Source organism: Enterobacter sp. EC_50 (genome assembly GCF_019584525.1).
Taxonomy (GTDB): domain Bacteria; phylum Pseudomonadota; class Gammaproteobacteria; order Enterobacterales; family Enterobacteriaceae; genus Enterobacter; species Enterobacter roggenkampii.
The window spans coordinates 56742-113315 of sequence record NZ_VDAF01000003.1 but is presented as its reverse complement, the minus strand read 5'-3'; the positions used below and the strand labels follow the sequence as shown (position 1 = coordinate 113315).

57 protein-coding genes, 7 tRNA genes and 1 pseudogene (2 of these 65 running past the window's edge) are annotated in these 56574 nt (G+C 54.9%); 49 read left to right on the top strand and 16 right to left on the bottom strand.

All coding sequences use genetic code 11. The annotated features are described in order from the left end of the window. Window positions 1–551, bottom strand: the 5' portion of a protein-coding gene (nagE, locus tag FHC48_RS03860; protein WP_059365168.1) for a PTS N-acetyl glucosamine transporter subunit IIABC. It extends 1402 nt beyond the left edge of the window; only the first 551 of its 1953 coding nucleotides appear in the window; the start codon lies at window positions 549–551; its stop codon lies beyond the left edge, outside the window. A gap of 326 nt (window positions 552–877) precedes the next feature. Between nagE and nagB the strand changes: the two genes are divergently transcribed. The 5 genes from nagB to asnB all read left to right on the top strand — a co-directional run bounded on the left by nagB (window position 878) and on the right by asnB (window position 6823). Continuing rightward, entirely contained in the window at window positions 878–1678 is an 801-nt protein-coding gene (gene nagB / locus FHC48_RS03855; RefSeq protein WP_008501061.1) for a glucosamine-6-phosphate deaminase, read from the top strand. A gap of 55 nt (window positions 1679–1733) precedes the next feature. Continuing rightward, window positions 1734–2882, top strand: a complete 1149-nt coding sequence (nagA, locus tag FHC48_RS03850) for an N-acetylglucosamine-6-phosphate deacetylase (RefSeq protein ID WP_008501059.1) — start codon at window positions 1734–1736, stop codon at window positions 2880–2882. Between the two features lie 8 nt (window positions 2883–2890). Then, on the top strand, window positions 2891–4111 hold the full coding sequence (locus FHC48_RS03845; protein ID WP_021242995.1) for an N-acetylglucosamine repressor: 1221 nt from the start codon (window positions 2891–2893) through the stop codon (window positions 4109–4111). Between the two features lie 45 nt (window positions 4112–4156). After that, complete coding sequence (gene nagD / locus FHC48_RS03840; protein ID WP_008501057.1) at window positions 4157–4909, top strand: ribonucleotide monophosphatase NagD; 753 nt, start codon at window positions 4157–4159, stop codon at window positions 4907–4909. A 249-nt stretch (window positions 4910–5158) separates the two neighbouring features. Beyond that, the gene (asnB, locus tag FHC48_RS03835) at window positions 5159–6823 is read left to right on the top strand and encodes an asparagine synthase B (RefSeq protein WP_021242994.1); all 1665 of its coding nucleotides are present in this window, start codon (window positions 5159–5161) and stop codon (window positions 6821–6823) included. Here the strand turns inward: asnB and FHC48_RS03830 are convergent. Continuing rightward, entirely contained in the window at window positions 6814–7008 is a 195-nt protein-coding gene (locus tag FHC48_RS03830; RefSeq protein WP_119312017.1) for a hypothetical protein, read from the bottom strand. The genes asnB and FHC48_RS03830 overlap by 10 nt on opposite strands. A gap of 42 nt (window positions 7009–7050) precedes the next feature. On the opposite strand from FHC48_RS03830, the gene FHC48_RS03825 reads away from it, so the two are divergent. The 7 genes from FHC48_RS03825 to FHC48_RS03795 all read left to right on the top strand — a co-directional run bounded on the left by FHC48_RS03825 (window position 7051) and on the right by FHC48_RS03795 (window position 7748). Next, window positions 7051–7127: transfer RNA gene (locus tag FHC48_RS03825), tRNA-Met, on the top strand. A 9-nt stretch (window positions 7128–7136) separates the two neighbouring features. After that, a tRNA-Leu gene (locus tag FHC48_RS03820) sits at window positions 7137–7221 on the top strand. Between the two features lie 23 nt (window positions 7222–7244). Then, window positions 7245–7319: transfer RNA gene (locus FHC48_RS03815), tRNA-Gln, on the top strand. Window positions 7320–7351: 32 nt separating this feature from the next. After that, window positions 7352–7426 (top strand) — tRNA-Gln (locus FHC48_RS03810). 17 nt (window positions 7427–7443) lie between these two features. Next, window positions 7444–7520, top strand: a tRNA-Met gene (locus FHC48_RS03805). A 42-nt stretch (window positions 7521–7562) separates the two neighbouring features. Then, window positions 7563–7637, top strand: a tRNA-Gln gene (locus FHC48_RS03800). Window positions 7638–7673: 36 nt separating this feature from the next. Next, a tRNA-Gln gene (locus tag FHC48_RS03795) sits at window positions 7674–7748 on the top strand. Window positions 7749–7853: 105 nt separating this feature from the next. On the opposite strand, the gene ubiF is transcribed toward FHC48_RS03795, so the two are convergent. Then, window positions 7854–9029 (bottom strand): 3-demethoxyubiquinol 3-hydroxylase, encoded by a 1176-nt coding sequence (gene ubiF, locus FHC48_RS03790; RefSeq protein ID WP_059365167.1) that lies wholly within the window; start codon window positions 9027–9029, stop codon window positions 7854–7856. Window positions 9030–9164: 135 nt separating this feature from the next. Between ubiF and miaB the strand changes: the two genes are divergently transcribed. The 10 genes from miaB (at window position 9165) to rihA (ending at window position 19435) form a co-directional block, all read left to right on the top strand. Further along, window positions 9165–10589, top strand: coding sequence for a tRNA (N6-isopentenyl adenosine(37)-C2)-methylthiotransferase MiaB (gene miaB / locus FHC48_RS03785; protein ID WP_021242573.1), 1425 nt, complete (start codon window positions 9165–9167; stop codon window positions 10587–10589). Window positions 10590–10752: 163 nt separating this feature from the next. Continuing rightward, a complete protein-coding gene (locus FHC48_RS03780; RefSeq protein ID WP_008501053.1) occupies window positions 10753–11799 on the top strand; it encodes a PhoH family protein in 1047 nt (348 codons plus the stop codon). Then, complete coding sequence (ybeY, locus tag FHC48_RS03775) at window positions 11796–12263, top strand: rRNA maturation RNase YbeY (protein ID WP_008501052.1); 468 nt, start codon at window positions 11796–11798, stop codon at window positions 12261–12263. Before FHC48_RS03780 ends, ybeY begins: the two co-directional genes overlap by 4 nt. Window positions 12264–12352: 89 nt before the next feature. Continuing rightward, a complete protein-coding gene (gene corC, locus FHC48_RS03770; protein ID WP_021242574.1) occupies window positions 12353–13231 on the top strand; it encodes a CNNM family magnesium/cobalt transport protein CorC in 879 nt (292 codons plus the stop codon). Window positions 13232–13236: 5 nt separating this feature from the next. Then, window positions 13237–14775, top strand: a complete 1539-nt coding sequence (gene lnt / locus FHC48_RS03765) for an apolipoprotein N-acyltransferase (RefSeq protein WP_119312016.1) — start codon at window positions 13237–13239, stop codon at window positions 14773–14775. 400 nt (window positions 14776–15175) lie between these two features. After that, window positions 15176–16081: an amino acid ABC transporter substrate-binding protein gene (locus tag FHC48_RS03760; RefSeq protein WP_008501049.1), complete on the top strand. Its 906-nt coding sequence runs from the start codon at window positions 15176–15178 to the stop codon at window positions 16079–16081. Between the two features lie 155 nt (window positions 16082–16236). Beyond that, a complete protein-coding gene (gene gltJ / locus FHC48_RS03755) occupies window positions 16237–16977 on the top strand; it encodes a glutamate/aspartate ABC transporter permease GltJ (protein ID WP_008501048.1) in 741 nt (246 codons plus the stop codon). Further along, entirely contained in the window at window positions 16977–17654 is a 678-nt protein-coding gene (gltK, locus tag FHC48_RS03750) for a glutamate/aspartate ABC transporter permease GltK (protein ID WP_008501047.1), read from the top strand. The genes gltJ and gltK overlap by 1 nt, the downstream gene beginning before the upstream one ends. Continuing rightward, complete coding sequence (locus tag FHC48_RS03745; protein WP_014883001.1) at window positions 17651–18376, top strand: amino acid ABC transporter ATP-binding protein; 726 nt, start codon at window positions 17651–17653, stop codon at window positions 18374–18376. Before gltK ends, FHC48_RS03745 begins: the two co-directional genes overlap by 4 nt. Window positions 18377–18496: 120 nt before the next feature. Continuing rightward, window positions 18497–19435 carry a pyrimidine-specific ribonucleoside hydrolase RihA gene (gene rihA, locus FHC48_RS03740; protein ID WP_021242576.1) on the top strand — a complete coding sequence of 313 codons (939 nt, stop codon included), beginning with the start codon at window positions 18497–18499 and terminating at the stop codon, window positions 19433–19435. A 52-nt stretch (window positions 19436–19487) separates the two neighbouring features. Here rihA and FHC48_RS03735 read toward each other — a convergent pair whose 3' ends face one another. Then, a complete protein-coding gene (locus FHC48_RS03735; protein WP_045352731.1) occupies window positions 19488–19970 on the bottom strand; it encodes a zinc ribbon-containing protein in 483 nt (160 codons plus the stop codon). Window positions 19971–20184: 214 nt separating this feature from the next. Here FHC48_RS03735 and leuS point away from each other — a divergent pair, with 214 nt between their 5' ends. The 14 genes from leuS to lipA all read left to right on the top strand — a co-directional run bounded on the left by leuS (window position 20185) and on the right by lipA (window position 35146). After that, entirely contained in the window at window positions 20185–22767 is a 2583-nt protein-coding gene (leuS, locus tag FHC48_RS03730; protein WP_032674363.1) for a leucine--tRNA ligase, read from the top strand. A gap of 14 nt (window positions 22768–22781) precedes the next feature. Next, window positions 22782–23351 (top strand): LPS assembly lipoprotein LptE, encoded by a 570-nt coding sequence (gene lptE / locus FHC48_RS03725; protein ID WP_008501042.1) that lies wholly within the window; start codon window positions 22782–22784, stop codon window positions 23349–23351. Continuing rightward, a complete protein-coding gene (holA, locus tag FHC48_RS03720) occupies window positions 23351–24382 on the top strand; it encodes a DNA polymerase III subunit delta (RefSeq protein WP_039024429.1) in 1032 nt (343 codons plus the stop codon). The genes lptE and holA overlap by 1 nt, the downstream gene beginning before the upstream one ends. Beyond that, window positions 24375–25040 carry a nicotinate-nucleotide adenylyltransferase gene (gene nadD, locus FHC48_RS03715; RefSeq protein ID WP_059365220.1) on the top strand — a complete coding sequence of 222 codons (666 nt, stop codon included), beginning with the start codon at window positions 24375–24377 and terminating at the stop codon, window positions 25038–25040. The genes holA and nadD overlap by 8 nt, the downstream gene beginning before the upstream one ends. A 269-nt stretch (window positions 25041–25309) precedes the next feature. After that, window positions 25310–25627, top strand: a complete 318-nt coding sequence (rsfS, locus tag FHC48_RS03710) for a ribosome silencing factor (RefSeq protein ID WP_003858696.1) — start codon at window positions 25310–25312, stop codon at window positions 25625–25627. Between the two features lie 3 nt (window positions 25628–25630). Beyond that, on the top strand, window positions 25631–26098 hold the full coding sequence (gene rlmH / locus FHC48_RS03705; protein ID WP_003858701.1) for a 23S rRNA (pseudouridine(1915)-N(3))-methyltransferase RlmH: 468 nt from the start codon (window positions 25631–25633) through the stop codon (window positions 26096–26098). Window positions 26099–26126: 28 nt separating this feature from the next. After that, entirely contained in the window at window positions 26127–28028 is a 1902-nt protein-coding gene (gene mrdA, locus FHC48_RS03700) for a peptidoglycan DD-transpeptidase MrdA (protein ID WP_023293034.1), read from the top strand. A gap of 2 nt (window positions 28029–28030) precedes the next feature. After that, entirely contained in the window at window positions 28031–29143 is a 1113-nt protein-coding gene (mrdB, locus tag FHC48_RS03695) for a peptidoglycan glycosyltransferase MrdB (RefSeq protein ID WP_008501037.1), read from the top strand. Window positions 29144–29159: 16 nt separating this feature from the next. Next, window positions 29160–30272 (top strand): endolytic peptidoglycan transglycosylase RlpA, encoded by a 1113-nt coding sequence (gene rlpA / locus FHC48_RS03690; protein ID WP_039265956.1) that lies wholly within the window; start codon window positions 29160–29162, stop codon window positions 30270–30272. Window positions 30273–30411: 139 nt separating this feature from the next. Continuing rightward, complete coding sequence (gene dacA, locus FHC48_RS03685) at window positions 30412–31623, top strand: D-alanyl-D-alanine carboxypeptidase DacA (protein ID WP_008501035.1); 1212 nt, start codon at window positions 30412–30414, stop codon at window positions 31621–31623. A 106-nt stretch (window positions 31624–31729) separates the two neighbouring features. Then, on the top strand, window positions 31730–31993 hold the full coding sequence (gene ybeD / locus FHC48_RS03680; RefSeq protein WP_003858718.1) for a DUF493 family protein YbeD: 264 nt from the start codon (window positions 31730–31732) through the stop codon (window positions 31991–31993). A 93-nt stretch (window positions 31994–32086) separates the two neighbouring features. Next, a complete protein-coding gene (lipB, locus tag FHC48_RS03675) occupies window positions 32087–32728 on the top strand; it encodes a lipoyl(octanoyl) transferase LipB (RefSeq protein ID WP_008501034.1) in 642 nt (213 codons plus the stop codon). A gap of 291 nt (window positions 32729–33019) precedes the next feature. Beyond that, window positions 33020–33973, top strand: coding sequence for a YbeF family transcriptional regulator (locus FHC48_RS03670; protein WP_021242582.1), 954 nt, complete (start codon window positions 33020–33022; stop codon window positions 33971–33973). Between the two features lie 207 nt (window positions 33974–34180). Next, window positions 34181–35146, top strand: coding sequence for a lipoyl synthase (gene lipA / locus FHC48_RS03665; protein ID WP_008501032.1), 966 nt, complete (start codon window positions 34181–34183; stop codon window positions 35144–35146). An 81-nt stretch (window positions 35147–35227) separates the two neighbouring features. Here the strand turns inward: lipA and tatE are convergent, their stop codons facing one another. Next, window positions 35228–35431, bottom strand: a complete 204-nt coding sequence (tatE, locus tag FHC48_RS03660) for a twin-arginine translocase subunit TatE (protein ID WP_008501031.1) — start codon at window positions 35429–35431, stop codon at window positions 35228–35230. Between the two features lie 125 nt (window positions 35432–35556). Further along, a complete protein-coding gene (locus tag FHC48_RS03655; RefSeq protein ID WP_045416444.1) occupies window positions 35557–36345 on the bottom strand; it encodes a deaminated glutathione amidase in 789 nt (262 codons plus the stop codon). Window positions 36346–36412: 67 nt separating this feature from the next. On the opposite strand from FHC48_RS03655, the gene crcB reads away from it, so the two are divergent. Continuing rightward, the gene (crcB, locus tag FHC48_RS03650) at window positions 36413–36796 is read left to right on the top strand and encodes a fluoride efflux transporter CrcB (RefSeq protein WP_008501029.1); all 384 of its coding nucleotides are present in this window, start codon (window positions 36413–36415) and stop codon (window positions 36794–36796) included. Between the two features lie 219 nt (window positions 36797–37015). On the opposite strand, the gene cspE is transcribed toward crcB, so the two are convergent. Together cspE and pagP are read right to left on the bottom strand one after the other, a co-directional pair. Then, on the bottom strand, window positions 37016–37225 hold the full coding sequence (cspE, locus tag FHC48_RS03645) for a transcription antiterminator/RNA stability regulator CspE (RefSeq protein WP_002439184.1): 210 nt from the start codon (window positions 37223–37225) through the stop codon (window positions 37016–37018). 190 nt (window positions 37226–37415) lie between these two features. Then, window positions 37416–38033 (bottom strand): annotated as a pseudogene (pagP, locus tag FHC48_RS03640) (lipid IV(A) palmitoyltransferase PagP). 394 nt (window positions 38034–38427) lie between these two features. On the opposite strand from pagP, the gene dcuC reads away from it, so the two are divergent. Further along, entirely contained in the window at window positions 38428–39795 is a 1368-nt protein-coding gene (gene dcuC, locus FHC48_RS03635; RefSeq protein WP_021242585.1) for an anaerobic C4-dicarboxylate transporter DcuC, read from the top strand. A gap of 94 nt (window positions 39796–39889) precedes the next feature. Next, on the top strand, window positions 39890–40699 hold the full coding sequence (gene rna / locus FHC48_RS03630) for a ribonuclease I (protein ID WP_059363423.1): 810 nt from the start codon (window positions 39890–39892) through the stop codon (window positions 40697–40699). Here the strand turns inward: rna and FHC48_RS03625 are convergent. After that, a complete protein-coding gene (locus FHC48_RS03625) occupies window positions 40693–41310 on the bottom strand; it encodes a flavin reductase family protein (RefSeq protein ID WP_008501022.1) in 618 nt (205 codons plus the stop codon). The genes rna and FHC48_RS03625 overlap by 7 nt on opposite strands. 246 nt (window positions 41311–41556) lie before the next feature. Here FHC48_RS03625 and rnk point away from each other — a divergent pair, with 246 nt between their 5' ends. Next, window positions 41557–41967 (top strand): nucleoside diphosphate kinase regulator, encoded by a 411-nt coding sequence (rnk, locus tag FHC48_RS03620; RefSeq protein ID WP_008501021.1) that lies wholly within the window; start codon window positions 41557–41559, stop codon window positions 41965–41967. Window positions 41968–42106: 139 nt separating this feature from the next. After that, window positions 42107–42196, top strand: coding sequence for a small membrane protein YldA (yldA, locus tag FHC48_RS23670; protein WP_008501020.1), 90 nt, complete (start codon window positions 42107–42109; stop codon window positions 42194–42196). Window positions 42197–42206: 10 nt separating this feature from the next. Here the strand turns inward: yldA and FHC48_RS03615 are convergent, their stop codons facing one another. Next, on the bottom strand, window positions 42207–43445 hold the full coding sequence (locus FHC48_RS03615) for a zinc-dependent alcohol dehydrogenase (protein ID WP_008501018.1): 1239 nt from the start codon (window positions 43443–43445) through the stop codon (window positions 42207–42209). 180 nt (window positions 43446–43625) lie between these two features. On the opposite strand from FHC48_RS03615, the gene uspG reads away from it, so the two are divergent. Continuing rightward, on the top strand, window positions 43626–44054 hold the full coding sequence (gene uspG, locus FHC48_RS03610) for a universal stress protein UspG (protein WP_008501017.1): 429 nt from the start codon (window positions 43626–43628) through the stop codon (window positions 44052–44054). Window positions 44055–44115: 61 nt separating this feature from the next. On the opposite strand, the gene ahpF is transcribed toward uspG, so the two are convergent. Both ahpF and ahpC read right to left on the bottom strand, forming a co-directional pair. After that, on the bottom strand, window positions 44116–45681 hold the full coding sequence (gene ahpF / locus FHC48_RS03605; RefSeq protein ID WP_008501016.1) for an alkyl hydroperoxide reductase subunit F: 1566 nt from the start codon (window positions 45679–45681) through the stop codon (window positions 44116–44118). 187 nt (window positions 45682–45868) lie between these two features. Beyond that, window positions 45869–46432: an alkyl hydroperoxide reductase subunit C gene (ahpC, locus tag FHC48_RS03600; RefSeq protein ID WP_008501015.1), complete on the bottom strand. Its 564-nt coding sequence runs from the start codon at window positions 46430–46432 to the stop codon at window positions 45869–45871. Window positions 46433–47107: 675 nt separating this feature from the next. Between ahpC and FHC48_RS03595 the strand changes: the two genes are divergently transcribed. From FHC48_RS03595 to FHC48_RS03585, 3 genes are all read left to right on the top strand, one after another. Next, complete coding sequence (locus FHC48_RS03595; RefSeq protein ID WP_032663966.1) at window positions 47108–48007, top strand: DNA-binding transcriptional repressor CitR; 900 nt, start codon at window positions 47108–47110, stop codon at window positions 48005–48007. Between the two features lie 157 nt (window positions 48008–48164). Further along, the gene (locus FHC48_RS03590) at window positions 48165–49388 is read left to right on the top strand and encodes a phosphoadenosine phosphosulfate reductase (protein ID WP_021242593.1); all 1224 of its coding nucleotides are present in this window, start codon (window positions 48165–48167) and stop codon (window positions 49386–49388) included. Further along, window positions 49373–49999 (top strand): ParB/RepB/Spo0J family partition protein, encoded by a 627-nt coding sequence (locus FHC48_RS03585; RefSeq protein ID WP_032656202.1) that lies wholly within the window; start codon window positions 49373–49375, stop codon window positions 49997–49999. Before FHC48_RS03590 ends, FHC48_RS03585 begins: the two co-directional genes overlap by 16 nt. Here FHC48_RS03585 and FHC48_RS03580 read toward each other — a convergent pair whose 3' ends face one another. After that, window positions 50000–51160 (bottom strand): pyridoxal phosphate-dependent aminotransferase, encoded by a 1161-nt coding sequence (locus FHC48_RS03580; RefSeq protein ID WP_059363422.1) that lies wholly within the window; start codon window positions 51158–51160, stop codon window positions 50000–50002. It abuts the gene before it with no gap. 248 nt (window positions 51161–51408) lie between these two features. Between FHC48_RS03580 and FHC48_RS03575 the strand changes: the two genes are divergently transcribed. From FHC48_RS03575 to FHC48_RS03565, 3 genes are read left to right on the top strand one after another with little or no spacing between them, the layout of a single operon-like run. Then, window positions 51409–52023, top strand: coding sequence for a methylthioribulose 1-phosphate dehydratase (locus tag FHC48_RS03575; protein WP_008501010.1), 615 nt, complete (start codon window positions 51409–51411; stop codon window positions 52021–52023). Then, entirely contained in the window at window positions 52020–52709 is a 690-nt protein-coding gene (mtnC, locus tag FHC48_RS03570; protein ID WP_008501009.1) for an acireductone synthase, read from the top strand. Before FHC48_RS03575 ends, mtnC begins: the two co-directional genes overlap by 4 nt. Continuing rightward, window positions 52706–53248 carry an acireductone dioxygenase gene (locus tag FHC48_RS03565; RefSeq protein WP_008501008.1) on the top strand — a complete coding sequence of 181 codons (543 nt, stop codon included), beginning with the start codon at window positions 52706–52708 and terminating at the stop codon, window positions 53246–53248. The genes mtnC and FHC48_RS03565 overlap by 4 nt, the downstream gene beginning before the upstream one ends. 53 nt (window positions 53249–53301) lie before the next feature. Here the strand turns inward: FHC48_RS03565 and FHC48_RS03560 are convergent, their stop codons facing one another. Next, on the bottom strand, window positions 53302–53772 hold the full coding sequence (locus FHC48_RS03560) for an SRPBCC family protein (RefSeq protein ID WP_059363421.1): 471 nt from the start codon (window positions 53770–53772) through the stop codon (window positions 53302–53304). 42 nt (window positions 53773–53814) lie between these two features. Beyond that, window positions 53815–54831 carry an S-methyl-5-thioribose-1-phosphate isomerase gene (gene mtnA / locus FHC48_RS03555; RefSeq protein WP_059363419.1) on the bottom strand — a complete coding sequence of 339 codons (1017 nt, stop codon included), beginning with the start codon at window positions 54829–54831 and terminating at the stop codon, window positions 53815–53817. A gap of 104 nt (window positions 54832–54935) precedes the next feature. Here mtnA and mtnK point away from each other — a divergent pair, with 104 nt between their 5' ends. Beyond that, window positions 54936–56135, top strand: a complete 1200-nt coding sequence (gene mtnK, locus FHC48_RS03550) for an S-methyl-5-thioribose kinase (protein WP_059363418.1) — start codon at window positions 54936–54938, stop codon at window positions 56133–56135. Between the two features lie 87 nt (window positions 56136–56222). Here mtnK and FHC48_RS03545 read toward each other — a convergent pair whose 3' ends face one another. Then, window positions 56223–56574 carry the 3' end of an LVIVD repeat-containing protein gene (locus FHC48_RS03545; protein WP_072253847.1) on the bottom strand. 890 nt of this gene lie beyond the right edge of the window, so only the last 352 of its 1242 coding nucleotides appear in the window; its start codon lies off the right edge, out of view; the stop codon is at window positions 56223–56225.

Below are 56574 nucleotides of genomic sequence, written 5' to 3'. Positions count from 1 at the left end.
AGCAGACGGTTGATAAAACCAAAGATACCTGAGCCAAGTGCACCCGCTGAAACAATCCACTCACCACCCGCATGGATCGCATGCTGTACCGGTGGCCAGACGTAGCCAAAGATAGCGGCCAGAACCAGACAGAAGAAACCTGTCGCGATCGGCACGAAACGTTTGCCGCCAAAGAAACTCAGGAAGTCTGGCAGCTTAATGTTTGCCCAGCGGTTGTACACAGCACCACCGACCAGACCGGTAATGATACCTGCCAGCACGCCCATGTTGATTTCTGGGTTAATGGTTACCATCGCTTTCGTCAGGATGAAATAACCGACTGCCCCTGCCAGCGCTGCGGCACCCGCGCTGTCTTTTGACCAGCTAGAGGCAACACCGATGGCGAAAATCAGCGCCAGGTTGTCAAAAATGGCACCGCCAGCCTGAGCAATAAACGGTACGTTAAGAAGATCGGGTTGCCCGAATCGCAGCAGCAGCGCTGCAACCGGTAGCACGGCGATAGGGAGCTGCAAAGCCCTACCGAGGCGCTGGAAAAAACCTAAAATATTCATCCTATTCCCCCTACGAGACCCATTTTCAGGCTCGCGCATAAACTATGTTTTTATTGTGTCACGAACGATAGATACCGTTGATAATTCACTGGCAGTCTGAGTGTGTGAAAAATTAATTCGTATCGCAAATTAAACACCTATTTTTTGTGATTTTTGTCACCAAATATCGTATTCAGCCCTCCCTTACACTGGCTAACAGTGAAAACTTATTTTATCATTCAAAAAATCAAGACGGATTGATCCGGCCTGAAAGTTTCCAGGTTACGCTTTAGTATCAGGTTCCGAAGCCATCCGCCCACTCTTCTACTTAAACTTTGAGGTGAACAATGAGACTGATTCCCCTGGCAACTGCAGAACAAGTTGGTAAATGGGCCGCTCGCCATATCGTAAACCGCATTAACGCGTTCAAACCGACCGCCGATCGTCCTTTCGTTCTGGGCCTTCCAACCGGCGGCACACCGCTGACCGCTTACAAGGCGCTGGTTGAGATGCATAAAGCAGGCCAGGTTAGCTTCAAACATGTTGTGACCTTCAATATGGATGAATACGTTGGCTTACCGAAAGACCACCCGGAAAGCTACCATAGCTTTATGCACCGCAATTTCTTTGATCACGTTGATATCCCAGCTGAAAATATTAACCTGCTGAATGGAAACGCGCCGGATATTGACGCAGAATGCCGTCAGTATGAAGAAAAAATCCGTTCCTACGGTAAAATCCACCTGTTCATGGGTGGTGTAGGTAATGATGGTCATATCGCGTTTAACGAACCGGCGTCCTCTCTGGCTTCCCGTACCCGTATTAAAACGCTGACCCATGACACGCGCGTGGCGAACTCCCGCTTCTTTGACGGTGACGTTAACCAGGTTCCAAAATACGCCCTGACCGTAGGCGTAGGCACCCTGCTGGATGCTGAAGAAGTGATGATTCTGGTGCTGGGCGGCGTGAAAGCGCAGGCGCTCCAGGCTGCTGTTGAAGGCAACGTTAACCATATGTGGACCATCAGCTGTCTGCAGCTGCATCCTAAATCCGTCATCGTCTGTGACGAACCGTCCACGATGGAGCTGAAGGTTAAAACGCTGAAATACTTCAACGAGTTAGAAGCCGAGAACATCAAAGGTCTGTAATTGAATAACCGCCTCTTTCTCAAGAGGCGGCCGCTTTTTTTAACCGGGGGTCGTTATGTACGCTTTAACCCACGGTCGGATTTATACCGGCCATGAAATTCTGGATGACCACGCGATTGTTATCGCGAATGGCCTGATTGAACGTGTTTGCCCGCTGGCAGAACTGCCGCCGGAGATTGAACAGCGCTCACTCAATGGAGCAGTAATCTCCCCCGGTTTCATCGACGTACAGCTCAACGGCTGCGGCGGTGTGCAATTCAATGATACCGCCGATGCGGTAACGGTCGAAACGCTGGAGATCATGCAGAAAGCAAACGAGAAATCGGGCTGCACCAGCTATCTGCCAACGCTCATCACCAGCAGTGATGACCTGATGAAGCAGGGTATCCGCGTGATGCGCGAATACCTGGCCAAACATCCGAATCAGGCGCTCGGTCTGCACCTGGAAGGGCCATGGCTGAACATGGTCAAGAAAGGAACGCATAACCCGGACTACGTGCGTAAACCTGATGCGGAGCTGGTTGACTACATGTGTGCCAACGCCGATGTGATCACCAAGGTGACGCTGGCACCGGAAATGACCGGCACGGACGTCATCAGCAAGCTGGCCGCCGCCGGAATTGTGGTTTCAGCGGGCCACTCAAATGCCACGCTGAAAGAAGCGAAAGCCGGTTTCCGTGCGGGCATTACCTTTGCGACGCACCTGTATAACGCCATGCCATACATCACAGGTCGTGAACCGGGTCTGGTTGGCGCGATTCTGGATGAGCCAGACGTTTACTGCGGCATTATCGCGGACGGCTTACACGTTGATTACACCAACATTCGCAACGCCAAGCGGCTGAAAGGTGACAAGCTCTGCCTGGTAACGGACGCTACCGCACCGGCAGGTGCAAATATTGAGCAGTTCATTTTTGCCGGTAAAACAATATACTACCGCAATGGACTGTGTGTGGATGAAAACGGTACGCTGAGCGGTTCCTCTTTGACCATGATTGAAGGGGTGCGTAACCTGGTTGAGCATTGCGGGATTGCGCTTGATGAAGTCCTGCGCATGGCCACCCTTTATCCTGCGCGCGCTATCGGCGTGGATAAACAGCTTGGCGGAATTGCACCAGGTATGGTTGCAAACCTGACGGCATTCACACACGATTATAAAATTATTAAGACCATCGTTAATGGTAACGAGGTCGTCACTGAGTAAGTAAAAGTATGACACCTGGCGGACAAGCTCAAATCGGTAATGTCGATCTCGTTAAACAGCTTAACAGCGCGGCGGTATATCGCCTGATTGACCAACACGGGCCAATCTCACGTATTCAGATAGCCGAACAAAGCCAGCTTGCTCCCGCCAGCGTGACAAAAATTACCCGCCAGCTCATTGAGCGCGGTTTGATCAAAGAAGTCGATCAGCAGGCCTCCACCGGGGGCCGCCGCGCTATCTCCATTATTACCGAAACCCGCAATTTTCAGGCAATTGGCGTCCGTCTGGGCCGTCATGACACCACGCTCACGCTGTACGATCTGAGCAGTAAAGCCATTGCGGAAGAGCACTATCCCCTTCCGGAACGCACCCAGGAGACGCTGGAGCATGCGCTGCTGAATACCATCGCGCAGTTTATTGAAAGCTGTCAGCGCAAGATCCGCGAACTCATCGCCATCTCGGTGATTCTGCCCGGTCTGGTCGACCCGGAAAGCGGCGTGATCCGCTATATGCCGCACATTCAGGTTGAAAACTGGGGGCTGGTCGACGCGCTGGAAAAGCGCTTTAAAGTGACCTGCTTTGTGGGCCACGATATTCGCTCTCTGGCGCTGGCAGAGCACTACTTTGGTGCGAGCCAGGACTGTGAAGACTCTATTCTGGTGCGCGTTCACCGCGGTACGGGCGCAGGCATTATCTCTAACGGCCGAATTTTTATCGGTCGCAACGGTAACGTCGGTGAGATCGGCCACATTCAGGTTGAACCGCTCGGGGAGCGCTGCCACTGCGGCAACTTTGGCTGCCTTGAAACCATTGCCGCCAACACCGCCATCGAGCAGCGCGTTCGCCATCTGCTTGAACAGGGGTACCAAAGCCGCGTCACGCTGGACGACTGCAAGATAGGCACCATCTGCAAAGCCGCCAATAAAGGCGACGCGCTGGCCTGTGAAGTGATCGAGCAGGTGGGGCGCCATCTGGGGAAAACCATCGCCATCGCCATTAACCTGTTTAACCCACAAAAAGTGGTGATCGCCGGTGAAATTGTGGAGGCGGAAAAGGTGCTGCTCCCCGCGATTGAAGGCTGTATTAACACCCAGGCGCTGAAAGCATTCCGCCAGAATCTTCCGGTGGTTCGTTCAAAGCTTGACCATCGTTCGGCGATTGGCGCGTTCGCGCTGGTCAAACGCGCCATGCTCAACGGAATTCTGCTGCAGCATTTGCTGGAAAGTTGATCGGACCTTATAGTAACGCCTTCTTTTTTTGATGTCGGACTGTCCATGACCATTAAGAATGTAATTTGTGATATCGACGGCGTGCTGATGCACGACAACGTTGCCGTGCCGGGTGCTGCGGAGTTTCTTCACCGCATCATCGACAAAGGAATGCCTCTGGTTCTTCTCACGAACTACCCTTCTCAGACCGGTCAGGATCTGGCAAACCGCTTTGCCACGGCGGGGGTCGACGTCCCGGACAGCGTGTTTTATACCTCGGCGATGGCCACGGCGGATTTTCTGAAGCGTCAGGAAGGAAAAAAAGCCTATGTGGTCGGTGAAGGCGCGCTGATCCATGAGCTGTATAAAGCGGGCTTTACCATCACCGACGTCAACCCGGACTTTGTGATTGTAGGTGAAACGCGTTCCTACAACTGGGAGATGATGCATAAGGCATCCTTCTTTGTGGCTAACGGCGCGCGCTTTATTGCGACCAACCCGGATACCCACGGTCGCGGTTTTTATCCGGCCTGCGGCGCGCTGTGTGCCGGTATCGAGAAGATCTCCGGGCGCAAGCCGTTCTATGTCGGCAAGCCCAGCCCGTGGATCATTCGCGCCGCGCTCAACAAGATGCAGGCCCACTCTGAAGAGACCGTGATTGTCGGCGACAACCTGCGCACCGATATTCTGGCCGGTTTCCAGGCCGGTCTGGAGACGATTCTGGTGCTCTCTGGGGTCTCTCAGCTTGATGACATTGACTCAATGCCGTTCCGCCCAAGCTGGATTTACCCCTCCGTCGATGAAATTGACATCATCTGATACCAAACCACGCCTCAGGGCGTGGTTTTTTATTTTCTCACCTGCAAAACATAACTACATCTAACGAAAAAGCACTTTCATTGCATAATCCTCAATAAAAGCGCTCATGACATACGCGTTTTTCACCGATCTGCAACCACCATTGCACTATTTCCGTTTTCGCCCGTAAAACGCTTGCGCGCCCTGCCCCTTTGCGGCATTTTCATAAGCAAGCAACATTACAAAGCAACAGGGTTAACGGAGAAGGTTATGTGTTCAATTTTTGGCGTACTGGATATTAAAACTGACGCGGGCGAACTGCGTAAAAAGGCACTCGAACTGTCCCGCCTGATGCGCCATCGCGGCCCGGACTGGTCAGGCGTTTACGCCAGTGACAAAGCAATTCTGGCTCACGAACGTCTGTCTATTGTTGACGTCAACGCCGGTGCACAGCCGCTGTATAACGAGAAAAAAACGCACGCGCTGGCTGTCAACGGTGAGATCTATAACCACCAGGCGCTGCGCGCCGAGTACGGCGACCGCTACGCGTTCCAGACCGGGTCCGACTGTGAAGTGATCCTGGCGCTGTATCAGGAGAAAGGTCCCGAGTTTCTGGACGACCTGCAGGGTATGTTTGCCTTCGCCCTGTACGACAGCGAAAAAGACGCCTACCTGATTGGCCGCGACCACATCGGTATTATCCCGCTGTACATGGGCCACGATGAACACGGCAACTTCTACGTTGCGTCTGAAATGAAAGCCCTGGTGCCGGTCTGCCGCACCATCAAAGAGTTCCCGGCAGGCAGCTACCTGTGGAGTAAAGACGGCGAGATCCGTCCGTACTACCAGCGCGACTGGTTCGACTACGACGCGGTAAAAGACAACGTGACGGACAAAGCCGAGCTGCGTCAGGCGCTGGAAGATTCCGTGAAAAGCCACCTGATGTCAGACGTACCTTACGGCGTGCTGCTCTCCGGCGGTCTGGACTCCTCCGTGATCTCCGCGATCACCAAGAAATTTGCGGCTCGTCGCGTGGAAGATCAGGAGCGCTCAGAAGCCTGGTGGCCACAGCTGCACTCCTTTGCCGTGGGCCTGGAAGGCGCGCCGGATCTGAAAGCCGCGCAGGAAGTGGCAAACCACCTCGGCACCGTGCACCATGAAATTCACTTCACCGTGCAGGAAGGCCTGGATGCGATCCGCGATGTGATCTATCACATTGAAACCTATGACGTTACGACAATTCGCGCCTCCACGCCGATGTACCTGATGTCGCGTAAGATCAAGGCGATGGGCATCAAAATGGTGCTCTCCGGTGAAGGTTCTGACGAAGTGTTTGGCGGCTACCTGTACTTCCACAAAGCGCCAAATGCCAAAGAGCTGCACGAAGAGACCGTGCGTAAACTCCAGGCGCTGCATATGTTTGACTGCGCGCGTGCCAACAAAGCGATGTCGGCATGGGGTGTCGAAGCGCGTGTACCGTTCCTGGATAAGAAATTCCTCGACGTGGCGATGCGCATCAACCCGCAGGATAAAATGTGCGGCAACGGTAAAATGGAAAAACATATCCTGCGTGAATGTTTTGAATCCTACCTGCCGGCGAGCGTAGCATGGCGTCAGAAAGAGCAGTTCTCCGATGGCGTAGGCTACAGCTGGATCGACACCCTGAAAGAGGTGGCGGCGAAACAGGTTTCTGACCAACAGCTGGAAACCGCAAGCTTCCGCTTCCCGTACAACACGCCGGGCTCGAAAGAAGCGTACCTCTACCGTGAAATTTTTGAAGAACTGTTCCCGGTACCGAGCGCTGCAGAGTGTGTGCCGGGTGGTCCATCCGTCGCCTGCTCGTCTGCCAAAGCGATTGAATGGGATGAATCGTTCAAATCCATGAACGATCCGTCAGGACGTGCGGTAGGCGTTCACCAGTCAGCCTACAAATAATCACGCATTTCATCATCAGGCCCTGCGGGGCCTGATTTTTTTTGCCCCGCTTTTGCACAGCTAAAACCGATTAATAACCAATAATTGCCGAATATTCGGTCACGCTGTTCGCAACCTAACCAAACAGTCACATTCCGGCTATTTTCGTTGAAAAAGGTGTTGACGCTGCAAGGGTCTATACGCATAATGCGCCCCGCAACGCCGATAAGGTAACGCGAAAAAAAGATGGCTACGTAGCTCAGTTGGTTAGAGCACATCACTCATAATGATGGGGTCACAGGTTCGAATCCCGTCGTAGCCACCATCTTTTTTTGCGGGAGTGGCGAAATTGGTAGACGCACCAGATTTAGGTTCTGGCGCCGCAAGGTGTGCGAGTTCAAGTCTCGCCTCCCGCACCATTCCCGGGTAAGCGTTGCACGGATGGGGTATCGCCAAGCGGTAAGGCACCGGTTTTTGATACCGGCATTCCCTGGTTCGAATCCAGGTACCCCAGCCATATTTCTTCGATTTTGCGGTTCTCCGCGGTATTGGGGTATCGCCAAGCGGTAAGGCACCGGTTTTTGATACCGGCATTCCCTGGTTCGAATCCAGGTACCCCAGCCATCGAAGATTGCAGTACTGGCTACGTAGCTCAGTTGGTTAGAGCACATCACTCATAATGATGGGGTCACAGGTTCGAATCCCGTCGTAGCCACCAAATTGAGATTATCGATCGATTTCGGTAATGAGAAAAAATTGTTGGGGTATCGCCAAGCGGTAAGGCACCGGATTCTGATTCCGGCATTCCGAGGTTCGAATCCTCGTACCCCAGCCAATTTATAAAGTCGTTAAGCAGCTTGTTTAACGCAATTGGGGTGTCGCCAAGCGGTAAGGCTCTGGTTTCTGATACCAGCATTCCGGGGTTCGAATCCCTGCACCCCAGCCACTTAAAACAAAATAGCCCGCTCTGCGGGCTTTTTTGTTTTTGTACAGAATTGTGCGGCCTGATGCCCTCACCCTGGCCCTCTCCCACGGGGAGAGGGAAAAAAGTTTAGAGTCCGAGAGCGTACTTCAGGGCCTGACGCTTCAGGCCACCGGAACGTTCCGCGGCCATCAGGCCTATATTACGCAGAATACGCACTGGCGCTACGTCATTGCTGAACCCCGCATAGAACAGATCCATCCCCGACTGCATGATGAAGTTATCCGCCATACGTCGCGTCTGATAACGCTTTAGCACCTGATGGCTGGCCCAGTTTTCCGCGTGTCCGCGGGCGCTGCCCAGGACATCCAGTAAGGCATCGACGTCACGATACCCCAGGTTCACGCCCTGCCCAGCCAGCGGATGAATGGTGTGTGCCGCATCCCCCACCAGCGCTAAGCCTGCGCGGGCATACTGCAACGCATGACGACGCGTGAGTGGGAACGCCCCGGCGGCGACCGGCGTGACGTGCCCCAGACGGCTCGGGAAGTGCAGCAGGATCTCGCGCTGCAGCTGTTCCATGTTCATCCCCTGCAGCTGACGAATGCGCGCCGGTTTGTCGTACCACACCAGCGACGCCCAGTTATCAAACAGCGGTAAAAAGGCATGCGGGCCGTTCGGCGTAAAGTGCTGCCAGGTGCTTTCGCCCGGCCCATTCTCACACTCGGCGGTAATCAGCATACAGGACTGTTCATACTGCCAGGCATGAACCCCGATCCCCGCCATCTGTCTGACCTGCGAGTTAGCGCCGTCCGCCCCGATGACCAGCTTCACGGCCAGCTCATCGCCGTTGTCGAGCGTCAGTAGATAGCCACGCTCGTGAGGATGCAGCGCCTTAAGCGACGCTGGCACGCGCAGCGTCACCTTCGGATGCGCCTCCAGCGCCTGCCAGAGCGCCCGCTGGAGCACGTTGTTTTCCACCATATAGCCCAGGCGCGGCAGCTTTAGCTCAGCGGCATCAAACGCGACGTGGGCATTTTCCCACTCCCAGGTTTCGAGGCGGCTGTAAGGGTGCGCGCGCATCGCCTGCACTGCCTCCCAGACGCCCAGCCCGCGCAGCAGATCGACGGATGCCGCGCTGATCGCAGAAATGCGCACGTCCGGTTTGCTGGCGGGATCGTAGGCTGGCGGAGCCGCCTGTTCGATTACCGTTACCTCAAATCCCTGCTGCGCCAGCCCCAGCGCCAGCGCGCCGCCGACCATACCGCCGCCGACAACGGCAACTTCGGTGTGTTGGAGTGTCATGGTCAATTTTCCTTATTGGAGAATCCCTTAAGTTTACCGGATTTTTGCGGTCCTGAGACACATAACCTTCATACTGGTCACAACCCCACCAAAGCATTACAATACGCGGCTTGCAATCCTGAGCTGAGCAAGTCGATGACTAAAAAACTCCATATAAAAACCTGGGGCTGTCAGATGAACGAATACGATTCATCCAAGATGGCCGATCTGCTGGATACCACCCACGGATACCAGCTGACTGAAAATGCGAAAGAAGCCGATGTGCTGCTGCTGAACACCTGTTCAATTCGTGAAAAAGCGCAGGAAAAAGTCTTTCACGTGTTAGGCCGCTGGAAACTTCTCAAACGAAAAAATCCGGACCTGATCATCGGCGTGGGCGGCTGCGTCGCGTCGCAGGAAGGCAAGCTGATCCGCCAGAGAGCCCCGTATGTGGACATTGTCTTTGGCCCTCAGACCCTGCACCGTCTGCCTGAGATGATCAATCAGGTTCGTGGCAACCGTAGCCCGGTCGTTGACGTCAGCTTCCCGGAAATCGAAAAATTTGACCGTCTGCCGGAGCCGCGTGCCGATGGCCCGACCGCCTTCGTCTCCATCATGGAAGGCTGCAACAAATACTGCACGTACTGCGTGGTGCCGTACACCCGTGGTGAAGAGGTCAGCCGCCCGGCAGATGACATTCTGTTTGAAATCGCGCAGCTTGCCGCGCAGGGTGTGCGCGAAGTGAACCTGCTGGGCCAGAATGTTAACGCCTGGCGCGGTGAGAACTACGACGGCACGACCGGCAGCTTTGCTGAGCTGCTGCGTCTGGTGGCCGCGATTGACGGCATCGACCGCATTCGCTTTACCACCAGCCATCCGATGGAATTTACCGATGACATCATTGACGTTTATCGCGATACGCCAGAGCTGGTGAGCTTCCTGCACCTGCCGATTCAGTGTGGCTCTGACCGCGTGCTGAACCTGATGGGCCGCCCCCATACGGTGTTGGAGTACAAATCCACCATCCGCAAGCTGCGTGAAGCACGTCCGGATATCCAGATTAGCTCCGACTTTATCGTCGGCTTCCCTGGCGAAACCGCAGAAGACTTCGAGCGCACCATGAAGCTCATCGGCGAAGTGAACTTTGACGTCAGCTACAGCTTCATCTTCTCTGCACGTCCAGGAACACCGGCGGCCGATATGGTTGACGATGTACCGGAAGAAGAGAAAAAGCAGCGTCTGTATATTCTTCAGGAGCGCATCAACCAGCAGGCTAACGCCTGGAGCCGCCGCATGCTCGGTACCGTACAGCGCATTCTGGTGGAAGGCACTTCCCGCAAGAGCATTATGGAACTCTCCGGTCGTACGGAAAATAACCGCGTGGTGAACTTTGAAGGCACCCCGGATATGATCGGTAAGTTTGTGGACGTCGAGATTGTCGAGGTGCTGACCAACTCGCTGCGCGCGAAAGTGGTCCGCACCGAAGACGAAATGGGCCTGCGTATCGCAGAGTCACCGGAATCCGTGATCTCGCGTACCCGCAAAGAAAACGATTCTGGCGTTGGGATTTACCAGCCATAATCCTTCAGGCCTGCCGCTTTGGCAGGCCTTGTATTTCCTCTCATCGCCCCCAATATCTTCCGCAACGCTTGCGCCTTTATTCTGTGGCGTGAATAATTTCGGTAATGACCGTTTTATTCCGCCGTGTGGCAGCGGGTCAGTTAATCAATCAAAGAGGAACAGTTTGAACATAGATACGCGTGAAATTAGCCTTGAGCCAGCAGACAACGCTCGCCTGCTGAGCCTGTGCGGGCCGTTTGATGACAACATCAAACAACTGGAGCGACGTCTGGGTATCGAAATCAATCGTCGCGATAATCATTTCAAACTCACCGGACGCCCTATCTGCGTCAACGCCGCTGCGGACATTCTGCGTAGCCTGTATGTCGACACCTCCCCCATGCGCGGCGAAATTCAGGATATCGAACCGGAGCAGATTCACCTCGCCATTAAAGAGGCGCGCGTGCTTGAGCAGAGCGCGGAGAGCGTGCCGGACTATGGCAAGGCAATCAACATTAAGACCAAGCGTGGCGTCATCAAGCCGCGTACGCCAAACCAGGCGCAGTATATCGCCAATATTCTCGACCACGACATCACCTTCGGCGTGGGGCCGGCGGGTACGGGTAAAACCTATCTGGCCGTTGCCGCGGCGGTCGATGCGCTGGAGCGTCAGGAAATCCGGCGTATCCTGCTGACCCGCCCTGCCGTTGAAGCCGGTGAAAAACTGGGCTTCCTGCCTGGCGATCTGAGCCAGAAGGTCGACCCGTATCTCCGTCCTTTATACGATGCGCTGTTCGAAATGCTGGGCTTTGAGAAGGTCGAGAAGCTCATTGAGCGTAACGTGATCGAAGTGGCCCCGCTCGCCTACATGCGCGGCCGTACGCTGAACGATGCGTTCATCATTCTCGATGAGAGCCAGAACACCACCATCGAACAGATGAAAATGTTCCTGACGCGTATTGGCTTTAACTCGAAAGCGGTGATTACCGGCGACGTCACGCAGATCGATCTGCCGCGCAGCACCAAATCGGGCCTGCGCCACGCCATCGAAGTGCTGGCCGAGGTCGATGAAATCAGCTTTAACTTCTTCCACAGTGAAGACGTGGTACGCCACCCGGTGGTCGCGCGTATCGTTAACGCTTATGAAGCCTGGGAAGAGGCAGATCAGAAGCGTAAGGCCGAACTGGCCGCAGAACGTAAGCGCGAAGCGCAGGAGCAAGAACAGAAATGAGTCAGGTGATCCTCGATTTACAGCTGGCCTGTGAAGACAATTCCGGCATGCCAGATGAGGCACAGTTTCAGAAATGGCTGGATGCCGTTATCCCGCAGTTTCAGGAAGAATCAGAAGTCACGATTCGCCTGGTGGATGAAGCAGAAAGCCATGAGCTTAACCTGACCTATCGCGGGAAAGATAAGCCGACCAACGTGCTCTCTTTCCCGTTCGAAGCCCCGCCGGGCATCGAGATGCCGCTGTTGGGCGATCTGATCATCTGCCGCCAGGTGGTTGAACAGGAAGCCAAAGAGCAGCAGAAACCCCTTGAAGCCCACTGGGCGCACATGGTGGTACACGGCAGCCTGCATCTGCTCGGCTACGATCATATTGAAGACGACGAAGCGGAAGAGATGGAGTCCCTCGAGACAGAGATAATGCTTGCTCTGGGCTATGAGGATCCGTACATTGCCGAGAAAGAATAGTCAGTCACCGGACTGACTCCCCTGCCGCCACGAAAGGACATCGCGTGGCGGTAAACATTGAACTAACAAGAGAACCCTTAACAAACGCCATGAGCGACGACAATTCACACAGTAGCGACACGACAACCAGTAAAAAGGGATTTTTCTCCCTCATTCTGAACCAGCTTTTCCACGGCGAACCGAAAAACCGTGATGAACTGCTGGAGCTGATTCGTGATTCCGGGCAAAACGACCTTATCGACGAAGATACGCGCGAAATGCTCGAAGGGGTTATGGACATCGCCGACCAGCGCGTTCGCGATATCATGATTCCCCGCTCGCAGATGATCACCCTGAAACGTAACCAGACGCTGGACGAGTGTCTCGATGTCATCATCGAATCCGCCCACTCGCGTTTCCCGGTCATCAGCGAAGACAAAGATCACATCGAAGGGATTTTGATGGCGAAAGATCTGCTGCCGTTTATGCGCAGCGATGCCGAAGCCTTCAGCATGGAAAAAGTGTTACGCCAGGCCGTGGTTGTGCCGGAAAGTAAACGTGTGGATCGGATGCTGAAAGAGTTTCGCTCTCAGCGTTACCACATGGCGATTGTTATTGATGAATTTGGTGGCGTCTCCGGTCTGGTCACGATCGAGGATATCCTTGAGCTGATCGTGGGCGAAATCGAAGATGAGTACGACGAAGAAGAGGATATCGACTTCCGTCAGCTCAGCCGCCACACCTGGACCGTGCGGGCGCTGGCCTCCATTGAGGACTTCAACGACGCCTTCGGGACCCACTTCAGCGATGAAGAGGTCGATACCATTGGCGGGCTGGTGATGCAGGCCTTTGGCCACCTCCCGGCGCGCGGAGAGACCGTTGACATCGACGGTTACCAGTTCAAAGTAGCCATGGCCGACAGCCGACGTATTATACAGGTTCACGTCAGAACGCCGGACGACTCACCGGTGCCAAAACTGGAAGATTAATGTAAATGGCATTTGCCCCATTGCTTGAACGCCAGCGCGTCCGTTTGCTGCTGGCGCTGTTACTCGGAGCCAGCGGTACGCTGGCTTTTTCTCCTTACGACATCTGGCCTGCGGCCATTCTCTCCCTGATGGGGCTTCAGGGTTTGACCCTGAATCGTCGTCCGGTGCAGGCTGCCGCTATCGGCTACTTCTGGGGACTGGGGCTGTTTGGCTCAGGGATTAACTGGGTCTACGTCAGCATCGCCCAGTTTGGCGGTATGCCGGGCCCGGTAAACGTCTTCCTGGTGGTACTGCTCGCCGCGTATCTCTCGCTCTATACCGGTCTGTTCGCCGGCATCCTTTCTCGCCTGTGGCCCAAAACCACCTGGCTGCGCGTTGCCATTGCCGCGCCGGTGGTCTGGCAGATCACGGAATTCCTGCGCGGCTGGGTGCTGACCGGCTTCCCGTGGCTGCAGTTCGGCTACAGTCAGATTGACGGCCCGCTGAAAGGCCTGGCGCCGGTCATGGGCGTTGAGGCCATTAACTTCCTGCTGATGGTCGTTAGCGGCCTGCTGGTATTAGCGCTGGTTTCACGATGCTGGAAACCGCTGGCTGTGGCGCTGGTGCTGTTCGCCCTGCCCTTCCCGCTGCGCTATATCCAGTGGTTCACGCCGGAGCCCGCGCGCGCCATGCAGGTCTCCATGGTGCAGGGGAATATCCCGCAGTCGATGAAGTGGGACGAGAAAGAACTGCTGAATACGCTGAAGATCTACGCCAACGCCACCGAAAAGGTGATGGGTAAATCGCAGCTGATTATCTGGCCGGAGTCTGCTATTCCCGATCTGGAGATCAACCAGCAGCCGTTCCTCAACATGATGAACGACCTGCTGCTCTCGCGTGGCAGTACGCTGATCACCGGGATTGTCGATGCGCGTCTGAATCAGCAGAACCGCTACGACACCTACAACACCATCATTACGCTCGGCAAAGACAGCGAATACAGCTACCACTCCACTGACCGGTACAACAAGAACCACCTGGTGCCGTTTGGTGAATTTGTGCCGCTGGAGTCAATTCTTCGCCCGCTGGCCCCGTTCTTCGATCTGCCGATGTCCTCCTTCAGCCGCGGACCGTACGTTCAGCCTCAGCTGCATGCGCACGGCGCAGCCCTGACGGCGGCCATCTGCTACGAAATTATCTTAGGCGAGCAGGTGCGCGATAACTTCCGCCCGGATACGGACTATTTGCTGACCATCTCTAACGATGCCTGGTTTGGTAAATCAATCGGCCCGTGGCAGCACTTCCAGATGGCACGCATGCGCTCCCTGGAGCTGGCCCGTCCGCTGCTGCGCAGCACCAACAACGGCATCACCGCCGTGATTGGTCCGCAGGGTGAAATCCAGGCCATGATCCCACAGTTCACCCGAGAAGTGCTGACCACCAACGTCACTCCTACCACCGGGCTGACGCCGTACGCCCGCACCGGCAACTGGCCGCTGTGGATCCTGACCGCGCTGTTCGGCTTTGGCGCGGTGCTGATGAGCCTGCGCCAGCGTCGTCGATAATCCCTCCTCTTCCTGCCGGGTGGCGCTAACGCTTACCCGGCCTACTGTTTCGCTTTTGTAGGTCGGGTAAGCGTTAGCGCCACCCGACAATTCTCTCCAGACTTCAATTCTGGCACGCCTATTGCTTTGTTTATTCAGGTAAACGCAGTTTGGCTTAATGTGCAACTTTGTCGCACCAGCGTAGATCATCGGTAGCACCGAAACGGTGCAACGGGAGATATTTGCCTCTGAATGGTGCGGCGTGCTTCGCAAAAATAAACAATAACGCAGCAAAATCTTTACATTAAGCCAGACTAAATGTTAACAAGCTTGCATAACACTGCACTCGCATTGCGCGAGATATAACAACATCACAATGGGTATCAATGCGTCGCTGGCGCTGATAAAAAAGGAGTTGGGTATGCAATTACGTAAACTGGCCACAGCAATGCTGGTTATGGGGATGTCCGCAGGCGTGGTTCACGCTGAAGACGCTCCGGCAGCAGGCAGCACTCTCGACAAGATTGCCAAAAACGGCGTTATCGTGGTCGGCCACCGTGAATCTTCTGTCCCGTTCTCTTACTACGACAACACGCAAAAAGTCGTGGGCTATTCACAGGATTACTCCAACGCCATCGTTGAAGCTGTGAAGAAAAAGCTGAACAAACCTGACCTGCAGGTGAAGCTGATCCCCATCACTTCACAGAACCGTATTCCGCTGCTGCAAAACGGCACCTTTGACTTCGAGTGTGGCTCCACCACCAACAACCTCGAGCGTCAGAAGCAGGCTGCCTTCTCCGACACCATCTTTGTTGTGGGCACCCGCCTGCTGACGAAGAAAGGCGGTGAGATCAAAGACTTCGCTGACCTGAAAGGGAAAGCGGTCGTTGTCACCTCCGGGACCACGTCTGAAGTGCTGCTGCACAAGCTGAACGACGAGAAGAAAATGGATATGCGCATCATCAGCGCGAAAGACCATGGCGACTCCTTCCGTACCCTGGAAAGCGGTCGTGCCGTCGCGTTTATGATGGACGACGCCCTGCTGGCAGGCGAGCGTGCGAAAGCGAAGAAACCAGACAACTGGGATATCGTCGGTACCGCGCAGTCGAAAGAAGCCTACGGCTGTATGCTGCGTAAAGACGATCCGCAGTTCAAAAAGCTGATCGATGACACCATCGCCCAGGTGCAGACCTCAGGCGAAGCGGAAAAATGGTTCGACAAATGGTTCAAGAACCCGATTCCACCAAAAAACCTGAACATGAATTTTGAACTGTCAGACGACATGAAAGCGCTGTTCAAATCTCCAAATGACAAGGCTCTTAACTAATTAGAACAACAGGGGCGGGATCTCCTGCCCTCTCGATTGTCGGGAAGCATGGACAGACTATACGTTGAGTGGTCGTTCCCCACTCAGCGCGAAAAATGAGCTTCTCACCAATCTTCGAGGGTAGCGCTGCTACCCTTTTTTTTCTGGAGTTTATTATGTCAATCGACTGGAACTGGGGCATATTCCTGCAACAAGCCCCGTTCGGCAACACCACCTATCTTGGCTGGCTGTGGAGCGGCTTTCAGGTCACCGTGGCATTATCGATAACGGCGTGGATCATCGCGTTTCTTGTCGGTTCTCTGTTCGGTATTCTGCGCACCGTCCCTAACCGTTTTCTTTCAACACTCGGCACCCTGTACGTGGAACTGTTCCGTAACGTTCCGCTGATCGTGCAATTCTTTACCTGGTATCTGGTTATCCCGGAACTGCTGCCGGAAAATATTGGCATGTGGTTCAAGTCGGAACTGGATCCGAATGTGCAGTTCTTTGTCTCCTCCATGATGTGTCTGGGGCTGTTTACCGCTGCGCGCGTTTGTGAGCAGGTGCGTGCCGCCATTCAGTCATTACCCCGCGGACAAAAAAATGCGGGTCTGGCGATGGGGTTAACCCTGCCACAGACCTACCGCTACGTGCTGCTGCCTAACGCCTACCGCGTCATCGTTCCGCCGATGACCTCCGAGATGATGAACCTGGTGAAAAACTCGGCCATCGCCTCGACCATCGGCCTGGTCGATATGGCCGCGCAGGCGGGCAAGCTGCTGGATTACTCCGCTCACGCGTGGGAATCCTTCACCGCGATCACGCTCGCCTACGTTCTGATTAACGCTTTCATCATGCTGGTGATGAACCTGGTTGAACGCAAAATTCGCCTGCCGGGCAACATGGGGGGCAAATAATGTACGAATTTGACTGGAGTTCTATCGTTCCATCCATGCCTTACCTGCTTGATGGACTGATGATTACCTTAAAAATCACCGTCATTGCCATTATCGTCGGTATCGTCTGGGGCACCCTGCTGGCCGTCATGCGCCTGTCGAGCTTTAAGCCGCTCGCCTGGTTTGCGACCGCCTACGTTAACGTGTTCCGTTCCATCCCGCTGGTAATGGTGCTGCTGTGGTTTTACCTGATCGTGCCCGGCTTCCTGCAAAACGTGCTGGGGCTGTCGCCAAAAACCGATATCCGTCTGATCTCGGCGATGGTGGCGTTCTCAATGTTTGAGGCCGCTTACTACTCGGAGATTATCCGTGCAGGCATTCAGAGTATCTCCCGCGGGCAATCCAGCGCCGCGCTGGCGCTGGGGATGACGCACTGGCAGTCCATGCAGCTCATTATTCTGCCGCAGGCGTTTCGCGCCATGGTTCCGCTCCTGCTGACCCAGGGAATTGTGCTGTTCCAAGATACGTCCCTGGTCTACGTGCTGAGCCTGGCAGACTTCTTCCGTACCGCGTCCACCATCGGTGAGCGTGATGGTACGCAGGTTGAGATGGTGCTCTTTGCGGGAGCGGTCTATTTTGTGATTAGTTTAAGCGCGTCGCTGTTGGTCAGCTGGCTGAAGAAAAGGACGGTACAATGATTTCCCTGAAAAATGTTTCGAAATGGTATGGGCACTTTCAGGTGCTGACCGACTGCTCCACCGAAGTGAAAAAAGGCGACGTGGTAGTGGTGTGCGGACCGTCCGGTTCCGGTAAATCGACGCTGATCAAAACCGTTAACGGACTGGAGCCGGTCCAGCAGGGTGAGATCGTCGTCAACGGCACCAAAGTCAACGACAAGAAAACCAATCTTGCCCAGCTTCGCTCTCACGTTGGTATGGTGTTCCAGCATTTTGAGCTGTTCCCTCACCTCTCCATTATTGAGAACCTGACGCTGGCCCAGGTGAAAGTGCTCAAGCGTGATAAAAAAGCGTCGCGCGAGAAAGGCCTGAAGCTCCTGGAACGCGTTGGCCTCTCTGCGCATGCCGATAAGTTCCCGGCGCAGCTTTCCGGCGGCCAACAGCAGCGTGTGGCGATCGCCCGCGCGCTGTGCATGGATCCGGTTGCCATGCTGTTTGATGAGCCCACGTCGGCGCTCGATCCGGAGATGATCAACGAAGTGCTGGACGTAATGGTCGAACTGGCGCACGAAGGGATGACCATGATGGTGGTGACCCACGAAATGGGCTTCGCCCGCAAGGTGGCCAACCGCGTGATCTTCATGGACGAAGGGAAAATTGTTGAAGATTCCCCGAAAGAGGAATTCTTCGCCAACCCGAAATCGGAACGTGCGAAAGATTTCCTCGCCAAAATCCTGCACTAACCTTCTCAGTGCGCAATCTGCGGATTGCGCACTGCCTCACGCTTTCGCTCACTTCTTCTCGTCGGTGCCCCATTGCAGCGTTAACCTTGTCACAAAATAACGCTATGAATGGAGAACGCTATGGCACAACCTATAATTTTCGATTGCGACCCGGGTCATGATGACGCGATCGCGCTCGTCCTTGCACTTGCCTCCCCCGAGCTCGACGTCAAAGCCGTCACCTCTTCTGCCGGAAACCAGACGCCGGATAAAACCCTGCGTAACGTTTTGCGCATGCTGACGCTGCTCAAGCGCACGGATATTCCTGTCGCCGGCGGCGCCCTCAAGCCCCTGATGCGTGAATTAATTATTGCGGATAACGTGCATGGCGAAAGCGGGCTGGACGGTCCGGCGCTGCCGGAACCTGGCTTCACGCCGCAAAGCTGCACCGCCGTGGAGCTGATGGCAAAGGTGCTGCGCGAGAGCGCGGAACCCGTCACCCTGGTGGCAACGGGACCGCAAACCAACGTCGCGCTGCTGCTGAACAGCCATCCTGAACTGCACAGCAAAATCGCTCGTATCGTCATCATGGGCGGGGCTATGGGCCTGGGAAACTGGACGCCTTCCGCAGAGTTCAACATTTTTGTCGATCCGGAAGCAGCGGAAATCGTCTTCCAGTCGGGCCTGCCAGTTGTGATGGCAGGGCTGGACGTGACGCATCGCGCGCAGATTATGGCAGACGACATTGAGCGCTTCCGCTCCGTTGGCAATCCGGTCGCGACAACCGTGGCTGAGCTGCTCGACTTCTTTATGGAGTATCACAAAGCCGAGAAATGGGGATTCCACGGTGCGCCGCTGCACGATCCGTGCACCATTGCCTGGCTGTTAAAGCCGGAGATGTTTACCACGGTCCACAGGTGGGTTGGCGTCGAAACTCAGGGGAAATACACCCAGGGGATGACGGTGGTGGACTACTACTCGCTGACGGGAAATAAGCCGAATACCACGGTGATGGTGGATATTGACCGTGAGGCGTTTGTGGATTTGCTGGCGGAGAGGCTGGCTTACTATAATGCGTAGTGCGGCCTGATGCCCTCTCCCACGGGGAGAGGGCGCAAACCTGCGCTTTTACCTAGGGTTCAAACGGCCGACGCTGGAACTGATCGTGGCCGCATTTCGGACACAGCGACAGGACCTCCGGCGTATACACTGCAATATGATAGTGGCAATTCTCGCACACCAGATTTCCCAGCCCGACCACTTCACCGCTGTGGTACACACCGTGGTGGTTTAAATCCTGAAAGACTTCACGCCACTCCAGCTGCGTTTTATCCGTGATATCGGCCAGCTCCTGCCACAGGCTCTCTTTGATCACCCGCATGAAAACGCTGTCCGTGACCTCCTCCTGGCTTTCCTGGTAGCTGCGCGCGAACTCTTCCAGATCGCGACGCACGGCGCGGGTCACCTCTTCCACTTCGGTTCGCGTTAACTCACCCGTTTGCGACACGCGGGCACGCGCCTGCTCCACCAGCGCGTCGATATCACGCTCGCCGTTACGCAGCCGTTCCGTCAGTGTCGCCACCAGTTCGCGGTAAAATTGAGCAACCTTGTTCATCATTTTGCCTCCCGGGTAAGTAACTATTTCTAATAATAGACCTTATTTCAGCGCCGCTTTGTCAGGTGAAGCACAGACCCGGTAAATTCCTGCAAAGCGCATTTGTGCGAAAGGCTGTTTTGACGCGGGCGTTTGGGCTATGCTATGCGGATCTGAATTACCACATCCATTGGCTACATTTGTAGCTGTATTGAACACAGGACCACTGGCTGCCATGCAAGAGCAATACCGCCCGGAAGAGATAGAATCAAAAGTCCAGCAACACTGGGACGAGAAGCGCACCTTTGAAGTAACCGAAGACGAGAGCAAAGAGAAGTATTACTGCCTGTCGATGCTTCCCTATCCTTCTGGTCGACTACACATGGGCCACGTGCGTAACTACACCATTGGTGATGTGATTGCGCGCTACCAGCGCATGCTGGGCAAAAACGTTCTGCAACCCATCGGTTGGGATGCGTTCGGTCTGCCTGCGGAAGGCGCGGCGGTCAAAAACAATACGGCGCCGGCACCGTGGACGTACGACAACATCGCGTACATGAAAAACCAGCTCAAAATGCTGGGCTTTGGCTATGACTGGAGCCGCGAGCTGGCAACCTGTACCCCGGAATACTACCGCTGGGAACAGAAATTCTTCACCGAGCTGTACAAAAAAGGCCTGGTGTACAAGAAGACCTCTGCCGTTAACTGGTGCCCGAATGACCAGACCGTTCTCGCGAACGAACAGGTTATCGATGGCTGCTGCTGGCGCTGTGATACTAAAGTAGAGCGTAAAGAGATCCCGCAGTGGTTTATTAAAATCACCGCTTACGCTGATGAGCTGCTGAACGATCTGGATAATCTGGACCACTGGCCAGATACCGTTAAGACCATGCAGCGCAACTGGATCGGCCGTTCTGAAGGCGTGGAAATTACCTTCAACGTTGAGAACTACGACCAGACCCTGACCGTCTACACCACCCGTCCGGACACCTTCATGGGCGCGACCTACCTGGCCGTGGCCGCAGGTCACCCGCTGGCGCAGAAAGCGGCAGAAAACAATCCGGAACTGGCTACCTTCATCGACGAGTGCCGCAACACGAAAGTGGCCGAAGCCGATATGGCAACGATGGAGAAAAAAGGGGTTGATACCGGCTTTAAAGCCATTCACCCGCTGACGGGCGAAGCGATCCCTGTCTGGGCCGCCAACTTCGTTCTGATGGAATACGGTACAGGCGCCGTGATGGCCGTTCCGGGTCACGACCAGCGCGACTATGAATTTGCCACTAAATATGGCCTGACCATCAAGCCTGTTATTCTGACGGCTGACGGTTCTGAACCAGACCTGTCCGAACAAGCGCTGACCGAAAAAGGGACCTTGTTCAACTCCGGCGAGTTCAACGGTCTGAGCTTCGAAGAGGGCTTCAACGCTATCGCCGACAAGCTGGCCTCCCTTGGCGTGGGCGAGCGTAAAGTTAACTTCCGTTTGCGCGACTGGGGCGTTTCCCGTCAGCGTTACTGGGGTGCGCCAATTCCAATGGTGACGCTGGAAGATGGCACCGTGATGCCAACGCCGGAAGATCAGCTGCCGGTGATCCTGCCGGAAGACGTGGTCATGGACGGTATCACCAGCCCGATCAAAGCCGATCCTGAGTGGGCAAAAACCACCGTCAACGGTCAGCCCGCGCTGCGCGAAACCGACACCTTTGACACCTTTATGGAGTCGTCCTGGTACTATGCTCGCTACACCTGTCCGCAGTATCAGGACGGCATGCTGGATTCCAAAGCAGCGAACTACTGGCTGCCGGTAGATATCTACATCGGTGGTATCGAACACGCCATCATGCACCTGCTCTACTTCCGCTTCTTCCACAAGCTGATGCGCGATGCGGGCATGGTGAACTCTGACGAACCTGCAAAACAGCTGCTGTGCCAGGGCATGGTGCTGGCGGATGCCTTCTATTACGTCGGAGCGAACGGCGAGCGTAACTGGGTATCTCCGGTTGACGCGATCGTTGAGCGCGACGAGAAGGGCCGTATCGTGAAGGCGAAAGACGCTGAAGGTCACGAGCTGGTCTACACCGGCATGAGCAAAATGTCCAAGTCGAAAAACAACGGTATCGACCCGCAGGTGATGGTTGAGCGTTATGGTGCGGATACCGTGCGTCTGTTCATGATGTTTGCCTCTCCGGCTGACATGACGCTGGAGTGGCAGGAATCTGGCGTTGAAGGCGCAAACCGCTTCCTGAAACGCGTCTGGAAGCTGGTTTACGAGCACACTTCACTGGGCGATGCCCCGGCGCTGAACGCGGATGCCCTGACTGAAGATCAGCAGGCGCTGCGTCGTGATGTTCATAAAACCATTGCGAAAGTGACCGATGATATTGGTCGTCGTCAGACCTTCAATACCGCAATTGCGGCTATTATGGAACTGATGAACAAGCTGGCGAAAGCACCGCAGGACGGCGAGCAGGATCGTGCCTTAATGCGTGAAGCGCTGCTGGCCGTCGTTCGCATGCTGAACCCGTTCACGCCGCACGTTAGCTTTACCCTGTGGCAGGAGCTGAAAGGCGAAGGCGATATCGACAACGCGCCGTGGCCGCAGGCTGACGAAGCCGCGATGGTGGAAAACACCACGCTGGTCGTGGTCCAGGTAAACGGCAAAGTCCGCGGTAAAATTACCGTGGCGGTCGATGCAACCGAAGAACAGGTTCGCGAGCGCGCGGGTCAGGAACCACTGGTCGCTAAATATCTTGAGGGCGTTACCGTACGTAAAGTGATCTACGTACCGGGTAAACTGCTGAATCTGGTCGTTGGCTAAGCGCGGGAGGAAACGTGCGACAACTGGCAACAATACTCTTATCTCTGGCGGTGCTTGTCACCGCTGGCTGCGGCTGGCACCTGCGCAATACCACGGCGGTGCCTGCTCAGATGAAAACCATGATCTTTGATTCCGGGGATCCGAACGGTCCACTCAGCCGGGCAATTCGCAATCAGCTGCGTCTGAACGGCGTTGAGCTTGTTGAGAAACAGACGCTGCGTCAGGATGTACCGTCTCTGCGTGTGACAGGAAGTGGTCTGTCGAGAGACACTGCGTCTATCTTCCAGGATGGCCGTACCGCAGAGTATCAAATGGTGTTGACGGTCAACGCGGCAGTTCTGATCCCGGGTAAAGACATCTATCCGATCAGCACGAAAGTGTACCGTTCGTTCTTCGATAACCCGCAGACGGCGCTGGCAAAAGATGCCGAACAGCAGATTATCATCAACGAAATGTATGACAAGGCGGCGGAACAGCTGATCCGTAAACTGCCAAGTATTGCAGCGTCAACCAAACAAGGATCTGACATTGTTGATAAACCGGTTGATGGCACGCTTCCTGCTGCTAACTCTCTGGGTAAATGATGATCAGGCTGTATCCTGAACAACTCCGCGCGCAGCTCAATGAAGGGCTGCGCGCGGCGTATCTGCTTCTTGGAAACGATCCGTTATTACTTCAGGAAAGCCTGGATGCCGTGCGGCATGCCGCCGCCGCGCAGGGCTTTGATGAACACCACACCGTCCAGCTGGATAACAATACCGACTGGAACGCCCTCTTCTCGCTTTGTCAGGCGATGAGCCTGTTCGCATCGCGCCAGACGATTCAGATCCTGCTGCCGGAAAACGGGCCTAACGCGGCGATGAACGAGCAGCTCGCTACGCTGGTCAGCCTCTTACACAGCGATCTGATCCTGATTGTGCGTGGCAACAAGCTGACCAAAGCGCAGGAAAACGCGGCATGGTTTACCCAACTCGCGCCCCACGCGGTGTTGGTCACCTGTCAGACGCCTGAGCAGGCGCATCTGCCTAAATGGGTCGCCGCGAGAGCGAAGCAGCACAACCTTCAGCTGGATGATGCGGCGAACCAGCTGCTCTGCTACTGCTATGAAGGTAACCTGCTGGCCCTGGCGCAGGCGCTGGACAGACTCTCCCTGCTCTGGCCGGACGGCAAGCTGACCTTGCCGCGCGTCGAGCAGGCCGTTAACGACGCGGCGCACTTCACGCCGTTCCACTGGGTGGACGCGCTGCTGTCGGCAAAAAGTAAACGCGCCCTGCATATTCTGCAGCAGCTGCGCCTCGAAGGCAGCGAACCGGTCATTCTGCTGCGTACGCTGCAGCGCGAACTGCTGCTGCTGATTACGCTCAAGCGTCAGTCTGCCCATACGCCTTTGCGTTCGCTGTTTGATAAACACCGGGTGTGGCAAAATCGCCGGGCTTTGACTTCCGAGGCCATCAACCGTCTGAGTCATGAACAGCTTCGCCAGGCGGTACAGCTTCTGATGCGCGCCGAACTCACGTTAAAACAAGATTACGGCCAGTCGGTCTGGGCGGAGCTGGAAAGCCTTTCCCTGCTGCTCTGCCACAAGGCGCTGGCAGACGTTTTTATTGATGGATAGTATGCACTCTTTACAGGCCCTGTATGGCGGCACCTTCGACCCGGTACACAACGGGCATCTGAAGCCGGTTGAAATTCTGGCGAATCTGATCGGCCTTCAGCGCGTCACCATCATGCCGAATAATGTCCCGCCCCATCGTCCACAGCCTGAGGCGACCAGCGAGCAGCGAAAAGAGATGCTTGCCCTGGCCATCGCAGATAAGCCGCTCTTCCGGCTTGACGAGCGTGAGCTGCGTCGCGATACGCCCTCCTGGACCTCGCAGACGCTTCAGGAATGGCGCGCAGAACAAGGTCCAGACCAGCCGCTGGCTTTTATCATCGGACAGGACTCCCTGCTGAACTTCCCCACATGGCATAAATATGAAACCATCCTGGAGAACAGCCACCTGCTCGTCTGCCGCCGTCCTGGCTATCCGCTGACCATGCGCGAAGCGCAGTACCAGCAGTGGCTGGAAGATCATCTCACCGCCAATGTTGAAGATCTTCACACTCAGCCTGCCGGGAAGATTTATCTGGCCGAAACGCCGTGGTTCGATATCTCTGCAACCCTCATTCGCGAGCGCTTACAGCAGGGTTTAGCGTGTGACGATCTGCTCCCCGCACCGGTGCTGGCCTATATCCATACGCATGGTTTGTATCAGAAAAGCGCAGATGAATAGCCGGAGGGCATAAAAAGCGGCTTATTGTTTATCCTGCCTTGACAGGGTAAGCCATACTGTTATTCTCCGCTGCCAGACTTTCCCGCCGATGATTGCTTTACAGAAATTGTTTTACAAAAATGGCGATGCAATCTCAGGCAGAGGGTGGGATGATACCCGCCTTCAAAAGCCCGACCGGAGACTTTTGTCCCGATACAGGCATGAGTTCAGGTATACTGTCTGGCTACGAATTCAACGTTTTACAATCTCATTCACCCCAGGGGGAAAACTTGCAGGGTAAAGCACTCCAGGATTTTGTTATTGACAAAATTGATGACCTGAAAGGTCAGGACATCATCGCTATCGACGTTAAAGGTAAATCCAGTATTACCGACTGCATGATCATCTGCACCGGTACGTCCACACGTCATGTTGTTTCAATTGCCGATCACGTGGTACAGGAATCACGTGCTGCAGGGCTGTTGCCGCTCGGTGTTGAAGGTGAAGCGACGGCTGACTGGGTGGTTGTCGATCTCGGCGATGTGATTGTCCACGTCATGCAGGAAGAGAGCCGTCGCCTGTATGAGCTGGAAAAACTCTGGGGTTAATGCGTGAAGTTGCAGCTGGTCGCCGTCGGCACCAAAATGCCGGACTGGGTACAAACCGGTTTTACTGAATATCTGCGTCGTTTTCCAAAAGACATGCCGTTCGAACTGGTGGAAATCCCCGCAGGTAAGCGCGGCAAGAACGCCGATATCAAACGTATTCTCGATAAAGAGGGCGAACTGATGCTGGCTGCCGCTGGCAAAAACCGCATCGTCACCCTCGATATTCCAGGAAAACCCTGGGATACGCCGCAGCTGGCGCACGAACTGGAGCGCTGGAAGCAGGATGGCCGTGACGTCAGTCTGTTGATTGGCGGACCCGAAGGGTTATCCCCTGCCTGCAAAGCGGCAGCAGAACAAAGTTGGTCCCTCTCCGCGCTGACGCTTCCCCACCCGCTCGTTCGGGTACTGGTGGCAGAAAGCCTGTATCGCGCGTGGAGCATTACTACCAACCACCCCTATCACCGCGAGTAATGACTGACCAGGGTAGATTAAGCAGCGGATGAAACTACAGAATTCTTTTCGCGACTATACGGCTGAGTCCGCGCTGTTTGTGCGCCGGGCGCTGGTCGCCTTCACCGGGATTTTGCTGCTTACCGGCGTGCTGATCGCCAACCTTTATAATCTGCAAATTGTCCGTTTTACCGACTACCAGACGCGTTCCAACGAAAACCGTATCAAGCTGGTGCCTATCGCGCCCAGCCGCGGCATTATTTACGATCGCAACGGCACCCCGCTGGCGTTAAACCGCACCATCTATCAAATCGAGATGATGCCGGAAAAAGTCGATAACGTTCAGGATACGCTGGAAGCGCTGAAAAGCGTTGTCGACCTTAACGACGACGATATCGCCGCCTTCAAAAAAGAGCGCGCCCGCTCACACCGATTCACCTCCATCCCGGTTAAAACCAACCTGACGGAAGTCCAGGTGGCCCGCTTTGCGGTGAATCAGTACCGTTTCCCCGGCGTGGAAGTAAAGGGGTACAAGCGTCGCTACTACCCCTACGGCTCCGCGCTGACGCATGTGATTGGCTACGTCTCCAAGATTAACGACAAAGACGTCGACCGCCTCGATAAAGACGGCAAGCTGGCGAACTACGCCGCAACGCACGACATCGGTAAGCTCGGTATTGAACGCTACTACGAAGATGTCCTGCACGGGCAAACCGGCTATGAAGAGGTTGAGGTTAACAACCGCGGCCGCGTGATTCGCCAGCTTAAAGAAGTGCCGCCTCAGGCGGGGCATGACGTCTATCTGACCCTCGACCTTAAGCTGCAGCAGTATATTGAAACCCTGCTGGCGGGCAGCCGTGCAGCCGTTGTGGTCACCGACCCCCGAACCGGCGGCATCCTGGCGATGGTCTCCATGCCAAGCTATGACCCGAACCTGTTTGTTGACGGCATTTCCAGTAAAGACTACTCCGGTCTGCTGAATGACCCCAACACGCCGCTGGTGAACCGCGCGACGCAAGGGGTTTACCCGCCGGCATCCACGGTTAAACCGTACGTGGCGGTCTCTGCACTGAGTGCTGGCGTCATCAACCGCAATACCAGCCTGTTTGACCCAGGCTGGTGGCAGTTGCCCGGTTCAGAAAAGCGCTATCGCGACTGGAAAAAATGGGGCCACGGTCATCTGAACGTCACCAAATCGCTGGAGGAGTCTGCGGATACCTTCTTCTATCAGGTGGCGTATGACATGGGGATCGACCGCCTGTCTGAGTGGATGAGCAAATTCGGCTACGGACACTACACCGGCGTTGACCTTGCGGAAGAACGCTCCGGCAACATGCCGACGCGCGAATGGAAGCTGAAGCGCTTTAAAAAACCGTGGTATCAGGGCGACACCATTCCGGTGGGTATCGGTCAGGGTTACTGGACGGCAACGCCGCTTCAGATGAACAAAGCCATGATGATCCTCATCAATGACGGCGTGGTGAAAGTGCCTCACCTGCTGCAGAGTACGGTTGAAGACGGCAAAAAAGTGCCGTGGAACCAGCCGCACGAAGCGCCGGTGGGTGACATTCATTCCGGCTTCTGGGAAATCGCGAAAGACGGTATGTACGGCGTGGCAAACCGCCCGAACGGTACCGCACACAAGTATTTCGCCGGTACGCCGTACAAAGTGGCGGCGAAGTCCGGTACTGCGCAGGTCTTTGGCCTGAAAGCCAACGAAACCTATAACGCGCACCGCATTGCCGAACGTCTGCGTGACCACAAGCTGATGACGGCGTTTGCCCCTTATGACAACCCGCAGGTCGCGGTGGCGATGATTCTGGAGAACGGCGGTGCCGGGCCTGCAGTAGGGACCATCATGCGCCAGATCCTTGACCACATTATGCTGGGTGATAACAACACCGAACTGCCGGCTGAAAACCCGGCCGCCGCTGCGGCGGAGGACCAATAATCATGACGGATAATCCAAATAAAAAATCGCTGTGGGACAAAATCCACATCGACCCAGCCATGCTGCTGATCCTGCTGGCTCTGCTGGTTTACAGCGCGCTGGTTATCTGGAGCGCCAGCGGCCAGGACATCGGGATGATGGAGCGTAAAATCGGCCAGATCGCCATGGGCCTGATCATTATGGTGGTGATGGCGCAGATCCCGCCGCGCGTCTACGAAGGCTGGGCGCCCTACCTCTACATTTTCTGTATTATTTTGCTGGTTGCGGTCGATGCCTTTGGCGCCATTTCAAAAGGGGCGCAGCGCTGGCTGGATTTGGGTATTGTCCGCTTCCAGCCCTCGGAGATTGCCAAAATCGCCGTTCCACTGATGGTGGCACGCTTTATCAACCGCGACGTCTGTCCGCCGTCGCTGAAGAATACCGCCATCGCGCTGGTGCTGATTTTCCTGCCAACGCTGCTGGTTGCGGCACAGCCTGACCTGGGTACCTCTATCCTCATCGCCCTCTCCGGCCTGTTTGTCCTGTTCCTGTCGGGCCTGAGCTGGCGCCTGATTGGTATCGCGGTGGTGCTGATTGCGGCGTTCATCCCTATTCTCTGGTTCTTCCTGATGCACGATTACCAGCGCCAGCGCGTCATGATGCTGCTCGATCCGGAAACCGATCCGCTGGGCGCGGGCTATCATATTATTCAGTCCAAGATTGCGATTGGCTCCGGCGGCCTGCGCGGTAAAGGCTGGCTGCACGGCACGCAGTCGCAGCTGGAATTTTTACCGGAACGCCACACCGACTTTATCTTTGCCGTCCTGGCGGAAGAGCTGGGGCTGGTGGGCATCTTAATACTCCTGGCCCTATACGTTCTGCTGATCATGCGGGGATTGTGGATTGCAGCACGCGCGCAAACGACCTTTGGTCGCGTCATGGCTGGCGGGTTGATGCTGATTTTATTCGTTTATGTCTTCGTAAATATTGGTATGGTGAGTGGTATTCTGCCGGTGGTAGGCGTACCGCTGCCGCTGGTGAGTTACGGAGGCTCGGCACTGATCGTGTTGATGGCCGGGTTTGGTATCGTGATGTCGATCCATACTCACAGAAAAATGTTGTCAAAAAGCGTATAAAAATAAGGGGATCGGAATGCGTAAGCAGTGGCTGGGGATCTGCATTGCGGCAAGTTTACTTGCGGCCTGTACTAGTGATGATGGTCAGCAACAGGCAACCGTCGCGCCGCCGCAGCCTGCGGTGTGTAATGGCCCGATCGTAGAAATCAGCGGCGCCGATCCCGTTTATGAACCGCTGAATGCCAGTGCCAATCAGGATTACGAGCGCGACGGCAAAAGCTATAAAATTGTTCAGGATCCTTCCCGTTTCAGCCAGGCGGGCTTTGCCGCCATTTATGATGCCGAGCCTGGCAGTAACCTGACGGCCTCCGGAGAGACGTTCGACCCCATGCAGCTGACGGCGGCACATCCGACGCTGCCGATCCCGAGCTATGCCCGTATCACCAACCTGGCAAACGGCCGCATGATCGTCGTGCGTATCAACGACCGCGGCCCGTACGGTAATGACCGGGTGATCTCCCTGTCGCGCGCGTCTGCCGATCGCCTGAATACCTCGAACAACACCAAAGTCCGTATTGACCCAATTATCGTGGCGCAGGATGGCTCCCTCTCCGGGCCGGGTACCGCGTGTACGACGGTGGCGAAACAGACCTATGCCCTTCCCGACCGCCCCAATCTTGACGGGGGAATGGGCAGCGTCTCTTCTCCGGCCGAGCCTGCTCAGCCGGGGGGAGAAATACGCCCAATCAGCAACGACACGCTGCAAAGCGACGATTCAACGGGCGCACCGGTAAAGAGCAGCGGTTTTCTTGGCGCACCGACGACCTTAGCCTCGGGCGTGCTGGAAGGCAGTGAACCTACCCCAGCCCCCGCTCCCGTTGCTGCACCAGCGACCCAGTCGGCTCCCGTAACGGCGCCCGCGGCCACGCAAAGTGCCGCGGTGGCGGCTCCAACAGCGGCCAGCGGCAGCTATGTGGTTCAGGTCGGTGCTGTGAGCGATCAGGCCCGGGCTAAACAGTATCAGCAGCGTCTGAGCCAGCAGTTTGGCGTACCGGGACGCGTTGAGCAGAACGGTGCGGTCTGGCGCATTCAGATGGGGCCGTTTGCCAGCAAATCGCAGGCAGCCTCCCTGCAGCAGCGTCTGCAGAATGAAGCTCAGCTTCAGTCATTTATCGCTGTTGCGAAATAATTAACCGGCGGTATCCGAATTGTCAGTTTGTGTAAAACACATTCACAAACTCATGCTTAAAGTCGGATGCCTGCCTGAATAGCATTTGCTATAGTAAGGCACTTTTTTTAATTCCATCACGGATGTCGTAGTTCTGACCATGAAGACCACTTTTTCTGCTCGTTTTGTGCAGCGCATGGCGCTGACCACGGCCCTTTGCGCGGCTGCGCTCTCTGCAGCTCACGCCGATGACCTGAATATCAAGACCATGATCCCTGGCGTTCCGCAAATCGACGCGGAATCCTACATCCTGATCGATTACAACTCTGGCAAAGTGCTGGCAGAACAGAATGCCGATGCCCGCCGTGACCCGGCCAGCCTGACCAAAATGATGACCAGCTACGTTATCGGCCAGGCGATGAAGGCAGGTAAATTCAAAGAAACGGATCTGGTCACCATCGGTAACGATGCGTGGGCAACCGGGAACCCGGTCTTTAAGGGCTCCTCTCTGATGTTCCTGAAACCGGGTATGCAGGTTCCTGTTTCCCAGCTGATTCGCGGTATCAACCTGCAGTCGGGTAACGATGCCTGCGTAGCGATGGCCGATTTCGCCGCCGGTAGTCAGGATGCCTTCGTAGGCCTGATGAACAGCTACGTGAACGCGCTGGGTCTGAAAAACAGCCATTTCCAGACCGTACACGGCCTGGACGCAGACGGTCAGTACAGCTCGGCACGTGACATGGCGTTGATTGGTCAGGCGCTGATCCGCGATGTTCCTAATGAGTACTCTATCTATAAAGAGAAAGAGTTCACCTTCAACGGTATCCGTCAGACCAACCGTAACGGCCTGCTGTGGGATAACAGCCTGAACGTTGACGGCATCAAAACCGGTCACACCGACAAAGCGGGCTACAACCTGGTCGCCTCCGCCACTGAAGGCCAGATGCGTCTGATCTCTGCCGTGATGGGTGGCCGCACCTTTAAAGGCCGTGAAACAGAAAGCAAGAAGCTGCTGACCTGGGGCTTCCGTTTCTTCGAAACCGTGAATCCACTGAAAGCAGGCAAAGAGTTTGCGTCTGAACCCGTCTGGTTCGGCGACAACGACCGTGCTTCTCTCGGCGTTGATAAAGACCTCTACCTGACTATTCCGCGCGGTCGTATGAAGGATCTGAAAGCCAGCTACGTCCTGAACAGCACCGAGCTGCACGCCCCGCTGCAGAAAAATCAGGTCGTGGGCACAATCAACTTCCAGCTGGATGGCAAAACGATCGATCAGCGCCCGCTGGTGGTCCTGCAAGAAATTCCTGAAGGCAATTTCTTCGGCAAAATCATTGATTATATTAAATTGATGTTCCACCACTGGTTTGGTTAAAAATCGAACACTTGAAAGTGTGATTTTGATCCCCATATACTAAGTATCCTGATAACTCCCACCTGACGTGGGAGTTATTATTTTTTGACGTTACGCCGGAGCTGACATGAAAACCAAACTTAACGAACTGCTTGAATTCCCTACCCCATTTACCTACAAAGTAATGGGTCTGGCGAAACCTGAGCTGGTTGATCAGGTGGTTGAAGTGGTACAGCGCCATGCGCCGGGTGACTACTCTCCGTCAGTAAAACCAAGCAGCAAGGGCAACTACCACTCGGTTTCTATTACCATCACTGCGACACACATTGAGCAGGTTGAGACGCTGTACGAAGAGCTCGGCAATATCGAAATCGTTCGTATGGTGCTGTAGTCCCTTTGCGGTTACCCGGTTGCCGGGTAACCCCTCTCCCCGCTGTGATATACTCCCGCATACCTTTTGTCCCTCGTCTTCGGAGACGCAGTTTTGTATCAGGATAAAATTCTGGTCCGTCACCTCGGGCTGCAACCTTACGAGCCTGTCTCCCAGGCTATGCATGACTTCACCGATTCACGCGATGACACTACCCCCGATGAGATCTGGCTGGTCGAACACCTGCCGGTCTTTACGCAGGGTCAGGCGGGAAAAGCAGAACATTTATTAATGACGGGCGATATTCCGGTTATCCAGAGCGATCGCGGCGGTCAGGTCACGTACCATGGTCCCGGGCAGCAGGTAATGTACGTCCTGCTCAATCTGAAGCGCAGAAAGCTCGGCGTGCGTGAACTGGTTACCTTACTGGAACAGACAGTCGTCAATACGCTGGCGGAATACGGGATTGACGCGCATCCGCGAGCCGATGCGCCTGGGGTCTACGTTGGGGAAATGAAGATCTGTTCTCTGGGGCTGCGTATTCGTAAAGGCTGCTCATTCCATGGCCTGGCCTTGAATATTAATATGGATCTCGCGCCTTTCCAGCGCATAAACCCCTGCGGCTACGCCGGCATGGAAATGACGCAAATGCGCCAGTGGGTAGAAACCGCTACGCCAGACACGATTCGTCCCGTGCTTTTGAAGAACGTGTTAGCACTACTTAACAATCCCCCACACGAATATATCCCTGCTTAATATATCGTACAACAGGGCTCGCTAATTTGACGGGCCACTGTCTATTTACCGTTTTTGCACTTTACAATAATCCATAGATTCTATATTTTCGAAGCGCCCGAATATTACCGATACATATTATTTAGCCTCCAGCATGCACGGCAAACACGGCATAAGTAACGTGAGCAATTATCACACAAGTGTTTGCTTTTGATAAACAAATGAAACAAAACCAACACTTTACGAATCTCTACAAGCATAATAAATAAATTCAACTATCATTCATATTGTGAATGTATACGGAGTGAAAGCGTGGAGTATAATAATTTACCAGCCAAACGACTGAATGAACCTGGTGGCGAAGACAAGCCGCAAATTTTTCGGACTTTACGTAATATTGATCTCAATTTACTGACTATTTTTGAGGCAGTATATGTCCATAAGGGTATCGTTAACGCTGCGAAAATTCTTAATCTCACGCCATCAGCAATAAGCCAGTCCATCCAAAAGCTACGCGCTATATTTCCTGACCCGTTATTTATTCGTAAGGGCCAGGGGGTAACGCCGACGGCCTACGCCACGCATCTCCATGAGTACATCAGCCAGGGGCTGGAGTCGATTCTGGGCGCACTGGATTTAACCGGGAGCTATGATAAGCAGAGAACCATCACCATCGGCTGTTCCCCTTCGGTGGGTGTGCTGGTGATGCCAGCGATCTTCCAGGCCGTAAAAGAGCATGCTCCGCAGCTCCTGCTTCGCAATGTGCCTCTCCATGAACCTGACGTTCAGCTTGCCCAGTTCCAGACGGACCTGATTATTGAAAGCGGCAGCTTCAGTGCCAGAGCGCTGGGGCAAAATGTGCTCTATGCGGATAACCTGGTATTGGTTTGCCGTCAGCAGCATCCTGCCCTTAGCGAGCCGCTGACCATCGAAAACCTGCGCAACTACGACCACTCGTCTTTCATGACTGAAGGGCAGTCCAACCATGGCCTTCGTCAGCGTATTGATGAAATTTTCCCGGAACGTCAGATCAGCTTCAGCAGTTACAATATGTTCACCACTGCATCCCTGATAGGCAGCAGCGATATGCTGTGCATCATGCCATCGCGCCTGTACAGCCTGCTCCGGAAATGCTGGCCGCTGGACAGTATCCCCCTCAGCCAGCTTAATGCGGAATCTATTGAAATTTCACTGCATTACAACAAGCTGAGCTTGCGCGATCCGGTTCTGGAAAACGTCATCCGCATTATCCGTCAGGCCTTCTGACAGGTTGAGCCAGCATAAGCCCCTGCGACAGGCAGGGCAAAAGGCACAAAACAACAACTATTTTACAAATAGGCGATCTGGCAGGCTGCTTTAACGACCGTTTCAATGATATACTGCCTGTCGTTCGTTCAAAAATAGTTGATAAATACAACATTCCCTTGAATTGAAACGCTTTCCTTCGATATTCGCAACTGGAACACGCACGCTATGAGTAAACCCATTGTGATGGAACGCGGTGTTAAATACCGCGATGCCGATAAAATGGCCCTTATCCCGGTTAAAAACGTGGCTACAGAGCGCGAGGCGCTGTTAAGAAAACCGGAATGGATGAAAATCAAACTTCCGGCCGACTCTTCGCGTATCCAGGGGATCAAAGCGGCGATGCGCAAGAATGGCCTTCACTCCGTTTGTGAAGAAGCCTCTTGTCCGAACCTTGCTGAATGTTTCAATCACGGTACCGCGACGTTTATGATTCTGGGTGCTATCTGTACCCGCCGCTGCCCGTTCTGCGATGTTGCTCATGGCCGTCCGGTCGCGCCTGATGCTAACGAACCCCAGAAGCTGGCGCAGACCATCGCCGACATGGCGCTGCGTTACGTGGTTATCACGTCCGTTGACCGTGACGATCTGCGCGACGGCGGAGCACAGCACTTCGCTGACTGTATTACGGCCATTCGCGAGAAAAGCCCAAACATCAAAATCGAGACGCTGGTGCCAGACTTCCGCGGCCGTATGGACCGTGCGCTGGATATCCTGACCGCGACGCCGCCAGATGTGTTTAACCACAACCTGGAAAACGTACCGCGTCTCTATCGTCAGGTGCGCCCGGGCGCTGACTATAACTGGTCTCTGAAACTGCTGGAACGCTTCAAAGAAGCGCATCCGCATATTCCGACCAAGTCAGGTCTGATGGTAGGTCTGGGTGAAACTAACGATGAAATCATCGAGGTGATGCGCGATCTTCGCCGCCACGGTGTAACCATGCTGACTCTGGGCCAGTATCTGCAGCCAAGCCGTCACCACCTGCCGGTACAGCGCTACGTGAGCCCGGACGAGTTTGATGAAATGAAGGCCGAAGCGCTGGCGATGGGCTTTACTCACGCCGCATGCGGCCCGTTTGTTCGCTCCTCCTACCATGCAGATATGCAGGCAAAAGGCGAAGAAGTTAAATAATGCTGTAATATTCATTTACAGTAATACAAAAAAACCGGCCTCATGAGCCGGTTTTTTTTCGCAAGCCCTCAGGCGTTGCCGTCACTCTTTGTGAGAAAGCTTATCTGCCGGGACGTCATCCTCAGCGCTTTTCTTCGCGGCTGTATCATCGTCGTTCATCGCTTTCTTAAAGCCTTTGATGGCAGCCCCCAGGTCACCACCCAGCGTGCGTAACTTCTTGGTACCAAACAGCAGGACGACCAGTGCGGCAACCACCAGCAGTTTGGTAATACTAATCTCACCCATAGATACCTTCTTTACTTAAAACAGGCTGCATTCAGCGCCAAAACCTGACTGTATTAACGGTCATTTAGCGCGTGCACACAATAGCAATCTGTAACAAGGTGAATCAAGCATTGTTGAAAAAAACATCACAATAATTGCGGTGGCGCAAACCGACGATTGCGAAGAACAGGTAATTGCTGACGTGCAAGCGCAATTCTGTCTATGTTTATCTCTGCCACCAGCAAATCCGGGGCTTCCGCAGCGGCGGCAATCGTCACACCCAGCGGATCGACCACCCTGCTTTGCCCGATGTTCTTCGTTCCGCATTCTCCTGCAGCAACGACATAGCAGGTGGTATCCAGCGCGCGTGCCGCCAGCAGCGTTGCCCAGTGATGTTCTTTTAACGGCCCTTTAACCCACGCGGCAGGCAGAACCAGCACGTCCGCCCCCTGTAGCGCCAGATGGAGTGCCAGCTCCGGAAAACGCAGGTCATAGCAGGTCATCAGCCCAACCTTTAATCCGTCAATCTCCAGCAGCGGCGGAACACGGTCTCCTGGGTCGACGCGCCGTGATTCCTGAATGCTGAAGGCATCATAAAGATGGAGCTTGGCGTAACGTGCGACTATGGCTCCGCCGCGAATCGCCACCAGCGTATTCACCGCCCGACCCGGCGTAGCGGGAACATGGATTGTTAAGATCGTCGTCATCGTATTGCCCACGCTCTGGGCGAGCAATTGCTGTAAAAATTCACCGTCCAGCGGCTGCGCGGACTTCACGGATAAATCCGGGTCATTATCATCCCTGGCCAGCAGCGCCTCAGGAAGCACCAGCAGCGACGCGCCTTTCTGTTGGGCCTGCATCATCAGATTGACGCATTTTATCGCGTTAGCCTGCCAGTCAGGCGTGACCGCAAATTGCCCTACCGCAACATACATATTTGTCCCCTCATCATAAACGGCGTTAAACTCGCTTCTCTTACACATCAAATAGCAGGTATTTAGCGTGTTACAACTACTTTTAGCCGTTTTTATTGGTGGGGGAACGGGTAGCGTTGCGCGATGGTTTCTCAGTATGCGGTTTAACCCCCTGCATCAGGCGATTCCCATGGGGACGCTGGCTGCAAACCTGATAGGTGCCTTTATCATTGGCATGGGGCTGGCCTGGTTTAACCGAATGACACACATTGACCCAATGTGGAAAGTCCTGATTACCACCGGATTCTGCGGCGGGTTAACCACCTTCTCAACCTTTTCTGCGGAAACGGTTTTTCTCTTTCAGGAAGGCCGTATCGGCTGGGCGCTGATGAATATGGCGATCAATATGCTCGGCTCCTTTGCGATGACGGGGATCGCATTTTGGTTATTTTCTTCCGCAAGCGCGCATTAACAGCCGAACCGTTAATGTTGGCTTAATTTTTCTCTGTCACTCTGGATGCAGTACTGAACGAGGGTGACAGAATGAAACAGAGTCTGATGAGCGCAGGCATGGTGTTGTTAAGCGTGCTGATCGTGGCCAGCTTCCTGAAAATGTATCTGCTTGGCTGATTCAAAACGAAAAAAACCCGCTCAGTGAGCGGGTTTTGAAATTCTTGCTGACGCGTCTGGATTACAGAGCGATTACGTTAGCAGCAGAAGGGCCTTTGGCACCGTTAGTGATTTCGAACTCTACACGCTGACCTTCAGCCAGAGTTTTGAAACCATTAGACTGGATTGCAGAGAAGTGTACGAACACGTCTTTGCTGCCATCTTCAGGAGTAATGAAACCGAATCCTTTGGACTCATTAAACCACTTAACGTTACCTTTAATCTTAGACATCAAAATTACCTTTACATTAAAAAACGACACAAATGCTGTGTCGGTTACCAGTACATCAATTGTGAGACCTTTTGTCCAGCGGATCTTTGATAAAAAGTGACTAAAGTCGCGTTAATTTTCACTGGCAGATTTTTATCGTTTATGAATCAACGGCTGCGCGTTTTATCACCAACAGGTAAAGTTTTTTCAGTTAAAACTGAAAACGCATCCAGGCGAAGTAAACGTTACCGTTGTTGTACGTGCCCGGGATGTAGGTCATCTGGAACGTTGCGGGGCCGTAACCGATAGAGGCCAACGGCAGCAGCACCGGGATCGGAATGTAGTTCCAGTTGTCACGTGCGGTGACCCCTGCGGTATAGCCCAACCCGACATGGAAGTTCTCGTCGGCTAGCGGGCGCCAGGTTTTCTCCCAGCCTTAGCCCCCAATCGGCTCCCATTTATTAAAAGAGTCTTTAAAGGCCATCAGATAGATGCCATGCCAGTTTCCCTTATCATCCCAGCGCGACTGACCGAAACCAGCGCCCCACGGACGCTCGTTATATTTATCGGTTTTCTCTTTGTCGTAAGCAAAACGCGCATGCCACGTTATTGCCGGAACATAGAGATCATAATGTTCGGGCGCCGTCCAGGTCTGAGAGACATTATCCGTAAAGGTTGAGAACCACCCTTTATCCGTCGCGTTGTCCTCTGCCTGTGCAACAGAAGAAAACGTTAACTGCCCAAAAATAAACAATAAAATTGAGAAAAATGTATTACGTACGATCACAATGCAATTACCATTCTTAGTATTCGAGGCAAAGTTTACCATAAAGTAGTTGAATCAAGGCTTAACGACATCAGCGTTATTCCTAATTATTCGGCCTTTTTCCGGGAATATTCTCAATAAACTGGACCGCAAGTCTGAATAAGCACATTCAGAGTGAGCCTTTAACCTGTTTAGCCTTGTAAATCAGCAACATGCTGAATTACACAAAATATTAACAATCTGTTATCATTGTAAGGACATATTGCGCTATTTCTGGCGGTCAAGACTCTCATGGCGTAAATGTAAGAGCCATGGCAAAAACACGGTTGTTCTGCTCTCTAGTCGTCTGTTTATTGATTTTAATCAGCAAGAACAGGCCATTTATTCGGCACATTTTCATCCTTCTTATTTTTATTGATTTTTTGTGCTCCATTGCAGCAGAGATACAGGGGAAATCATGCTTACGTTATTCGAACTCCTTATTGGGGTCGTCGTCATTGTCGGTGTCGCACGCTACATCATTAAAGGCTATTCGGCCACGGGCGTATTATTTGTTGGCGGTTTAACGCTGCTGATTATCAGCGCCATAATGGGACATCAGGTATTACCTGCCAGTGCAACCAGTACGGGTTACACCGCCACTGATATTGTTGAATACATTAAGATATTACTCATGAGCCGCGGCGGCGACCTGGGTATGATGATCATGATGCTGTGCGGTTTTGCCGCCTACATGACCCATATCGGTGCCAACGACATGGTCGTTAAGCTTGCCTCAAAACCGCTGCAGTACATCAACTCACCCTATCTGCTGATGGTCGCCGCCTATTTTCTCGCCTGCCTGATGTCGCTGGCCGTGTCGTCGGCAACCGGACTTGGCGTACTGCTCATGGCCACCCTGTTCCCGGTCATGGTGAACGTCGGTATCAGCCGCGGCGCGGCAGCAGCCATTTGCGCGTCTCCGGCAGCCATTATTCTCTCCCCGACCTCCGGCGACGTTGTGCTGGCGGCAAAGGCTGCGGAGATGTCGCTCATCGATTTCGCCTTTAAAACCACGCTGCCAATCTCTATTGTCGCCATTGTGGGAATGGGAATCGCGCATTTCTTCTGGCAGCGCTATCTGGATAAGAAAGAAAACATCAGCCACGAGATGATGGACGTGAGTGAGATCACCACCACCGCACCCGCGTTTTATGCCATTCTGCCCTTCACGCCGATTATCGGAGTGCTGATTTTTGACGGCAAATGGGGCCCGCAGCTGCACATCATCACCATTCTGGTGATCTGCATGCTGCTGGCTGCCGTGCTGGAGTTTGTGCGCGGTTTCAACACGCAAAAGGTGTTCTCTGGTCTGGAAGTCGCCTATCGCGGTATGGCGGATGCCTTCGCTGGCGTGGTGATGCTGCTGGTGGCAGCGGGCGTTTTTGCTCAGGGTCTGAGCACCATCGGCTTTATCCAGAGCCTGATCTCTATCGCCACCTCGTTCGGCTCGGCCAGTATTATCCTGATGCTGGTCCTGGTGGTACTCACCATGCTGGCGGCCATGACCACCGGTTCCGGCAATGCGCCTTTCTACGCTTTCGTGGAGATGATCCCGAAACTGGCCCACTCCTCCGGTATTAACCCGGCCTATCTCTCCATTCCCATGCTGCAGGCGTCAAACCTGGGCCGTACCATTTCCCCGGTATCGGGCGTGGTCGTCGCCGTTGCCGGGATGGCAAAAATCTCGCCATTTGAAGTGGTAAAACGCACCTCAGTGCCCGTTATGGTTGGGCTGATTATCGTGATTATCGCCACGGAAGTGCTGGTGCCCGGCGCAGCCTAAGCTAAATTCCTGATATCCAGAAAGCGCCTGCGGGCGCTTTTTGTGCTTTAATAACCCCCAGAAATCAATCACGCTCATTCGATCAGGAAATCATATGTTCAGGAAGGATATCGTTATCCCGTCTGGGGCAATCGCGCTTGCCCTCTGTGTTTTCTCCACGCAGGCAGAACCGCTCAAGGCAACCCAGTATGGCGATTTCGATCGCTATGTGCTGGCCCTGTCCTGGCAAACCGGGTTTTGCCAGAGCATGGTCGAGCGCAACCGCAATGAACCTGACGAATGTCGCCTGCAAAAAGAGCGCGAAAATAAAGCCGATTTTCTGACCGTTCACGGGCTATGGCCCGGCCTGCCGAAATCCATTGCCGCACGCGGGGTGGATGAACGTCGATGGATGCGTTTTGGCTGCTCCACGCGCCCCATTCCGAACATGCCGGAAGTGAAGGCCAGCCGCAAATGCGATGCCGCCGAAACCGGACTGTCGCTTTCCGCTGCCGCAAAGCTCAACGACGTGATGCCGGGTGCGGGCGGTAATTCCTGCCTGGAGCGTTATGAATACGCCAAACATGGCGTCTGCTTTGGTTTCGATCCGGATGCCTATTTCGGCACGATGGTGCGGATGAATCAGGAAGTTAAAAACAGTGCGGTCGGTAAATTCCTTGCCAATAACTACGGAAAACCCGTCAATCGCAGCGACTTTGACAGTGCCGTGGCCAAAAGCTGGGGCAAGGAGAACGTCAGAGCGTTCAAGCTGACCTGCAACGGCAATCCGGCTTATCTGACCGAGATGCAGATTTCGCTGAAGGCTGACGCCATTAACAACCCGCTTTCTGCGGCCTCATTTGCCCCGCAGCCACATCCGGGTAACTGCGGAAAACAATTCGTGATTGATAAAGCCGGTTACTGATCCGCGCCCGGGCGCACCATATCAAACCGGTTTTCATCGCTGATGCCATAGTATGCCGTCGGCCCACCCGCACGCAGGATGGGCTGCGCTTTCGCCGTCTGGTATATCCCCTCTTCCAGCAGCGTTTCGGCAATATGGATACCGACCACTTCCCCCAGCACCAGCCACGTGTCCACCGGCGTACCGTCGGCTCCGGTAAGCTGAATGCACTGGGACAGTCGACATTCAAAATTCACCGGGCTTTCTGCAACGCGGGGGGCGTTAACCAGCTGGCTGGCCGCTGGCGTGAGCCCGGCAAAGCTAAATTCATCCCGATCGTGGGGAAGCATCGCAGAGGTTTGATTCATCGCCTGTGCGAGATCGCGCGTTGCCAGGTTCCAGACAAACTCCCCGGTTTCCGTAATATTACGCACGCTGTCCTTCCAGCCGTTGCTGGAAAAGCCGATGATCGGCGGGCGGTAGTTAAAGCAGTTGAAGAAACTGTACGGTGCAAGGTTCAGCTGACCGGCCTTGTCGCAAGAGGAGATCCAGCCTATCGGACGTGGACCAATAATGGCGTTCAGCGGGTCATGCGGCAGGCCGTGCCCCTGAGACGGTTGATAGAAGTACATAATTCTCTCTCGTTGGTGGGCAACGCCCGGGTTCAGGACACTCAGCGTAACGTATTCCGTCAGGAATGAAGACTGAATAAATTTCAGCGAAAATTCATATGGCCCATGAATGTGACTTTCATCACTTCAAACTTGCGCGCTCAGCCAGTATCATCGGGAGAGTTAAACCCTCGCTGCCAGACGGCGAGGGTTTTCTTTTGGATCAGTTTCTGCGTTAGACGCAGCATTAACGACATGGAGTAAAAAATGTCCAGACCTACCATTATCATCAATGAGCTCGACGCAGAACGTATCGACAGGCTGCTGGAAAAAGCGGAGTTCGCCTCGCTCCCCGTGGCCGACGCCCTGAATGAAGAGCTCGACCGGGCACAGATGTGCACGCCTGAGACGATGCCGCATGACGTGGTCACCATGAACAGCCAGGTGAAATTCCGCAACCTGACCACCGGTGAAGAGTTGACCCGTACGCTGGTTTACCCGGCTCAGATGACCGACAGCAGCACACAGCTTTCTGTTCTGGCCCCTGTAGGTGCCGCACTGCTGGGGCTGCGTACGGGGGATACGATCCACTGGGAATTACCGGGTGGGGCGTCAACCCATCTGGAAGTGCTGGAGCTGCTCTACCAGCCAGAAGCCGCGGGCGATTACCTGCGTTAATCTCTTCTGAATAAGCGCCTACCCGCTTTGCACAGAGGATGCAGCCGCATCCTCTTTCCGCAAATTCACCCAATTTTCCTATACCGCGCAAAATGGCCTTAATCCACGCTTAACCTGTTTTGGTGCCGCGGGGACGGTCATGAGTGAGATAGGCGTTATCACACTTATCTTTCTGATTTTTGTGGCGATTATCGTCACGGCCGTGCTCTATCTTGAACGCCACTGGTAAGCGAACATTCTCAGGCAACCCCGCCCGGGAAGGCATTCACCAGCCCTTTAACGGTCTGCTCTGCGGCTTCGGGGGTCTCTGCGCCCGGAACCAGAATCACCTTCCGGCACTCCTCCTCCCGTTTTTCGAAAATCTTATAGGCGCGTTCCGCATCCGCAAGGGGGAGATAATGGGTCACGATCTCTTCCGGCGTAAGCAGCCCTTTTTCGATCAGCGGTAACAGTTCACCCAGCCAGGCATGGACGTGCGTCTGGCCCATCTTAAACGTCAGCCCCTTATCAAAGGCATCGCCAAACAGGAAGCCATGGATAAACCCTGCGTATACGCCGGGTACGCTGACCACCCCGCCGCGACGCACGGCAGCAATGCACTGACGCAACGCTTTGCCGCTGCTGCCTTCGATTTTAAGATTGCTGAGGATCGTTTCCGTGGTGCTGCCTTTCGCTTCAAACCCGACCGCATCAATCACGGCGTCAACGCCGCGCTGGCCCGCGGTCTGCTCGATGATTTTTTCCGCCGCGTCGTTGTCATCATCGAAGTTGATGGGGATAGCGCCATAGCGCGCCTCGGCAAATCGCAACCGGTAGGGATGGTGATCGATAACAAAGATCTGCTCAGCCCCCAGCAGCCGCGCACAGGCGATGGTCAGTAGCCCCACCGGCCCGGCGCCGAAAACGGCTACGCTTGAGCCTTTTTCAATCTGCGCATTTTTTGCCGCCTGCCAGGCCGTGGGTAAAATGTCGGACAGGAACAGCGCTTTATCATCAGAAAGAAGCTGCGGGACTTTAAACGGCCCGACGTTACCCTTCGGCACGCGAACGTATTCCGCCTGCCCGCCCGGCACGCCGCCGTAGAGGTGGCTATAGCCAAACAGCGCCGCAGGCGCGGGAATTTGCTTTTTGTTCAGTGCGGCACCCTGCCCGGCGTTGGTATTCTCACAGGCCGCATACTGCTGGAGGCGACAGAAGAAACAGTCCCCGCAGGCGATAACAAAGGGGATCACCACGCGATCGCCCTTTTGCAAATTCTTCACCTCTGCGCCGCACTCGACGATTTCCCCCATAAACTCATGGCCAAAAATATCGCCGTGCTGCACCTTTGGGATCTTTCCGCGGTAGAGATGCAAATCGGAGCCGCAGATAGCCGTGGCCGTGACGCGCAGAATAATATCGTCGGGCTGTTCGATGATGGGGTCGGGGACATTCTCGACGCGAACATGGTGTGGACCGTGATACGTAAGTGCTTTCATGCGACCTCCGAAAGGTTCCGGGTAAGTGTATAAGGGTAGCTACCCCTGAAGGTCTGCCTGTGAATACGGGTCTTTTGAGATTTATCCTGGCAAGATAAGAAAACTGACGGAGCGCTTACAGAAACCATGACTATTTTGTGGTTGAATGAGTACAGCGTTTATAAACAAGGAGAAACGGGTATGTATCAGAGAATCATTATGCCGGTTGATGTTTTTGAAATGGAGCTGAGCGACAAGGCCGTACGCCACGCGGAGTTTCTGGCGCAGCAGGACGGTGTCATCCATCTGCTACACGTGCTGCCAGGCTCCGCCAGCCTGAGCCTGCACCGCTTTGCCGCCGATGTGCGTCGCTTCGAGGAACATTTGCAGCACGAAGCGGAAAATCGCCTTCAAACCATGGTCAGCCACTTCAGCATCGACCCTTCACGGATCAAAACACACGTCAGATTCGGCAGCGTACGCGATGCGGTCAATGAACTGGCGACCGAACTGAAGGCAGACGTGGTGGTTATCGGTTCGCGTAACCCGTCTATTACCACGCATCTGCTGGGCTCTAACGCCTCCAGCGTCATCCGCCACACCCATATACCGGTGATGGTCGTCAGATAAAAAAAAGAGGCCACCTTTCGGTGGCCTCTCGCTATTGCAGGTGTAGCCTTACTTTCTTTTCTTATGCGGTTTTGGTGCGAATCAGGTAGTCGAACGAACTCAGAGACGCCTTCGCCCCTTCGCCCGTGGCGATAATAATCTGTTTGTACGGCACGGTGGTGCAGTCGCCGGCCGCAAACACGCCCTTCACGCTGGTTTCACACTTGGCATCGATGATGATTTCGCCCATGCGGTTGCGCTCAATCGCGCCTTCCAGCCAGGTGGTGTTTGGCAGCAGACCAATCTGCACGAAGATCCCTGAAAGCTGCACGCTGTGCACGTCGCCGCTCACGCGGTCGCGGTATTCCAGACCGGTCACCTTGCTGCCGTCGCCCTTCACTTCCGTGGTCTGCGCGTTCAGCACGATGTCGACGTTTTTCAGGCTACGCACTTTATCCTGCAGAACCTGGTCGGCCTTCATGTCTGGCGCGAACTCCAGCAGGGTTACGTGTTCAACAATCCCCGCCAGGTCGATCGCCGCTTCCACGCCGGAGTTTCCGCCGCCGATCACCGCCACGCGCTTACCTTTAAACAGCGGGCCGTCGCAGTGCGGGCAATAGGTCACGCCTTTGGTGCGATACTGATCTTCACCCGGGACGTTCATGTTGCGCCATTTCGCGCCGGTGGCAATGATGATGCTGCGCGCTTTCAGCACCGCGCCGGAGGCGGTTTCAATCTGGTGTAACCCCCCCTCAACCGCAGCAGGTACCAGCCTGCTGGCGCTCTGGCTGTCGATCACATCCACGTCGTAATCGCTGACGTGCGCCTTCAGCGCGCCGGCCAGCTTCTGGCCTTCGGTTTTCGGCACGGAGATATAGTTTTCAATGTCCACGGTATCCAGTACCTGGCCACCAAAACGTTCGCCCATCAGACCGGTACGGATCCCTTTACGTGCGGAGTACACTGCCGCCGCCGCCCCCGCAGGGCCGGAACCGACAATCAGCACGTCATAGGCATCACGTTTGTTCAGCGCTTCTGCGGCACGTTTTTCGGCACCGGTATCCACTTTGGCGACGATTTCCGTCAGCGTCATACGGCCCTGGCCGAATTCCTGACCGTTCAGATACACCGCCGGAACGCCCATCACGTTGCGATCGGTGATCTCATTCTGGAACGTACCGCCGTCAATCGCCGTGTGTTTGATGCGCGGGTTGAGGACCGACATCAGGTTCAGCGCCTGCACCACGTCAGGACAGTTGTGGCAGGAGAGCGAGTAATAGGTTTCAAACTCAAAATCACCGTCAATGTCGCGGATCTGCTCCAGCAGCGCCTGCGCCTCTTTCGACGGATGACCGCCGGTCCACAGCAGCGCCAGCACCAGCGAGGTAAATTCATGCCCCAGCGGCGAGCCGGCAAAACGCGGCCCCAGCTCAGAGCCTGGGTTAGTGATCAGGAAAGACGGCTTACGGACGTTAAGCGAGTTATCCTCTTTGAAGGTCACTTTTGGTGACAGTTCAGCGATCTCTGCCAGCAGTTCCTTGATCTCTGCCGATTTCGCGCTGTCGTCCAGCGTGGCAATCAGCTCAACGGGTTTGGTCAGTTTCTCAAGGTAGGCCTTGAGCTGGGTTTTCATCGTGGTGTCGAGCATGGTTCTTCCCTCTCTTAAAACGTCATCATGCAAGCTGCCTTATACGGGCGGCCTGAATGCAACTTGCATCATGGTGCTGGAATGAAATGGGCGCGGGTGCGCCCATTGATTGCCGGGTGGCTCGTCGTTTACCCGGCCTACGATACTGTAGGCCTGTGCAAGCGCAGCGCCGCCAGGCTTTACAGACTTAGATCTTGCCGACCAGGTCTAAAGATGGCGCCAGCGTTGCTTCGCCTTCTTTCCATTTAGCCGGGCACACTTCGCCTGGGTGAGAAGCGACATACTGCGCTGCTTTTACTTTACGCAGCAGGTCAGACGCATCACGGCCGATACCTTCAGCGGTAACTTCGATAGCCTGGATAATGCCCTGCGGGTCAACAACGAAGGTCGCACGGTCAGCCAGGCCTTCATCTTCACGCATGTTGTCGAAGTTACGGGTCAGGGCGCCAGTCGGGTCACCGATCATCGCGTATTTGATTTTGGCGATGGTTTCAGAGCTGCTGTGCCATGCTTTGTGGGTGAAGTGGGTATCGGTAGACACAGAGTAAACGTCTACGCCCAGCTTCTGCAGTTCGTCGTAATGGTCAGCCACGTCGCCCAGTTCGGTCGGGCAAACGAAGGTGAAGTCAGCCGGATAGAAGAAGAAGACGCTCCAGCGACCTTCGGTATCTTTCTCGGTTACTTCGATGAACTCACCGTTTTTGAACGCCTGGTTTTTGAAAGGTTTAATTTTAGTGTTAATCAAAGACATCTGTACTTCCTCCGTGTTTTCGTTGAGATGTAAGGTAACCAACTTTATCCATCGGGGCTAATGCGTATGCTTTATCAAATCAATCAGCCAAACCTTACAACGCCAACAAGACAACCTTGTGAACGGAACTAACGGAAAGCCTGAACGTAAAAAGGCCGCCCTGGTGGGCGGCCCTGATACCTGAACTTTCCACAGGAACTTTCAGTGCCAGCCTGGGCTGGCGTTGCGTTGCGCTCTACATACCTTATTTCAGGCCGTAACAGCGGTTTGATTACAGCACCGGTTTTCAGTTTGGGCAATGCGTCACGCCGGCATTCCGCCCTATGGCTGTGATAGGTTTTACCGAATAGCCTCCGCGTCTGCCTGACTCAACGAGAGGCTTAATAATGAGAATGAGTTGCAATAAGTGGTCTACCTGGTGGCCAGAACGAAAGTGACAATAATGAGTCACAGCGAATGTATAACCAATAATGGTTATTTGAGAACAACGCCGCAAGTTTTAAAGATAAAAATATCTTAATAACGGCTGAAGTTCTATTTCAATAATCCAGCCTCGTGATATATTAAGCTCGTATTTAAAACAAATTAAGTAGGTTAATCACAAGGATTGTAAATGATTAACTTCGAACTATAGTTATCAGTAATGTGATGACAACAACACACTCAGGATGATTTATGGCAAATCTTTACGACCTTAAAAAATTCGATCTTAATCTGTTAGTCATTTTTGAGTGCATTTATCAGCACCTTAGCATTAGCAAGGCAGCGGAAACACTCTACATCACGCCCTCAGCAGTGAGCCAGTCCCTGCAACGCCTGCGCGCGCAACTGAATGACCCGCTTTTTATTCGTTCGGGTAAAGGCATTACCCCGACGACAGTGGGGATCAATTTGCATCACCATCTGGAAGAAAACCTTAATAGCATTGAGCAAACCATTAATATCCTGAATAACGCGCAGATCAAAAAGAGCTTTGTCATCTACTGCCCGCAGATTGTGGCCCATGGGCGCTTCGGCGGCCTGCTAAGCTCTCTGCTTGCCGAAGGGAATTACGACATAGAACATAATGATGTGGTCTTATCCCCTGAGTCAGCCGAGGATTTGCTCGCCTACCGCAAGGCCGATCTGGTGTTTAGCTTTGCTCCGGTTAACAGTCGCTCTATCGTCTGTACCCGCTTTATGAAGTTTTCAATACAGGTGGCGTGCAGCAAAGATCACCCCCGCCTCGGCGATAGCGCAACGCTCGAGGAACTCAGCCAGGAAAAATTCACGCTGATGCGCAGTCAGGAGAATGGCATAAAAGAGTTCCAGCTGCAGTCAAACATTCTCCTTCCGGAACGCAACGTCTGTTTCCGCAGTGACTCACTGCTTTCGATTATGAATATTATTGGCGTGAGTGATTTAATAGGCTTTGTACCAACAATATTGTTTGAACGATATAAAGACCATCTCAACCTGAAGAGCATTTCCTTGCCTTTTGAGACTCCGCAATTAGATGTTTATATGCTTTACAATCGCTCAGCGCTAAACAGCAGCGTGTTTTCGAAATTCATTGAAAAAATCGAAGCAGAATAATTTTCGATATTTCCTGAGGGCTTTTTAATTACATTTTGGCAACAAATTCGATAATGGAAGATCTTATTATTCCGGTTTCTCCTTAATATCTTTACTATTCATGGTTAATCAGCGTAAATAAAAGCCCCCGACAGTCATACTCAGGAAGAGATTGAACATGTCACTGTATAAATATCCCCTGCAGCTTAACGTGCTGGAGGCCGCGCAGGAGCGCATCGGCTGGACGTTCGCCACCTTTTCCCGCATCTGCGTCTCCTTCTCTGGCGGCAAAGACTCCACCGTCATGCTGCATCTCACCGCGCAAATGGCCCGGGCGCAAAAACGAAAAATCAGCGTGCTTTTTATTGACTGGGAAGCACAGTTCTCCTGCACCATTGAGCACGTTAATGCGCTGCGCGAAGGCTACCGGGACGTCATCGAGCACTTTTACTGGGTGGCGCTTCCGCTGACCACGCAAAATTCCCTCTCACAGTATCAGCCTGAATGGCAATGCTGGGCGCCGGACGTGCGCTGGGTGCGCCAGCCACCGGAAGGCGCCATCACCGCTGCGGATTATTTTGATTTTTACCAGACGGGAATGACCTTTGAAGCCTTTGTCCGCTCGTTTTCCGACTGGTTTGCCCTGCACCGTCCGGCAGCCATGCTGGTGGGCATTCGCGCCGATGAATCCTACAACCGATTTTTGACCATCGCCAACAACCGCAAGCATCGCTTCGCGGATGATAAGCCCTGGACAACCACCGCGCCCGGCGGGCACGCGTGGTACGTCTATCCTCTTTACGACTGGAAAACCGCAGACATCTGGACATGGTTTGCAAAATCCGGAAGCAGCTATAACCCGCTCTACAACCTCATGTTTCAGGCGGGCGTCCCGCCGCGCTATATGCGCATCTGCGAGCCCTTCGGCCCGGAACAGCGCCAGGGACTCTGGCTCTATCACGTTCTCGAGCCCGAGCGCTGGGCCGCCATGTGCGAGCGCGTCAGCGGCGTGCGCAGCGGCGGCTTCTACGCCGGGCAGGACAACCACTTTTATGGCCACCGGAAAATCCTCAAACCCGATCACCTCGGCTGGCGCGACTACGCCATGCTCCTGCTGAACAGCATGCCGCAAAACACGGCTGAGCATTACCGCAATAAAATCGCGATCTATCTGCACTGGTATCAGAAGAGAGGCATGCCGGATATCCCCGAGACGCAGGACGGCGATATCGGCGCCAAAGACATCCCCTCATGGCGCCGTATTTGTAAGGTATTACTTAATAATGACTACTGGTGCAGGGCGCTGTCGTTCAGCCCGAATAAACCTAAACATTATCAGCGCTACAGCGAACGAGTGAAGGCGAAGCGCAAGGAATGGGGCATTTTATGCGACAAAGAATAATTACCGAGATCGAAACGTACCTTCAGTCACTTTGCGAGGAGGATCGGATTACTGCCATCAATGCCTTTCGCGAAGCGATCCATAAAAACAGCCCTTTTCGCGAGCAACCGATAGACTGCGTTCTCTGGATCAAACAGGACGCGATTATCGCTAACGACTACAACCCCAATAACGTTGCCCCTCCGGAAAAACGGCTGCTCAGCAAGTCGCTCGAACTCGATGGATTCACCCAACCTATTGTTGTGACGGAAAGTGAAGCCCATCACTACGAAATTGTGGATGGCTTTCATCGCCACGAAATCGGCAAAAATCGGGCGGCGTTGAAGCGTCAGCTCAGAGGATATCTCCCCGTCACCTGCCTGCGCCAGCACCGGCAGGATAAACATGACCGTATGGCCGCCACGATTCGCCACAATCGGGCGCGGGGTCGGCATCAAATCAACGCCATGTCAGATATCGTGCGCGAACTGGCACAGCTCGGCTGGAATGATGAGCGAATAGGCAAAGAGCTGGGCATGGACAGCGATGAGGTGCTGCGCCTCAAGCAAATCAACGGTCTGCTGGAGCTGTTTGCAGACCGCCGTTACTCAGAAGCGTGGACGGTGAAATAATCAGAGCGTGTTCAAACGCTCCGCCGCCGCCAGCAGCGTCGATTCCTGCTTCGCAAAGCACAGGCGGATCAGCCTGTGCGGGAAGGGATCGGCGCAGAACACCGACAATGGAATGGCGGCCACGCCGATCTCTTTCGTCAGCCACTGGCAAAAGCTAACGTCGTCCAGATCGGAAATCGCGCTGTAGTCGGCGAGCAGGAAATAGGTTCCTTCAGACGGCAAAATTTCCAGGCGGCTTTGGCTCAGCGCCGCCACAAACAGATCCCGACGTTCACGATAGAAGTGCGGCAGCTCGCGGTAATGCGCGGGTTCCGCGCGCAGCATATCCGCCAGCGCCAGCTGAGCCGGCGTGTTCACGGCAAACGTCAGGTACTGATGCACTTTGCGCAGCTCAGCGCTGATGGCCGCCGGGGCCACGCAGTATCCTACCTTCCAGCCGGTCATATGGTAGGTCTTACCAAACGAAGAGACGGCGATTGCACGCTCGCGAAGCTGCGGATGGGCCAGCACGCTGGCATGCCCTTCCTCAGCAAAGCAGATGTGCTCGTAGACTTCATCGCTCAGGACGTAAATTTCCCGTTCGGCGATAGCCTGCCACAGCGCGGCAAAATCGGCTTTTTGCCACACCGTCGCCGACGGGTTATGCGGCGTATTCAGGATCACCAGACGGGTTTTGTCACTCAGCAGCGCAGCAAACGCCTGCCAGTCAGGGCGGAAATGCGGCGGCTGGAGCGCCACGCGTTTCACCACGCCGCCGGAGAGTTCAACCGCAGGCGCATAGCTGTCGTAGCTCGGATCAAAGCAGATGACTTCATCCCCCGCGCGCACCAGCGCGGTGATGGCCGCATACAGCGCTTCGGTCGCCCCTGCCGTCACCGTGATATCACTGTTCGCATCAGGCTTATGGCCATACAGCTCCGCCGTTTTGTCGGCAATCGCTTCCCGCAGCGCCTGCACGCCCGTCATCGGCGCATACTGATTCGCCCCCTGCGCCACGTGATACGCCAGACGCGCCTGCAGATAAGCCGGGCCGTCGAAATCCGGGAACCCCTGAGAAAGGTTAATGGCGTTGTGCTGCTGCGCCAGGGCGCTCATCTGCGTAAAGATGGTGGTACCGAGGTTGGGAAGTTTACTTTGCGGAATCAAGGCGTTAATGCTCATTGTGTTGTGCCTGCTTGTAATACTTATGTTGCTGCCACTATAACACGATGTTAGTCTTTGGCAATCAAGACGCTTAGACGTCTATACCCTAAATAATTCGAGTTGCAGGAAGGCGGCAAGGGAACGAATCCCCGGGAGCGTACATAAGTACGTGACTGGGGTGAGTGAGTGCAGCCAACGCACCTGCAACTTGAAGTATGACGGGTATAAACCATATGAATATTCCTGGCCGAGAGGGTAAAAGGAAAATGACAGACAACCTGCAACTCACGCATCTGGTCGACGCCTGCCGCTGGATCGGTGCCAAAGGCTGGGCGCCCGCTACCGGCGGTAACATGTCGGTGCGTCAGGACGAACATCTCTGCTGGCTCAGCGAATCCGGCAAGGACAAAGGTAGCCTCACAACCGATGACTTTCTGCAGGTGGAGATCGCCACCAACCGCGCGCCGTCCGGTCGCAAACCGTCGGCGGAGACCGGTCTGCACACGCTGATTTATCGCCTGTTCCCGGAAGCCAACGCCGTGCTGCACGTTCACACGGTTAACGCCACGGTGCTGTCGCGTCTGGTCAAAGAGGCCGAGCTCACCATCAGCGGCTTTGAGATGCAAAAATCCCTCACCGGACAAACCACGCATCTGGACACGGTGGCTATCCCGGTCTTTGATAACGACCAGGATATCGACGCCCTCGCCTCACGCATCGCTCATTACGCCCAGGAACGGCCGCTTAATTATGGTTTTCTTCTGCGCGGTCATGGCTTAACCTGCTGGGGACGCGACGTGGCCGAAGCCCGGCGTCATCTGGAAGGATTAGAGTTCTTATTTGAATGCGAAATGCGTTTACGACAACTGGAGAGAGTATGATTCGCGCGATTGTGACGGATATTGAAGGGACCACCAGCGATATTCGTTTTGTCCATGATGTTTTGTTCCCCTACGCGCGTGAGCGACTGGCGGCCTTCGTGACCGCGCAGCAGTACGCCGAGCCGGTCAAATCCATTCTGGACAACCTGCGTGATGAAATCGCTAACCCACACGCCAGCGTCAGCGAACTTATCGACGCCCTGTTTGCCTTTATGGATGAAGACCGTAAATCCACGGCGCTTAAAGCGCTGCAGGGGATCATCTGGCACGACGGCTACGTTAACGGCGACTTTACCGGCCATCTCTATCCGGACGTGCTCCCGGCGCTGGAAAAATGGAAAGCGCAAGGGATTGATCTCTATGTTTATTCCTCTGGCTCCGTCGCCGCGCAGAAACTGTTATTTGGCTACAGCGACGAAGGTGATATTACTCATTTGTTCAGCGGCTATTTCGACACCCACATCGGCGCCAAGCGCGAGGTGCAGTCTTATCAGAACATTGCGGCACAAACGGGCATAGCCCCGTCGCAGATCCTCTTCCTCTCCGATATTCATCAGGAGCTGGACGCGGCTGAACAGGCAGGTTTTCGTACCCTGCAGCTGATTCGCGGTGATGATGACGGCGCAAGCCACCACCATCAGGTCCACCAGTTTGACGAGATTAACCCGGAGCAGATCCCTTCATGAGCGCATTGACCATTTATTCCGACAAAGACGCCAGTCAGCACCAGTGGCACAGCACCGACGCCGCCGAGATTGCCCAACAGCTCAACGCGAAAGGCGTGCGGTTTGAACGCTGGGCGGCGGATCGCGATTTAGGACACGATCCCGCGCCTGAAGCCGTGATCGCGGCGTATCAACATGCGATCGACAAACTGGTGGCAGAGAAGGGTTACCAGAGCTGGGACGTGATCAGCCTGCGCGCCGACAATCCGCAGAAAGACGCGCTGCGCGCGAAGTTCCTGAACGAACACACCCACGGCGAAGACGAAGTACGTTTTTTCGTGGAAGGCGCGGGCTTGTTCTGCCTGCACATCGGCGATGAGGTATATCAGGTCTTGTGCGAGAAAAACGACCTGATCTCCGTGCCCGCGGGCACGCCGCACTGGTTTGATATGGGCTCAGAGCCGAACTTTACGGCGATTCGTATTTTCGATAACCCGGAAGGCTGGGTTGCCCAGTTTACCGGCGATGCAATTGCGGATGCGTATCCACGCCTGGCCTGATCTTTTCTCCCTCTCCCTGTGGGAGAGGGTCGTGGTAAGGGCACCAGCGCGCACTACGCGTTAAGCCCTTTCACATACTCCACCAACTGATCCAGCACAATCCCCCACCCTTCGTGAAATCCCATCTGTTCATGCTGCTCGCGGATTTCCTTCGTGGGGTGGCGCGCAATCGCCGTATAGCGGGTTTTCCCCTCCCCGGCGTCTTCCAGCAGCAAAATTGCCGTCATAAACGGCTTCTCGGCCGGTTTCCAGCCTTCGGTATAGCCGTCGGTAAAGACCAGCTTTTTCGCCGGGTCGATTTCAAGAAACACGCCCCGGTTATCCATCCGCTGACCGTCCACCTCAAACACGGTGTTGAACCGCCCGCCCACGCGGAGATCGAGATCGCAGTCGGTCACCTTATGCGGTGCAGGGATGAAGAAGTGTTTGATGTGTTCGGGCGTGGTCCAGCAGAGCCACAAGAGGTCGCGCGGTGCATCCACCACGCGTTCCAGTTTTAAGTCTGTTTCAGGGTCGAGCGTCACGATGTTGTCCTCTTAAGGGAGCCCCTTAAAGGATAGCCGGACTCAGGCAAATTTCCCTTCCGCAACCTCTTCCGGCGTGACCACGCCCGTATCCAGCACCCAGCCGCTAATCAGCGAGGCTGGGGTCACGTCAAACGCCGGATTATAGACCTTCGCGTTTTCCGGCGCCCACTGCACCGCGCCAAAGCTTCCGGCGACGCCCGTCACCTCGCTGGCGGCGCGCTGCTCAATCGGGATCGCGTCGCCGTTCGGGCAGTCCGGATCGAGGGTCGTTTGCGGGGCGGCCACGTAGAACGGAATGCCGTGGAATTTTGCCAGCACCGCCAGGGAATAGGTGCCGATTTTGTTCGCCACGTCGCCGTTAGCCGCAATGCGGTCTGCGCCCACCCACACGGCGTCCACCTGCCCTTTCGCCATCAGGCTGGCGGCCATGGCGTCGGTAATCAGCTGATACGGCACGCCCAGCTCGCCCAGCTCCCAGGCGGTTAATCTACCGCCCTGCAGCAGGGGGCGGGTTTCATCCACCCAGACGTTGCTGACGTTACCCTCCTGGTGCGCGCGAGCAATGACCCCAAGCGCCGTACCGACCCCCGCCGTTGCCAGCCCGCCGGTGTTGCAGTGGGTCAGCAGACGGCTGCCGGGCTTCACCAGCGGGCTGCCCGCGCTGGCAATCGCATCGCAAAGTCGTTTGTCTTCGTCAATCAGGCGCAGCGCTTCGGCCACCAGCGCCGGAACAAAATCTTCCTGCCAGAGCGCCCGCTTCATGCGGTCCAGGTTGTTCATCAGGTTCACCGCCGTCGGGCGGGACGCGCGCAGGGTTTCCAGCGCAACCGCCAGCTCGTCGCGGCTTTTGCCGTTTTCCGCCAGCAGCGCCAGCAGCAGGCTTGCAGAGAGACCAATCAGCGGCGCGCCGCGCACCCGCAGGGCGTGAATATGCCCCACCAGCGCCTCTACCGTTGAGGCATCCAGCCAGCGTTTCTCCTGCGGAAGGGCCTGCTGGTCGAGAATAAAGAGCTGATTATCCGCTACCCGCAGGCTAGTCGTCTGTAATGTCTGCATGTCGTTAATTCCCTGTTGCGTTGTTGTAGCACATTGTGTCAGGATGAAATCCAGATGTATAGACGTCTACATGTCTTTATTAGCAAACCCGTGAGGAGCAGGCCATGTCGCAATACCGTACCTTTACCGCTCAGGACGCCGTGGAATATGCCAGGCAGTTTGGCGGCCTTGACGATCCTTCATCGCTGGTGGAGGCGCAGGAGGTAGGCGACGGCAACCTCAATCTGGTGTTCAAAATCTTCGACAGCGCGGGCGTGAGCCGCATCATCGTTAAGCAGGCGCTGCCCTACGTGCGCTGCGTCGGCGAGTCCTGGCCGCTGACGCTGGATCGCGCCCGTCTGGAGGCGCAAACGCTGGTCGAGCACTACCGGCACAGCCCGCAGCACACCGTGAAAATCCACCACTTTGACCCGGAACTGGCGGTAATGGTGATGGAAGATCTCTCCAGCCATCGCATCTGGCGCGGCGAGCTGATCAAAAATAATTATTACCCGCAGGCGGCGCGTCAGCTGGGTGAATACCTCGCGCACGCGCTGTTCCACACCAGCGATTTCTTCCTGCATCCGCACGAGAAGAAAGCGCAGGTGGCGAAATTCATCAACCCGGAGATGTGCGAGATCACCGAAGATCTGTTCTTCAACGATCCGTACCAGATCCACGAACGCAACAGCTACCCGGCCGAGCTGGAAAATGACGTCGCCGCGCTACGCGACGACGCCCAGCTGAAAATTGCCGTGGCCTCCCTCAAGCACCGCTTCTTTTCTCAGGCTGAAGCCCTGCTGCACGGAGACATCCACAGCGGCTCGATTTTTGTGGCCGACGGCAGCCTGAAGGCCATCGACGCTGAGTTCGGCTATTTTGGCCCGATGGGCTTTGATATCGGCACCGCCATCGGCAACCTGCTGCTCAACTTCTGCGGCCTGCCGGGGCATCTGGGCATTCGCGATGCCGCCGCCGCGCGCGAGCAGCGCCTGACCGATATTCAGGAGCTGTGGAACACCTTCGCGGAACGCTTCCAGGTGCTGGCGCACGAGAAAACGCGCGACGCGGCGCTCAGCGCGCCGGGCTATGCCTCCGCGTTCCTGAAAAAGGTCTGGCATGACGCCATCGGCTTCTGCGGCACCGAACTCATTCGCCGCAGCGTCGGGCTTTCCCACGTCGCGGATATCGACACCATTCAGGACGAGGCGATGCGCCATGAATGCCTGCGCCACGCGATAACGCTCGGCAAGGCGCTGATCGTGATTGCCGATCGTATCGACAGCGCGGAAGATCTGGTGGCACGAGTGCGGCAGTACAGCTGAGAACGTTTGCCCGGTAGCGCTGCGCTTACCGGGCCTACGGGTGCAAAATGTAGGCCGGGTAAGGCAAAGCCGCCACCCGGCAAAAACTCACCCCAGATACTCAATCACCGACAGCCCGCCGTTATAGTCCGTGCTGTAGATAATTCCCTGCGCATCCACAAACACGTCGCACGACTGGATCACCTGCGGGCGATTCGGGCGGGTATCCATCATTTTCGCCGGCGCGGCGGGCACCAGCGCCCCCGTTTCAACCGGCCGATACGGATTAGAGATGTCATACGCGCGCACGCCCGCATTCTGCCAGGTGGCAAAAATCAGCGTGGAGCTGACAAAGCTCCCCGGCCGGTTCTCGTGCAGGTTGTGCGGGCCAAAATGCGCCCCTTTCGCCACGTAGTCGATTTCATCCGGCTGCGGGAAGGTAGAGATACTGACCGGGTTC

Excerpts from the sequence above, each read along its gene's own strand:
- dacA (WP_008501035.1), top strand. The coding sequence starts at position 30,412 with ATGAAGACCACTTTTTCTGCTCGTTTTGTGCAGCGCATGGCGCTGACC.
- FHC48_RS03580 (WP_059363422.1), bottom strand. The coding sequence starts at position 51,160 with ATGAGCATTAACGCCTTGATTCCGCAAAGTAAACTTCCCAACCTCGGT.
- nagB (WP_008501061.1), top strand. The coding sequence starts at position 878 with ATGAGACTGATTCCCCTGGCAACTGCAGAACAAGTTGGTAAATGGGCC.
- ybeD (WP_003858718.1), top strand. The coding sequence starts at position 31,730 with ATGAAAACCAAACTTAACGAACTGCTTGAATTCCCTACCCCATTTACC.
- gltJ (WP_008501048.1), top strand. The coding sequence starts at position 16,237 with ATGTCAATCGACTGGAACTGGGGCATATTCCTGCAACAAGCCCCGTTC.
- FHC48_RS03830 (WP_119312017.1), bottom strand. The coding sequence starts at position 7,008 with ATGCGTATAGACCCTTGCAGCGTCAACACCTTTTTCAACGAAAATAGC.
- asnB (WP_021242994.1), top strand. The coding sequence starts at position 5,159 with ATGTGTTCAATTTTTGGCGTACTGGATATTAAAACTGACGCGGGCGAA.
- cspE (WP_002439184.1), bottom strand. The coding sequence starts at position 37,225 with ATGTCTAAGATTAAAGGTAACGTTAAGTGGTTTAATGAGTCCAAAGGA.
- FHC48_RS03615 (WP_008501018.1), bottom strand. The coding sequence starts at position 43,445 with ATGAAAGCACTTACGTATCACGGTCCACACCATGTTCGCGTCGAGAAT.
- leuS (WP_032674363.1), top strand. The coding sequence starts at position 20,185 with ATGCAAGAGCAATACCGCCCGGAAGAGATAGAATCAAAAGTCCAGCAA.
- FHC48_RS03585 (WP_032656202.1), top strand. The coding sequence starts at position 49,373 with ATGCGACAAAGAATAATTACCGAGATCGAAACGTACCTTCAGTCACTT.
- mrdA (WP_023293034.1), top strand. The coding sequence starts at position 26,127 with ATGAAACTACAGAATTCTTTTCGCGACTATACGGCTGAGTCCGCGCTG.
- lipA (WP_008501032.1), top strand. The coding sequence starts at position 34,181 with ATGAGTAAACCCATTGTGATGGAACGCGGTGTTAAATACCGCGATGCC.
- rna (WP_059363423.1), top strand. The coding sequence starts at position 39,890 with ATGTTCAGGAAGGATATCGTTATCCCGTCTGGGGCAATCGCGCTTGCC.
- FHC48_RS03845 (WP_021242995.1), top strand. The coding sequence starts at position 2,891 with ATGACACCTGGCGGACAAGCTCAAATCGGTAATGTCGATCTCGTTAAA.
- ahpC (WP_008501015.1), bottom strand. The coding sequence starts at position 46,432 with ATGTCTTTGATTAACACTAAAATTAAACCTTTCAAAAACCAGGCGTTC.
- uspG (WP_008501017.1), top strand. The coding sequence starts at position 43,626 with ATGTATCAGAGAATCATTATGCCGGTTGATGTTTTTGAAATGGAGCTG.
- ybeY (WP_008501052.1), top strand. The coding sequence starts at position 11,796 with ATGAGTCAGGTGATCCTCGATTTACAGCTGGCCTGTGAAGACAATTCC.
- holA (WP_039024429.1), top strand. The coding sequence starts at position 23,351 with ATGATCAGGCTGTATCCTGAACAACTCCGCGCGCAGCTCAATGAAGGG.
- miaB (WP_021242573.1), top strand. The coding sequence starts at position 9,165 with ATGACTAAAAAACTCCATATAAAAACCTGGGGCTGTCAGATGAACGAA.
- FHC48_RS03735 (WP_045352731.1), bottom strand. The coding sequence starts at position 19,970 with ATGAACAAGGTTGCTCAATTTTACCGCGAACTGGTGGCGACACTGACG.
- FHC48_RS03625 (WP_008501022.1), bottom strand. The coding sequence starts at position 41,310 with ATGTACTTCTATCAACCGTCTCAGGGGCACGGCCTGCCGCATGACCCG.
- FHC48_RS03745 (WP_014883001.1), top strand. The coding sequence starts at position 17,651 with ATGATTTCCCTGAAAAATGTTTCGAAATGGTATGGGCACTTTCAGGTG.
- ahpF (WP_008501016.1), bottom strand. The coding sequence starts at position 45,681 with ATGCTCGACACCACGATGAAAACCCAGCTCAAGGCCTACCTTGAGAAA.
- rlpA (WP_039265956.1), top strand. The coding sequence starts at position 29,160 with ATGCGTAAGCAGTGGCTGGGGATCTGCATTGCGGCAAGTTTACTTGCG.
- tatE (WP_008501031.1), bottom strand. The coding sequence starts at position 35,431 with ATGGGTGAGATTAGTATTACCAAACTGCTGGTGGTTGCCGCACTGGTC.
- ubiF (WP_059365167.1), bottom strand. The coding sequence starts at position 9,029 with ATGACACTCCAACACACCGAAGTTGCCGTTGTCGGCGGCGGTATGGTC.
- mtnK (WP_059363418.1), top strand. The coding sequence starts at position 54,936 with ATGTCGCAATACCGTACCTTTACCGCTCAGGACGCCGTGGAATATGCC.
- rnk (WP_008501021.1), top strand. The coding sequence starts at position 41,557 with ATGTCCAGACCTACCATTATCATCAATGAGCTCGACGCAGAACGTATC.
- FHC48_RS03760 (WP_008501049.1), top strand. The coding sequence starts at position 15,176 with ATGCAATTACGTAAACTGGCCACAGCAATGCTGGTTATGGGGATGTCC.
- FHC48_RS03590 (WP_021242593.1), top strand. The coding sequence starts at position 48,165 with ATGTCACTGTATAAATATCCCCTGCAGCTTAACGTGCTGGAGGCCGCG.
- rihA (WP_021242576.1), top strand. The coding sequence starts at position 18,497 with ATGGCACAACCTATAATTTTCGATTGCGACCCGGGTCATGATGACGCG.
- mtnC (WP_008501009.1), top strand. The coding sequence starts at position 52,020 with ATGATTCGCGCGATTGTGACGGATATTGAAGGGACCACCAGCGATATT.
- nadD (WP_059365220.1), top strand. The coding sequence starts at position 24,375 with ATGGATAGTATGCACTCTTTACAGGCCCTGTATGGCGGCACCTTCGAC.
- yldA (WP_008501020.1), top strand. The coding sequence starts at position 42,107 with ATGAGTGAGATAGGCGTTATCACACTTATCTTTCTGATTTTTGTGGCG.
- FHC48_RS03655 (WP_045416444.1), bottom strand. The coding sequence starts at position 36,345 with ATGTATGTTGCGGTAGGGCAATTTGCGGTCACGCCTGACTGGCAGGCT.
- mrdB (WP_008501037.1), top strand. The coding sequence starts at position 28,031 with ATGACGGATAATCCAAATAAAAAATCGCTGTGGGACAAAATCCACATC.
- lnt (WP_119312016.1), top strand. The coding sequence starts at position 13,237 with ATGGCATTTGCCCCATTGCTTGAACGCCAGCGCGTCCGTTTGCTGCTG.
- dcuC (WP_021242585.1), top strand. The coding sequence starts at position 38,428 with ATGCTTACGTTATTCGAACTCCTTATTGGGGTCGTCGTCATTGTCGGT.
- gltK (WP_008501047.1), top strand. The coding sequence starts at position 16,977 with ATGTACGAATTTGACTGGAGTTCTATCGTTCCATCCATGCCTTACCTG.
- corC (WP_021242574.1), top strand. The coding sequence starts at position 12,353 with ATGAGCGACGACAATTCACACAGTAGCGACACGACAACCAGTAAAAAG.
- nagD (WP_008501057.1), top strand. The coding sequence starts at position 4,157 with ATGACCATTAAGAATGTAATTTGTGATATCGACGGCGTGCTGATGCAC.
- FHC48_RS03575 (WP_008501010.1), top strand. The coding sequence starts at position 51,409 with ATGACAGACAACCTGCAACTCACGCATCTGGTCGACGCCTGCCGCTGG.
- FHC48_RS03565 (WP_008501008.1), top strand. The coding sequence starts at position 52,706 with ATGAGCGCATTGACCATTTATTCCGACAAAGACGCCAGTCAGCACCAG.
- nagA (WP_008501059.1), top strand. The coding sequence starts at position 1,734 with ATGTACGCTTTAACCCACGGTCGGATTTATACCGGCCATGAAATTCTG.
- FHC48_RS03595 (WP_032663966.1), top strand. The coding sequence starts at position 47,108 with ATGGCAAATCTTTACGACCTTAAAAAATTCGATCTTAATCTGTTAGTC.
- mtnA (WP_059363419.1), bottom strand. The coding sequence starts at position 54,831 with ATGCAGACATTACAGACGACTAGCCTGCGGGTAGCGGATAATCAGCTC.